Origin of the sequence: Chryseobacterium sp. RU33C (assembly GCF_900156015.1) — a bacterium.
Lineage (GTDB): Bacteria > Bacteroidota > Bacteroidia > Flavobacteriales > Weeksellaceae > Chryseobacterium > Chryseobacterium candidae.
In genome coordinates this window covers 1-47,406 of record NZ_FTMT01000029.1, presented here as the reverse complement: position 1 = coordinate 47,406, position 47,406 = coordinate 1, and the positions used below count along the sequence as shown (strand labels likewise).

General features: G+C 36.4%; 42 protein-coding genes and 1 tRNA gene. 29 read left to right on the top strand and 14 right to left on the bottom strand.

Annotated elements, in window-relative coordinates:
* Positions 1 to 111: 111 nt before the first annotated feature.
* Genes BW946_RS19340 through BW946_RS19330 form a run of 3 tightly spaced genes read right to left on the bottom strand, consistent with a single transcriptional unit; the run spans position 112 to position 3,023 of the window.
* On the bottom strand, positions 112 to 1,896 hold the full coding sequence (locus tag BW946_RS19340) for a DUF4153 domain-containing protein (protein WP_076597728.1): 1,785 nt from the start codon (positions 1,894 to 1,896) through the stop codon (positions 112 to 114).
* Between the two features lie 24 nt (positions 1,897 to 1,920).
* Positions 1,921 to 2,412 (bottom strand): BlaI/MecI/CopY family transcriptional regulator, encoded by a 492-nt coding sequence (locus BW946_RS19335; protein WP_076597727.1) that lies wholly within the window; start codon positions 2,410 to 2,412, stop codon positions 1,921 to 1,923.
* Between the two features lie 8 nt (positions 2,413 to 2,420).
* Positions 2,421 to 3,023, bottom strand: coding sequence for a phosphatase PAP2 family protein (locus BW946_RS19330; RefSeq protein ID WP_076597726.1), 603 nt, complete (start codon positions 3,021 to 3,023; stop codon positions 2,421 to 2,423).
* 532 nt (positions 3,024 to 3,555) lie between these two features.
* On the opposite strand from BW946_RS19330, the gene pdhA reads away from it, so the two are divergent.
* The 10 genes from pdhA to BW946_RS19280 all read left to right on the top strand — a co-directional run bounded on the left by pdhA (position 3,556) and on the right by BW946_RS19280 (position 12,886).
* Complete coding sequence (gene pdhA / locus BW946_RS19325; protein ID WP_034696713.1) at positions 3,556 to 4,557, top strand: pyruvate dehydrogenase (acetyl-transferring) E1 component subunit alpha; 1,002 nt, start codon at positions 3,556 to 3,558, stop codon at positions 4,555 to 4,557.
* Between the two features lie 108 nt (positions 4,558 to 4,665).
* On the top strand, positions 4,666 to 6,258 hold the full coding sequence (locus tag BW946_RS19320; RefSeq protein WP_076597725.1) for a pyruvate dehydrogenase complex dihydrolipoamide acetyltransferase: 1,593 nt from the start codon (positions 4,666 to 4,668) through the stop codon (positions 6,256 to 6,258).
* A gap of 315 nt (positions 6,259 to 6,573) precedes the next feature.
* Positions 6,574 to 7,242 carry an ABC transporter ATP-binding protein gene (locus BW946_RS19315; protein ID WP_076597724.1) on the top strand — a complete coding sequence of 223 codons (669 nt, stop codon included), beginning with the start codon at positions 6,574 to 6,576 and terminating at the stop codon, positions 7,240 to 7,242.
* 16 nt (positions 7,243 to 7,258) lie between these two features.
* Positions 7,259 to 7,837 carry a murein L,D-transpeptidase catalytic domain-containing protein gene (locus BW946_RS19310; protein WP_076597723.1) on the top strand — a complete coding sequence of 193 codons (579 nt, stop codon included), beginning with the start codon at positions 7,259 to 7,261 and terminating at the stop codon, positions 7,835 to 7,837.
* Positions 7,838 to 7,865: 28 nt separating this feature from the next.
* On the top strand, positions 7,866 to 8,543 hold the full coding sequence (gene radC / locus BW946_RS19305) for a RadC family protein (protein ID WP_076597722.1): 678 nt from the start codon (positions 7,866 to 7,868) through the stop codon (positions 8,541 to 8,543).
* Positions 8,540 to 9,454 (top strand): hypothetical protein, encoded by a 915-nt coding sequence (locus tag BW946_RS19300; RefSeq protein ID WP_083688926.1) that lies wholly within the window; start codon positions 8,540 to 8,542, stop codon positions 9,452 to 9,454. The genes radC and BW946_RS19300 overlap by 4 nt, the downstream gene beginning before the upstream one ends.
* A gap of 73 nt (positions 9,455 to 9,527) precedes the next feature.
* A complete protein-coding gene (locus BW946_RS19295) occupies positions 9,528 to 10,460 on the top strand; it encodes a phytanoyl-CoA dioxygenase family protein (RefSeq protein ID WP_076597720.1) in 933 nt (310 codons plus the stop codon).
* Between the two features lie 83 nt (positions 10,461 to 10,543).
* Positions 10,544 to 11,719: a hypothetical protein gene (locus BW946_RS19290; protein WP_076597719.1), complete on the top strand. Its 1,176-nt coding sequence runs from the start codon at positions 10,544 to 10,546 to the stop codon at positions 11,717 to 11,719.
* Positions 11,720 to 11,743: 24 nt separating this feature from the next.
* Positions 11,744 to 12,256, top strand: a complete 513-nt coding sequence (locus BW946_RS19285; protein WP_076597718.1) for a DUF7935 family protein — start codon at positions 11,744 to 11,746, stop codon at positions 12,254 to 12,256.
* A gap of 18 nt (positions 12,257 to 12,274) precedes the next feature.
* Positions 12,275 to 12,886: an inorganic pyrophosphatase gene (locus BW946_RS19280; RefSeq protein ID WP_076597717.1), complete on the top strand. Its 612-nt coding sequence runs from the start codon at positions 12,275 to 12,277 to the stop codon at positions 12,884 to 12,886.
* An 84-nt stretch (positions 12,887 to 12,970) separates the two neighbouring features.
* Here the strand turns inward: BW946_RS19280 and BW946_RS19275 are convergent, their stop codons facing one another.
* Positions 12,971 to 14,692, bottom strand: a complete 1,722-nt coding sequence (locus BW946_RS19275; protein ID WP_076597716.1) for an amidohydrolase — start codon at positions 14,690 to 14,692, stop codon at positions 12,971 to 12,973.
* 139 nt (positions 14,693 to 14,831) lie between these two features.
* Between BW946_RS19275 and BW946_RS19270 the strand changes: the two genes are divergently transcribed.
* Complete coding sequence (locus BW946_RS19270) at positions 14,832 to 17,564, top strand: sodium-translocating pyrophosphatase (RefSeq protein WP_076597715.1); 2,733 nt, start codon at positions 14,832 to 14,834, stop codon at positions 17,562 to 17,564.
* A gap of 133 nt (positions 17,565 to 17,697) precedes the next feature.
* On the opposite strand, the gene BW946_RS19265 is transcribed toward BW946_RS19270, so the two are convergent.
* A complete protein-coding gene (locus BW946_RS19265) occupies positions 17,698 to 18,837 on the bottom strand; it encodes an aminotransferase class I/II-fold pyridoxal phosphate-dependent enzyme (protein WP_076597714.1) in 1,140 nt (379 codons plus the stop codon).
* A gap of 161 nt (positions 18,838 to 18,998) precedes the next feature.
* Between BW946_RS19265 and BW946_RS19260 the strand changes: the two genes are divergently transcribed.
* From BW946_RS19260 to BW946_RS19235, 6 genes are all read left to right on the top strand, one after another.
* Positions 18,999 to 20,039: a M28 family metallopeptidase gene (locus BW946_RS19260; RefSeq protein ID WP_076597713.1), complete on the top strand. Its 1,041-nt coding sequence runs from the start codon at positions 18,999 to 19,001 to the stop codon at positions 20,037 to 20,039.
* Between the two features lie 131 nt (positions 20,040 to 20,170).
* On the top strand, positions 20,171 to 20,620 hold the full coding sequence (locus BW946_RS19255; RefSeq protein WP_228402650.1) for a GNAT family N-acetyltransferase: 450 nt from the start codon (positions 20,171 to 20,173) through the stop codon (positions 20,618 to 20,620).
* Entirely contained in the window at positions 20,617 to 20,979 is a 363-nt protein-coding gene (locus BW946_RS19250; protein ID WP_076597712.1) for a VOC family protein, read from the top strand. Before BW946_RS19255 ends, BW946_RS19250 begins: the two co-directional genes overlap by 4 nt.
* 9 nt (positions 20,980 to 20,988) lie before the next feature.
* Positions 20,989 to 21,489: an endonuclease V gene (locus BW946_RS19245; RefSeq protein WP_076597711.1), complete on the top strand. Its 501-nt coding sequence runs from the start codon at positions 20,989 to 20,991 to the stop codon at positions 21,487 to 21,489.
* A 153-nt stretch (positions 21,490 to 21,642) separates the two neighbouring features.
* Entirely contained in the window at positions 21,643 to 22,818 is a 1,176-nt protein-coding gene (locus BW946_RS19240; RefSeq protein ID WP_076597710.1) for an acetyl-CoA C-acyltransferase, read from the top strand.
* Positions 22,819 to 23,058: 240 nt separating this feature from the next.
* Positions 23,059 to 24,369 (top strand): GEVED domain-containing protein, encoded by a 1,311-nt coding sequence (locus BW946_RS19235; protein WP_076597709.1) that lies wholly within the window; start codon positions 23,059 to 23,061, stop codon positions 24,367 to 24,369.
* A 97-nt stretch (positions 24,370 to 24,466) separates the two neighbouring features.
* On the opposite strand, the gene BW946_RS19230 is transcribed toward BW946_RS19235, so the two are convergent.
* Both BW946_RS19230 and BW946_RS19225 read right to left on the bottom strand, forming a co-directional pair.
* Positions 24,467 to 27,808 (bottom strand): DEAD/DEAH box helicase, encoded by a 3,342-nt coding sequence (locus tag BW946_RS19230; RefSeq protein ID WP_076597708.1) that lies wholly within the window; start codon positions 27,806 to 27,808, stop codon positions 24,467 to 24,469.
* A 258-nt stretch (positions 27,809 to 28,066) separates the two neighbouring features.
* Positions 28,067 to 28,717 carry a GNAT family N-acetyltransferase gene (locus tag BW946_RS19225; protein ID WP_076597707.1) on the bottom strand — a complete coding sequence of 217 codons (651 nt, stop codon included), beginning with the start codon at positions 28,715 to 28,717 and terminating at the stop codon, positions 28,067 to 28,069.
* A 191-nt stretch (positions 28,718 to 28,908) separates the two neighbouring features.
* Between BW946_RS19225 and BW946_RS19215 the strand changes: the two genes are divergently transcribed.
* Positions 28,909 to 30,066: an MFS transporter gene (locus tag BW946_RS19215; RefSeq protein WP_076597705.1), complete on the top strand. Its 1,158-nt coding sequence runs from the start codon at positions 28,909 to 28,911 to the stop codon at positions 30,064 to 30,066.
* A gap of 354 nt (positions 30,067 to 30,420) precedes the next feature.
* Here the strand turns inward: BW946_RS19215 and BW946_RS19210 are convergent, their stop codons facing one another.
* Positions 30,421 to 30,663, bottom strand: a complete 243-nt coding sequence (locus BW946_RS19210; protein ID WP_076597704.1) for a hypothetical protein — start codon at positions 30,661 to 30,663, stop codon at positions 30,421 to 30,423.
* A 188-nt stretch (positions 30,664 to 30,851) separates the two neighbouring features.
* On the opposite strand from BW946_RS19210, the gene BW946_RS19205 reads away from it, so the two are divergent.
* Positions 30,852 to 32,159, top strand: coding sequence for a cryptochrome/photolyase family protein (locus BW946_RS19205; RefSeq protein ID WP_076597703.1), 1,308 nt, complete (start codon positions 30,852 to 30,854; stop codon positions 32,157 to 32,159).
* Between the two features lie 85 nt (positions 32,160 to 32,244).
* On the opposite strand, the gene BW946_RS19200 is transcribed toward BW946_RS19205, so the two are convergent.
* The 6 genes from BW946_RS19200 to BW946_RS19175 all read right to left on the bottom strand — a co-directional run bounded on the left by BW946_RS19200 (position 32,245) and on the right by BW946_RS19175 (position 38,972).
* Positions 32,245 to 32,940 (bottom strand): ABC transporter ATP-binding protein, encoded by a 696-nt coding sequence (locus BW946_RS19200; RefSeq protein WP_076597702.1) that lies wholly within the window; start codon positions 32,938 to 32,940, stop codon positions 32,245 to 32,247.
* A complete protein-coding gene (locus tag BW946_RS19195) occupies positions 32,934 to 34,280 on the bottom strand; it encodes a DUF3526 domain-containing protein (RefSeq protein WP_076597701.1) in 1,347 nt (448 codons plus the stop codon). The genes BW946_RS19200 and BW946_RS19195 overlap by 7 nt, the downstream gene beginning before the upstream one ends.
* Positions 34,281 to 35,726: an ABC transporter permease gene (locus BW946_RS19190; RefSeq protein WP_076597700.1), complete on the bottom strand. Its 1,446-nt coding sequence runs from the start codon at positions 35,724 to 35,726 to the stop codon at positions 34,281 to 34,283.
* Positions 35,727 to 35,729: 3 nt separating this feature from the next.
* On the bottom strand, positions 35,730 to 37,982 hold the full coding sequence (locus tag BW946_RS19185; RefSeq protein WP_076597729.1) for a TonB-dependent siderophore receptor: 2,253 nt from the start codon (positions 37,980 to 37,982) through the stop codon (positions 35,730 to 35,732).
* Between the two features lie 188 nt (positions 37,983 to 38,170).
* On the bottom strand, positions 38,171 to 38,524 hold the full coding sequence (locus tag BW946_RS19180) for a hypothetical protein (protein ID WP_076597699.1): 354 nt from the start codon (positions 38,522 to 38,524) through the stop codon (positions 38,171 to 38,173).
* 376 nt (positions 38,525 to 38,900) lie between these two features.
* Positions 38,901 to 38,972, bottom strand: a tRNA-Arg gene (locus BW946_RS19175).
* 534 nt (positions 38,973 to 39,506) lie between these two features.
* Here BW946_RS19175 and BW946_RS19170 point away from each other — a divergent pair.
* The 10 genes from BW946_RS19170 to BW946_RS19125 all read left to right on the top strand — a co-directional run bounded on the left by BW946_RS19170 (position 39,507) and on the right by BW946_RS19125 (position 47,255).
* On the top strand, positions 39,507 to 40,166 hold the full coding sequence (locus tag BW946_RS19170; RefSeq protein ID WP_076597698.1) for a MarR family winged helix-turn-helix transcriptional regulator: 660 nt from the start codon (positions 39,507 to 39,509) through the stop codon (positions 40,164 to 40,166).
* Between the two features lie 46 nt (positions 40,167 to 40,212).
* Positions 40,213 to 41,703 (top strand): phytoene desaturase family protein, encoded by a 1,491-nt coding sequence (locus BW946_RS19165; protein WP_076597697.1) that lies wholly within the window; start codon positions 40,213 to 40,215, stop codon positions 41,701 to 41,703.
* Position 41,704: 1 nt separating this feature from the next.
* On the top strand, positions 41,705 to 42,541 hold the full coding sequence (locus BW946_RS19160; protein ID WP_076597696.1) for a phytoene/squalene synthase family protein: 837 nt from the start codon (positions 41,705 to 41,707) through the stop codon (positions 42,539 to 42,541).
* Positions 42,542 to 42,597: 56 nt separating this feature from the next.
* Positions 42,598 to 43,062, top strand: coding sequence for an SRPBCC family protein (locus BW946_RS19155; protein WP_076597695.1), 465 nt, complete (start codon positions 42,598 to 42,600; stop codon positions 43,060 to 43,062).
* A gap of 1 nt (position 43,063) precedes the next feature.
* On the top strand, positions 43,064 to 43,516 hold the full coding sequence (locus BW946_RS19150; protein WP_076597694.1) for a sterol desaturase family protein: 453 nt from the start codon (positions 43,064 to 43,066) through the stop codon (positions 43,514 to 43,516).
* On the top strand, positions 43,513 to 44,202 hold the full coding sequence (locus BW946_RS19145) for a lycopene cyclase domain-containing protein (protein WP_076597693.1): 690 nt from the start codon (positions 43,513 to 43,515) through the stop codon (positions 44,200 to 44,202). Before BW946_RS19150 ends, BW946_RS19145 begins: the two co-directional genes overlap by 4 nt.
* Positions 44,192 to 44,740: a lipocalin family protein gene (locus BW946_RS19140; RefSeq protein ID WP_076597692.1), complete on the top strand. Its 549-nt coding sequence runs from the start codon at positions 44,192 to 44,194 to the stop codon at positions 44,738 to 44,740. Before BW946_RS19145 ends, BW946_RS19140 begins: the two co-directional genes overlap by 11 nt.
* A 25-nt stretch (positions 44,741 to 44,765) precedes the next feature.
* The gene (gene ribA / locus BW946_RS19135; protein ID WP_076597691.1) at positions 44,766 to 45,356 is read left to right on the top strand and encodes a GTP cyclohydrolase II; all 591 of its coding nucleotides are present in this window, start codon (positions 44,766 to 44,768) and stop codon (positions 45,354 to 45,356) included.
* 48 nt (positions 45,357 to 45,404) lie between these two features.
* Complete coding sequence (locus tag BW946_RS19130) at positions 45,405 to 46,841, top strand: SDR family oxidoreductase (RefSeq protein ID WP_076597690.1); 1,437 nt, start codon at positions 45,405 to 45,407, stop codon at positions 46,839 to 46,841.
* A 114-nt stretch (positions 46,842 to 46,955) separates the two neighbouring features.
* Complete coding sequence (locus BW946_RS19125) at positions 46,956 to 47,255, top strand: hypothetical protein (protein ID WP_076597689.1); 300 nt, start codon at positions 46,956 to 46,958, stop codon at positions 47,253 to 47,255.
* The last annotated feature ends 151 nt before the right edge of the window (positions 47,256 to 47,406 follow it).

The window sequence follows — 47,406 nt, the reverse complement described above, 5'->3', positions numbered from 1 at the left end:
AAAGTTTATTGAAACAAAGTTCAATAAACTTTCTGTAACATCAGTAACAATAGGCGTTACAAAGAATTTTGCCAACTATTTTTGACTATTAAACCCTTTTTGTTATAATGCTTATTTTAATTTTATAAGAATATAAACATTTTCGTAATATATACTGGCAGTATCATTATCCGAATATTTCTCCCGCGTAATTTCACTGAAAATAATTTTGACATGATATTTGCCTACATCAGATTCCATTGCTATTTCCGGCACTTTTACGGTTCCGGTTTTGTCTTTATTTTTCTCAAATAGCTTGATAATCTGTGGTCCGAAATCTATTTCTTCCTGAGAATTTAAATTGAGTTTCAATGAGGATTTTTCTGTCAGTTCGTCTGTCAGTTCAAACTGGTCATTATTTAGTTTTTGGGTCTCTCTGCTATACCTATGGAAAGAAATCAAATATTGATAATTCCCGAGTTCTACGGCCTGTTCTTCACGAACAAGAACGAGTCTGTTCATTTCATATGCTCTGTTTTTTACAGTGACATCTACCTCCGAAAATTTGTTCTGAATATTATAATTGATATTATAAAATGTGCCGTTTTTAATATTATCATCTAATTCAGCCTGATCTTTTTCATTTAGCAGCGATGATAGAAATTCACTTTGCTTTCTTTCGGCCAGAAACTCAAATTTCTCAGCAATTTCATTACGGACGGTATCTGTAACTTTTTGCTGAAAGTTAATCTTGCCGGCACTCATTAGCTGATACTGGTTTAAAATATTCATTAATTCTGTTTTCTGACTTCTCTTAGCCACACTGAATGCATTAAGGTAAGGGAAAATTAATGCAAAAGCTCCAAATAAAAATAAGCTGACAGGGATGAACTTTATCGTAGCTTTTTTGTTGAAAATAAAATAAACAACAATGATTAACAGCCATAAAGCAAGGAGGAGAACGAAATACCTTGGTTCTGTATAACCATACTCTAAAATTCTGGTAAAAATAGCAGTGAAAAGCAGAATGATCAAAGGAGCAATTGTGTAATAAAATGCTTTTGAGAATATTCTCACCCAAGATTTTGCATTTTCTTCTTTCAACGGATGAACCAGAAGTAATGCAAGAATGCCAACAATGCTGTAAGCTAAAACAAGGTAAGAAACCCAGCCTCTGGGAAGCTGCCAGTTGATCAGTATTTTAACAGAATAGAAATAAAGAATCGTTACATAGATAAGGAGTAATGGAATTAGAATAAACTGAGTGAAAAACTTCAAAACAACAGGATAGGTACCATCTTTCTCAAGGTTATTTAAGCCTTTGTCATTAAATAAAAGGAAAATAAAACTGCTTCCAAAAATAGCGAGAACAAAGAAGGTATCTCTGTAAATTCTGTCGTGGAAGTTAAAGTCAAAAAGTTTATCAACCGCTAAGATTGCTAATTCCACACCGCCAGTCAGAACTCCTGTAAATATGGCGGTGAGAAAGATATTGATAAAAAGATTTTTGTTGTACTGCCAGAATCTGAGTTCCCTGTCTTTCTCCAGAAAAGGAACAAATGATACCAGTAAGTGGGATAGAAGGGCAGTAACAGCGATGGTATAAGCATAAACTTCTGTAAAATTGTTTTTTTTATCGGGGAGAATACAATAAAAAACTATAAGGAAAATTATACCGGATACCTGCAGCAGTAACTCTTTCCCGATTCTCTGGGACAACATTTTTAATGCAAACATCAGAGAAATTCCAAGACAGGAACAAATGATGAATTTAATATAAGAAGTAATTTCACTGCGTTCGGTTTCCACAATGCAGATGACGGCAACAGAAGCTAATAAAGCCATTACCAAAACCATAGGATATCGGAAAATGACTTCATTGGCCCGGTTTAGAGTTTCCTGGAATTTTGTTTTCATGATTTGGTGTTTTTAGGATTGGGATTAATCTTTTTTCTTTTTTTTCTTTTTGTCCCTGTCTTTTTCTTTTTCCTTTCCCTTGGTTTTCTTCTCTTTTTTCGGACTTAAGATTTCTTCAGCAAACTCAAACTTAGGCTCTTCAATCTTGGCCGGCTTTATTTCAATTTTAAGATCAAAATAACCCTTCATATCTTCCTGGGAGATTAATTTTTCGCTTAATAAAAGCTCCAGAATTTCCTTCCCGGAATTATTAAAAAAGTTATGGGAAAGCTCTTTTAACAGAAATTTTTTATACTCTTCTAAAGGAACAAGCACGCTGTATTTAAAGATTCTTCCTTCTTTTACAGTAGATAGATAGCCTTTTTCAACTAATATTTTCAAATAAGTGGAAACCGTATTCTGATGTGGTTTCGGTTCAGTATGCTGCTCCATAACATCCTTCAGATAGAAAGATTCCATTTTCCAAAACAGCTTCATAAAGTTTTCTTCTGCGGCAGTAAGATGATTTATTTTCATAAAGTATTCTAATGTTGAAATTGAATATTGCAATAAAGATAGATAAAAGATACCAGAAAAGCTATTCCAGCCCCCATAAATACTTCTTTTACGGTATGTCTTTTTAATATAACACGGGTGATTCCAACCAAAATAGCGATTCCCAGCCACACCAGACCCATTTTCCATTCCAGGGAGAAAAAGAGTGCTGCCACAAATACATTGAAGGCAGTATGCATCGAGCTTTTGATAAAAAGATTGCTGATCTGAAGTGCGAAAAGAAGGACTAAAATAAACAGCATGACAAGATCAATATATCCGTTTCTGATGTAATTAAAAAGAAGGTAGGCGATCACACAGACTGCAATAAATATATATAAGGTCTTCCTTTGGACACGGTTGGAAACATCCATATTGGTATATCTTCCCGTTTTTACATTCCATACCAGCCATATAACTACAGGAATGATAATCATTAATAATACAGGCAGAAAATAAAGAATAGAATCTTTCAGAGAATATTCCCTGAGGCTCATGTATACAAAAAAAATAATCAGAGAAACTAAAGGATTAAAAAAATCAGAAATGACTTTTGAAATGTTGTGTAAGAATGAAGACTGCTTTTCTTCCATAATTTAGTTTAAAAATCAAATATACCATTATAACCTCAAAAAACAAGCATTGACAGATTAGCAGAATGAGTCTGAAGATGAATTAAGTAGCTGTTTATTAGTTGTTTTTGTTAAATGATATCTGCTTTAGTTTAGCATTAAATTTTTTCATGAAACAGGAACAGACTTTTTAAGACAAAGGTGCTTTTCTCATGAAAATATGAAGATGAAATGCCCAAAAGATATGTTAACAATAATTAAAGATAAAAGAAGAAAAGGGGTAAAGCGGAATGAATTTCAGGTATTTTGATCCTGAGAATTGTTTCATAAAAATCAGATAAACAGGCTTGTTCCATAGGATTTAAAAGAGAAAAACAACAGAAGGGAAACCATTTTATAAGCCTGCTACAGGGTCGGAAATTAAGAATAATCCATACAGCCCGCAAATAGATTTTACAGAAAAATCGAAAAGTTATGTATGTATAGAATAAAAACAAAGTTTTTTTCATAATTTTGCTCAACTATTTCATCATAAAAAAGCAAGAGCTAACACATGAAAGAATTTTCTAAAGAGGTATACCTGAAGTGGTATGAAGATATGACAATGTGGAGAAGGTTTGAAGACAAATGCCGTTCTCTTTACCTAAAACAAAAGATCAGAGGATTTTTACATTTGTATAACGGTCAGGAAGCTATCCCTGCCGGCTTTACACATGCAATGGATCTTACAAAGGATAGTATGATTACTGCTTACAGATGTCACATCCATCCAATGGCTATGGGAGTAGACCCTAAAAGAATCATGGCTGAACTTTGTGGTAAAGCTACCGGAACTTCCGGAGGTATGGGTGGATCTATGCACATTTTCAGTAAAGAGCACCGTTTTTACGGAGGGCATGGTATCGTTGGAGGACAAATTCCATTAGGTGCAGGTATTGCTTTTGCAGATAAATATTTCGACAGAAAAGCAGTGAATATCTGTTTCTTTGGAGATGGTGCTGCAAGACAAGGTTCTTTACACGAAACTTTCAATATGGCAATGAACTGGAAACTTCCTGTGGTATTTGTTGTGGAAAACAACCAATATGCAATGGGAACTTCTGTAAAAAGAACTGCCAACCACGAAGATATCTATAAATTAGGATTAGGATACGAAATGCCTTGCCTTGCTGTAGATGCAATGGATCCTGAAAAAGTAGCGGAAGCTGCCTACGAAGCTATTGAAAGAGCAAGAAGAGGAGACGGACCTACTTTCATTGAAGCAAGAACTTACCGTTACAGAGGACACTCTATGTCTGATGCTGAGCCATACAGATCTAAAGAAGAAGTAGCTCTTCATAAAAATGATGACCCAATCGAATTGATAAAACATAGAATTTTAGAAAACGGATGGGCTACAGAAGCAGAATTGGAAGTGATGGATAACAAGTCCAGAGACTTTGTTGAAGAGTGTATTGAATTTATGGAAAACTCTCCGTATCCGGATGCAGAAAAAATCTATGAGTATGTATATGCTCAGGAAGACTATCCATTCCTAGACAAATTAGAAAACTAAAAGATAATGAGTTAATTTGACAATTTGAGAATTTGAAAATGTGATAGATGATGTCCTTTTTTAATTTTCAAATTTTCAGATTGCTAAATTTTCAAATTAAAATAAATTATGGCAGAAGTAATTACGATGCCCCGCCTGTCTGACACGATGACGGAAGGTAAGGTGGCAAAATGGCATAAAAAAGTAGGAGATAAAGTAAAAGAAGGAGATATTTTAGCTGAAATTGAAACTGATAAAGCAGTTCAGGATTTCGAATCTGAAATAGAAGGTACCCTTTTATACGTAGGTGTAGAAGAAGGAGCTGCTGCTGCTGTAGACTCCGTTTTAGCTATTATCGGGAATGAAGGAGAAGATATTTCAGGATTAACAGGTGGAGCTGCTGCTCCCAGTGCTGGAACTGAAGAAAAAAAATCAGAAGAACAGCCTAAAGCAGAAACTGCTGAACCTGCTGCAGAAGTTCCGGCAGGAGTAGAAATTATTACCATGCCAAGACTTTCTGATACAATGACAGAAGGTAAGGTAGCTAAATGGCACAAAAACGTAGGTGATACAGTAAAAGAAGGAGATCTTCTTGCTGAGATCGAAACAGATAAAGCGGTACAGGATTTCGAATCTGAATTCAATGGAGTATTATTGAAGCAGGGTGTAGAAGAAGGAGGGGCTGCTCCGGTGGATTCCGTATTAGCAATCATTGGCCCTGCAGGAACAGATGTTTCCGCTGTAGGAGCTCCAAAAGCTGCCGGTCAGTCCACTGAAAAACCAGCTGAACAAAAAACAGAAGCTAAAACAGAAGAAAAAGCGGCTCCGGTTGCGAACTCTTCATCTTCTGACAGAGTAGCAATCTCTCCACTGGCTAAGAAAATGGCTCAGGATAAAGGCGTTGATATCAATAGTGTTCAGGGATCTGGTGAAAACGGAAGAATCGTTAAAAAAGATATTGAAAATTATCAGCCAGCTGCAAAACCGGCTGCTTCAGCTCCGGCGGCAAGTGCTGCTCCTGTTGCAGTAAGCTTTGTACAGGGTGAAGATACGGAGACTCCAAACTCACAGGTAAGAAATATTATTGCAAAACGTCTTTCTGAAAGTAAATTCTCTGCACCTCACTATTATCTGATGGTGGAGATCAATATGGATAAAGCAATTGAAGCAAGAAAAGAAATCAATTCTTTACCTGACACTAAGATCTCTTTCAATGATATGATTATTAAAGCAACTGCAATTGCTTTAAGAAAACATCCTCAGGTAAATTCAAGCTGGGCAGGAGATAAGATCATCCACAGAGGAAATATCAACATTGGTGTAGCGGTAGCTATTCCGGACGGATTGGTGGTTCCTGTATTGAAAAATACGGATCAGATGACGTATACTCAGATTTCTGCATCCGTAAAAGATATGGCTTCAAGAGCTAAGAGTAAAGGTCTTAAAGCTAATGAAATGGAAGGATCTACATTCTCTATTTCTAACTTAGGAATGTTCGGAATCGAGACATTTACAAGTATCATCAACCAGCCTAACTCTGCAATTCTTTCAGTAGGGGCAATTATTGAGAAGCCAATCGTTAAAGATGGGCAGATTGTAGTTGGAAACACCATGAAGCTTTCATTAGCGTGTGATCACAGAGTAGTAGACGGTGCTACAGGTGCTCAATTCTTACAGACATTAAGAACCTATTTAGAAAGTCCATTAACATTGTTACTGTAATTTTCTGAAGTGAAGATAATAAAACCTCCCAAATCGGGAGGTTTTTTTGTTTTTTTTAAATTAAAATACAGATCTCTAGTTAAATCTATAAGGTTTCAAAAACCTTACAGGTTTAGAAAAGTGAAATTCTGAAAAGAGAAAGCATTATTTTTTGTATAAATTTTACATAAAAATTTCCCGGAAATAATTAAAAAATTAAAGAAAAAGTCTGATATAAATGGATTAAGAAAATCTAATAACCGTAAAACTGAAATAAAATATAAACGGCTTCAAAAAGCGGTTTTTTATTTGCAGGCAATTCACTATTTTTGAATCATGATTAAAGCAAGAAATATCCATAAATCTTATGGGAATTTAGAAGTACTGAAAGGTGTTGATATTCACATCAAAATGGGCGAGGTGGTTTCTATCGTAGGAGAATCGGGGGCAGGTAAGTCTACGTTGCTGCAGATTTTAGGAACTTTGGATCATCCAACCCAGTCAAACAAATATGATACTGAGATTGAAATAGCGGGAGAATCATTTATTAATATGAATGATAAGCAGCTGTCGAAATTCAGAAATCAGAATATAGGGTTTGTATTTCAGTTTCATCAGCTTCTTCCGGAGTTTACAGCGCTGGAAAATGTCTTGCTTCCGACTAAAATAGCAGGAGCCAATGAAAGAGAAGCTCTTGAAAAAGCATATGCTTTATTTGAAGATCTGAAGATTGAACAGAGACTGAACCATAAACCCAACCAGCTTTCAGGTGGAGAGGCGCAAAGGGTAGCTGTAGCCAGAGCTTTAATCAACTCACCGAAAATCATTTTTGCAGATGAACCTACAGGTAACCTGGATTCTAAAAATGCAGATGATCTTCACCGATTGTTTTTTGACCTTAGAGATAAATATAACCAAACTTTTGTGATTGTAACACATAACCCGAATCTTGCAGAGATAACAGACCGTAAGCTCGTTATGAAAGACGGAATGATTATAGAGTAGCAGTATACCATACCAGATGATGAAACACTTTATTTTTCTTCTTTTAATTGTAATTTCCTGTTCAAAGGCTGAATCTCAGCAGTTGAACCCATTGGGTGTTCCTCAGACAAGGATTTTGGAGATTAAAAATTATATTAAAGGAAAAGAGTACAATCAGGAATTGGCTGTTTTTATCAACTTTAAAATTCCCTCTGGAAAGTATCGTTATTTTATTTATAATCTGAAAAATAATACAATTCTACAGAAGGCTGTAGTTTCTCATGGTTCAGGTTCTGTTATTCCCAAGTCGGATGCTTTGAGATTCAGCAATGTTGAAGGCTCTTATCAATCATCTCTTGGAAAATATGCTATTGGAGAAAGCTATGTAGGAAAGTTTGGTAAAGCTTACCGCCTGGCAGGGCTGGATGCTACCAATAGCAATGCCATGCAAAGAGCAATAGTTCTTCATTCTTATGGATGTATTCCGGATGTAGAATCCCGGGCTCCCGCATGTCTCAGTTTGGGATGTCCGATGCTTTCAGTAAATGCACTTAAAGAAACAGCAAAATATATTGATAGTTCTACAAAACCTGTCATTTTATATGCTTTCTATTAATTGATAATATTCATCTATAATTTTTTCCATGGCCATAAAACTCCTAGCCGAAGATGACAGACCGAGAGAAAAGTTTTTGCAGAAGGGCAAAAGCTCACTTTCTGATTCTGAACTCCTGGCAATTATTATGGGAAGTGGGAATAGGGAGGAAGACGCTTTGGAATTGGCAAGAAAAATTTTAACTTCTGTCAATAATAGCTGGCATGAGTTAAGCTTACTTTCTGCCAAAGATCTGATGAAATTTAAAGGCATCGGAGAATCAAAAGCCATTTCAATTATTTCTGCTTTAGAAATCGGAAAAAGAAGGGCTTTGCAGGAAATTCCGGAAAAAACAATCATTGGGAATAGCCATGATGCTTATGCAGTTCTTAGAAACCAGCTTTCTGATCTGAGAACAGAAGAATTCTGGGCAATTTTCCTTAATAACAGTAATAAAGTGATTCATGTTTCCCAACTCACACAGGGAGGTATCAGCCAGTCTATTGTGGATGTAAGAACCCTTTACAAAGGCGCATTGGATCATTTTTCAACAGGCATTATCATTGCCCACAATCATCCTTCCGGGAGTTTAAAGCCAAGCAGGGAAGATATTAATATCACACAGAAAATAAAAGAAGCTGGAAATACATTAAGTATTCAGCTTTTAGACCATATTATTGTCACGCAGGATTCTTATTTTAGTTTCTCGGACGCAGGATTATTATGATTAGAAGATTGAAATACCATGAAATTGATTTTGCAAAATATGCTCAATGTTTAGAAAATTCCGAACAGAGAAAATATTCTGCTGCAAAACATTTTTTAGATACTACTTCTACAATGCCCTGGGAAATTCTTGTTTATAAAGATTACGAAGCAGTAATGCCTGTCCCTTTTGTAAGGAAATACGGGATGAAAATTGTACACAATCCTAAGCTTTGTCAGCAGCTTGGTGTTTTTTCCGCCAAAGATAATGTGGATCTTAATGAGGCTTTTTTAGAATATCTGGAAAAAAATTATATGATCAGGGCATATTCTTTTAACGATGTCAATCAGCTTCGTACAAAGATCAGAATCAAGAAGAACTTTTTGTTATATCCTGAGGCTTATGAGAAAGTATATTCGAGATATTCGCCCAAAAGAAAGCGAAAACTTCGGTTAGATGAAGTTGTTTTAAAAGAATCCGAAATCAAAACGATTTCTTATGAAAAAGCAAAAGCTTTTATTGAATCCAATACGATAGGAATGAACAAAGACCATGATCTTTTTGAATTCATGAGGATTTTTGAAAATTTTTATAAGCTAAGTTACCTGAAATTTACAGCTTTTTACTATAAGCATAAGATTGTTAATGTGATTGCCACTTATTCGGACGGCAATATGGTAGCGCTTTTAGGGAATTTCAATGATAAAGATTATGTGAAATTATCAGGAGCATCTGTATTGATTGATCATGTTATTAAAGAAAATATTGAAACTCATATTTTTGATTTTGAAGGAGGAGATCTGCCAAACATTGAAGAGTTTTTCCGAGGATTCCGTCCCGAATTAAGACCTTACGGAATTATTGAGAATTCAAAAAAAAATCTTTTCAAAAAGTTAGGATATCTTATGTTGAGAGGAAAGCCTTTTTTATGATGAAAAGCATTGTTTAGATTGGTTCTAATTAAGTAATATTCCGTAACTTTATAAAATACTTAGTAAAACAGTTATGTTACAAAAGATTCGTCAGTACAAATTATCATACATGCTTTATAACTTGTTTAAAAGGGACAAATTAAAGCACAATATTCCATTGTATAAAAAATATGGAATCAAAAAGAACTATTTTTCAAGTATTTCGAGTAAAGATTTTGCCCATCTTCCGTCCAGGGAAAGAACGCTAGATGATACAAAACTTAGGGAAACTCCTTTTTTTAGGAAGCTTTCTGAAGAGAATAAAGAAAGTGCTCTTAAGTACGATGAGAATGGTTATATGATTCTGAGAAATTTCCTCACTCCGGAAACGGCGGATCAAATCAATACTGAAATTGATAAACTGATGGAGGACGGGACTTTGAAATTTATTTACGGAGGAAAACTGATGTTTGCGATCCATCATTCAGAAATCATTAAAAATATTGGAAGTGATAAAGAACTGTTAGACTTTTTATCTGTTCTGCTGGATGGAAAATCCAAACTTTTCCAAAGTATCAATTTCATTAACGGAAGTCAGCAGAAAACCCATTCTGACAGTATTCACATGACTACTTATCCGTTAGGTGGATTGTTGGGAGTATGGATAGCCCTGGAAGATGTAGATGAGAGTAACGGAGCGCTTCATTATATTCCTAAAAGCCACAAACTTCCTTACTTCCTGAATTCTGATTACGATAATGAAGGCACAGCCCTGAAAATAGGAAAGAAAAGCTACAGAGCGTATGAAACCTTTCTTGAGGAAAAAGTAAAAGAATTAGGATTAAAAAAAGAAATTTTTAAAGCCAAAAAAGGGGATTTATTAATCTGGCATGCCAATATTCTTCATGGTGGAGAACCTCACACAGATAAAAACAGAACGAGAAAAAGTCTTGTATACCACTTCTTCGATGAAAATAGTGTTTGCTATCATGAAGTAACACAAAGACCCGCTCTTTTTGAACTTTAATGGGAAGAACCTTCTTTATAAAAACTTTTCATAAGCACATTTACAGGATAGTTTTTTTACATTTGTATTTTTAATATCAGTGTATGGAAAAAAAGAAGAATATTCTTGTTTTTATATTTTCAATGTATGTATGCGCCATGTCATACTACCTGTATACCCACCATTATTACAACACTGATATGGAAGCCTATATGGGACTGATCTATAAAACGGAATATCCTGAGATGAAAATTGAAGAAATTCATCAGAAGGTTTATGAAGAACTGAGGGAAAAGAATCCCGATTTTGCAGGATTAGGTCCTATAGATCCGATGGTGAAAGAAGTAGCAGAAGGCGAAAGTACTTATTATAAAATTATCTCGCAAAATCCTAAAGCTTATGAAGAAGAGCTGCAGCTTTTTGTGGTAAAACCCTTTTATAACTTTATCAGCTGGTCATTCTTTAAAATGGGTTTCAGTGCTTCTGCCTCTATATCCCTGATTTCAGTTATCTCTTATGCATTAATTCTGATTCTGATTTTCAGCTTTTTGATAAAAATTCTTAGGAATTATCCTCTTGCCTTCATCCTTACTGTTTTAATTTCTCTGTTCAAGCCTTTGCCAGAGTCGGCCCGACATGTTTCAGCAGATTCTTTATCATGTCTGTTGCTTCTTCTGAGCTTTTATGTATTTTTAATAAGAAAAAATTTCTTTTTCGCAGGCATATTGGCCATGCTGTGTGTATTAACAAGACCGGAATATTTCATTCTTTATTCATTCATGTATGCTCTTATTTATTTTTACAGAAACAGACTTCAGGTTAAAACAGCTCCATTATTAATATCATATGGCTATCTGTTTCTTTCCTTCTTTTTAATACAGTTTTTTAATCAGGTTTCATGGTCTGCACTTTTTATGAATCAGTTTACCAAAGTTCAGATCTATCCTGTTTCACAGCCTGATCCGTTTTCCTTTGCAGATTATATTCACTTTATTAAAGGCAATATAATGTTGGAATTCAACTCTTCCTATTTTCCAGTCTTATTGATTTTTATCGTGATTATTTTGGCTGATCGTTTTTCATTTTATAATAAAAAAAGCCAGGCCCAGATCTTGTTTTTTGCGATTATTTATGGAACTGTTATGTTGAGATTTTTGGTTTTTCCGTCTCTGGTAAACAGGATGATGCTTGGCTTTTATCTTTTAATTATCCTTGCATTGGTGTATATACAAATTTCTAAAGTGGATATCTTTAAAAACTCTTTAGAAGACGGAAAATAATTAGTAATTTTGCAGTCTAAAATTATGACGAGTCTCTCAGGATATTTACCCTATGCATTTGCATTGATTATTGCAATTCCTTTTCTGGTTTTGCTCAGACAATTTGTACATTCATACATTACTCTTAAGAACCAGGAAATCAAACTACTCACTGTGAAATCAAACTCAGAGAACAAAGCACATTCTTATGAAAGAATGACACTGTTTCTGGATAGGATGAAACCGTCAAACCTTATACAGAGATTTGACAGAGAACTGGCTGTTCATGAATTTATTTTCCTTACGGAAAAGGCAATCAATGAAGAATTTGAGTATAACTCTTCACAGCAGTTATACATCACAAAAAACTCATGGAAGAACATTGTAGACTCAAAGAATGCCATTATAGAACTGCTTCATAAAACGTATGACGGATTGAAAGGAGATGTTCAGCTGGATGAGTTCAAAACGATTTTCATCATGAACTATATGGAAAGCAACGATTATATTGCTGAAACTATTGAAGATTTAAGAAAAGAAATTTTAATAATAACTTAAAAAAATAACAGATAAATAATGATTCCAAATTTTAAAGCACATCCATGGCACGGAATTTCTGCAGGAGAAGATGCGCCAAATGTTGTAAACGTATTTGTGGAAATTGTTCCTTCAGATACTATTAAATATGAAGTAGATAAAGAAACAGGATATTTGAAGGTAGACAGGCCACAGAAATTTTCTAACATTATCCCTGCTTTATATGGTTTTGTTCCAAGAACTTACTGCCACAATGAAGTTATGAAACTTGCTATAGAGGCCGGAGCTGATGATGTAACAATGGGAGATCATGACCCGCTTGATATCTGTGTTTTAAGTTCTCACAATATCCATGCAGGAGGTTTATTGTTGGAAGCTATTCCAATTGGTGGTTTCAAAATGATAGACGGAGGTGAAGCGGATGATAAAATTGTTGCCGTAATGATCAATGACCACGCTTTCGGACATTTCAGAGATATTTCTGAATTACCGGAAGCTGAAGTGAGAAGATTAATGCACTACTTCCTGACGTATAAAAACTTACCGGATGAGCCTGCAAAATGCAGAATCCAGGAAGTTTACGGAGCTGAGCACGCAAGAAAAGTGATCAAAGCTTCTCAGGCTGATTACGCAGAAAAATTCGGAGGATAAGATTTTTTTCCCAAGGCATACAAAAAAGCAGATGAATTTTTATCTGCTTTTTCTTTGTGAATATTTTGTGATATATCAACAGAATTAGTTTCTTTTGTATACTGAATTTCCTTCTTTTATAGTTTCAAGAACCTTAATGTTTCTGAGATTTTCAGGACTTATCGTTAAAGGATTCTGATCCAGAATAACAAAGTCAGCTATTTTACCTGCTTTAATAGAACCTTTTCTGTCTTCTTCCTGCAATTGATATGCTCCATTAATGGTAATTGCTTTTAAAGCTTCTATGGGAGTGATCCTTTCATTGGATCCTAAAATCATTCCTGAACGCGTCTTTCTATTCACTGCTGCGTATACAGCAGTAATCAGGTCTGGTGGTGTAACCGGGGCATCATGATGAATGGTAAACGTAATTTCTGTTTTTAATGCTGAGTTGGCCGGACTTATAAAAGCAGCTCTTTCAGGGCCAAAAACACTTGAATAATGCCAGTCTCCCCATAAATACGCATGAGTAGAAAAGTAAGAAGGAATTACACCCAATTCTTTTATCTTTTGAATATGATCGGGGCGGCTGTTTTGTACATGAATTAATGTTGCACGCAATTCCGGTTTGTAAATATTTTCATCTTTTAATCTTTCAATAACGCGTATAGCCTGATCAATTGCGGCATCTCCGTTCACATGAAGCTGTGCGGTGATATGATTTTGAAAAAGTATTTTCAGATCGTTATATAAAATTTCATCCGTGAAGATGGGAAATCCTTTGTAATCTTTAGACTGGCCTTCAGGTGGAACTAAATAAGGCTGGGTAAGCCACGCCGTTTTACCTTGTGGAGAACCATCATCAGAAAATTTAAACCCTGCCAGTTTCAAGTGATTTTCATATTTCATATACTTCGGTTTGAAACGGCTTAAATCCTTTTTGAAATACTCATAATCGGGAAAGTAAACGATATCGGCTTTAAAAAGATTTTGGGACGCTGCTTTTTCTAATAAAGCAACACTTTCTCCCATAGTTCTCCCATCACAAATAGTAGTCTGTCCGTAGCTGAGCCATTCATCCTGGGCTTTCATCAGATTTTTTATGGCATGAGCATGAGTATCTTTGCCTTTATTCATTTTTTCCATTAAGGTCAATAAAGCGGTGAAACTCGCATTCTCTTCTAATTTTCCATTCAGTTTTCCTGTCTTTTTATCCCTGCCGATGTGTCCTCCTTCAGGATCTTTTGATGCTTCTGTTATTCCCAGAAGTTGCAGCATTGCACTGTTTGCTACACTGGCATGACCTGAGGCATGAATAACAATAATAGGATTGGTTTTGCTAATGTCATCCAGTTCCGTTTTGGTAGGATGACGGTGTTCCGCCATAATCGCATCATCATACCCATTTCCGATAACCAGCTGTTGATCTGTACTTGTATTGTCTTTAATGAATTTCTTAATCGTAGTCTGTAAATCTTTAATTGAATTCACTGTGCCATAAGGTTCCGGAGATAGGTCTACAGCATCCATCATCCCGGCTCTTGAAGTAAGATGTCCATGAACATCTATAAACCCCGGAAGAAGGGTTTTTCCATTGAGATTAATCATTTTGGTGGCTGGCTCTGAAAAACGCTCTGCATCCGATTTTGTTCCGGCAAAAAGTATTTTACCATCTTTAACGGCTACAGCTTCAACCTGGGGAGAAGAATCTTCCATTGTAATAATAGGACCTCCAAAATAGAGTATCTCAGCTTTTTCATGAGGTATCTTATTATGACAGCTGCTTATGCCTGCAGATAAAAGAAGAGTATATAGTATCTTTTTCATAAATAAATAATTAATTCAAATCATGGTGAGAAACAAATTTACAAAATAATAGATTATTATTAGTGAATTTTATTATGTGTTTATAATTTCATTATATTTATAAGACTAATCTCAATTTTTTAATATAAAATAATAAACTATGGATCTATTTATGTTAGTGCCAGTTTTTGGTGTCATAGCTTTGCTTTATACATTTCTTCAGAGCAACTGGGTTAATAAACAGAATGCCGGAAATGAAAAAATGAAAACAATCAGCGGCCATATTGCAGACGGTGCAATGGCTTTTCTAAAGGCTGAATACAAAATCTTAACGTACTTTGTGGTAGTCGTCGCCATTCTGTTAGCAGTAATGGGATCAACGAATGCCAATTCACACTGGAGTATCGGGCTTGCTTTCGTGGTAGGAGCTGTGTTCTCAGCATGTGCAGGCTTTATCGGGATGAAAATAGCTACCAAAGCCAATGTGAGGACGGCAGAAGCAGCAAGAACTTCACTCTCAAAAGCCCTTAAAGTATCTTTTACCGGAGGTTCTGTGATGGGAATGGGAGTAGCTGGGCTTGCTGTTTTAGGTTTGGGAGCTTTGTTTCTTATTATTAAACAGATTTTTGCCCCTGAAGCCACAGTAGATTCCCACGAAATGGAAAGAACAATTGAAATTCTTACCGGATTTTCTCTTGGAGCTGAATCTATTGCTCTTTTTGCAAGAGTAGGAGGTGGTATCTATACAAAAGCAGCAGACGTAGGTGCAGACCTTGTGGGAAAAGTAGAAGCCGGAATTCCTGAAGATGATCCCCGAAATCCTGCTACCATTGCAGATAACGTAGGAGATAACGTAGGAGATGTTGCGGGAATGGGAGCTGACCTTTTTGGTTCTTACGTAGCAACAGTTCTGGCCACCATGGTATTGGGCAGAGAAACTATTTCTGATGATGCCTTCGGAGGTTTTGCCCCAATTCTTTTACCTATGCTGATTGCAGGAACAGGAATTATATTTTCAATGATCGGAACTTTATTTGTAAAAATTAATGACAATGAAGGTTCATCCACTTCCAGCGTACAGAATGCATTAAATCTTGGAAACTGGGGAAGTATTGTAATTACTGCCATTGCTTCCTATTTCCTGGTAACTTATATCCTTCCTGAAAAAATGGTTCTAAGAGGACATGAATTTACGAAAATGGGGGTATTCGGAGCGATAATGGTTGGATTAGTGGTAGGAACCTTAATGAGTATTATTACAGAATATTACACTGCTATGGGGAAAAGACCGGTTTCCAGTATTGTGAGACAGTCTTCTACAGGGCATGCAACCAATATTATCGGCGGACTTTCCGTTGGGATGGAATCTACCTTACTTCCGATTATTGTACTGGCAGGAGGAATTTATGGTTCTTATCTGTGCGCCGGACTTTACGGAGTAGCTATTGCAGCAGCAGGAATGATGGCTACTACAGCCATGCAGCTTGCCATTGATGCTTTTGGGCCTATTGCAGATAACGCAGGAGGTATCGCCGAAATGAGTGAACTTCCCAAAGAAGTACGTGAGAAAACAGATATTCTGGATGCTGTAGGAAATACAACCGCAGCTACCGGAAAAGGATTTGCCATTGCTTCAGCTGCTTTAACGGCATTGGCTTTATTTGCAGCTTTTGTAGGAATTGCAGGTATTGATGGTATTGATATTTACAGAGCAGACGTTCTTGCCGGACTTTTTGTGGGAGGAATGATTCCGTTTATCTTTTCATCACTGGCAATTACAGCAGTGGGGCAGGCTGCAATGGCGATGGTAGAAGAAGTAAGAAGGCAGTTCCGCGAAATTCCGGGAATTCTGGAAGGGAAAGCACAGCCTGAATATGAAAAGTGCGTCGCCATTTCTACCGATGCTTCCATCAGAAAAATGATGCTGCCCGGTGCGATTGCGATTGTTTCCCCTTTATTAATCGGATTTATTTTCGGCCCTGAAGTATTAGGAGGATTTTTGGCTGGTGCTACGGTATGTGGTGTGTTAATGGGAATGTTCCAGAACAACGCAGGAGGTGCCTGGGATAACGCCAAAAAATCTTTTGAAAAAGGAGTTGATATCAATGGACAGACTTATTACAAAGGTTCGGAACCTCATAAAGCATCCGTAACAGGAGATACAGTAGGAGATCCTTTTAAAGATACATCAGGGCCATCTATGAATATCCTGATCAAACTAATGTCCATCGTTTCTCTTGTTATTGCACCTACTTTGGCTGTTTTACATAAAGATAAAATTGAGGCCAACAGAAAAGCAAAAATTGAAAGTCTTACAGGGATAACTACCGCTGCAACAGGTGTAGGTGCTGATACCAAAATAATTGCAGTAGTTCCGGGAGAAATTAAAGGACATCTTAATGAAAACGGAGACTTTGTGTATGAAACAGGAAATATTCAGAAAATAAAACTGGACGGAGGAAAAACGATTGCCATAGGCGATGGAAGCCAGCTTTACCAACTTTATACGATGGTGAAACAAAATGATAAATCGGTTTTAGATCCTGATAAATGGTACACTATTGAAAACCTTTATTTTGAAACCGGTTCAAGTGACCTGAAAGCAGAATCTGCACTTCAATTGAATACTTTGTCAGAAATTTTAAATGCTTATCCGGATCTTAAAATAAAATTGGGCGGATATACAGACAACAGTGGTAATGAGGATAGTAATCTTAAATTATCCAATCTGAGAGCGCAGACAGCCAAACTCAAACTTCTTGAGCTGGGGATTGCATCAGACAGAATAGAAGCTGAAGGATATGGATCACAGCATCCGGTATGTGAAGCTAATGATACTGAAGAATGTAAAGCAAAAAACAGAAGAATTGACGTAAGAATATTGGCTCTCTAAAATCAATATAAAATATACTAGAAAAGCATCGCTCCGGCGGTGCTTTTTTCGGATCTATTCAAATCATAAAAATATAAACATGCAAAAAATATCCACCATTATCTGTGAAAATATGTGCGGTCTGTGGGAAACATCAAAGATTCCTTTTTAAATGTTCCAGTGCCTGAATAATCAATTCATCTTTTTTAGCAAAACTAAACCTTACATAATCAGAATTTTGCCTTGAATTATAGAAAGCAGAAAGCGGAAGGCAGGAAACCTTCTTCTCAATAGTAAGCCATTTCGAAAATTCTACATCCGTCATGCTTTTAGAAATATTTCTGAAATTTACCACCTGAAAAACACTTCCTTCGGCTGGTTGTTCAATCAGAAAAGGTGTTTCTTTAATCATTTCATTAAAAATATCTCTTTTCCTTTGCATGAGTTTTTTATTGATATCCGGATTGAATATATCGAGATATTTTGCGATAGCATATTGTGCCGGAGCATTCGCACTGTAAGAAATATACTGCTGATGACATTGAAATCTTATGGTTAAACTTTCAGAAGCGAGCATATAACTCACTTTCCAGCCGGAAGTATGAAACATTTTACCAAAAGAAAAAATACAGAAAGTCTTTTCCCTGAGTTCACGATGGATGAAAGAACTGTAATGTTCAGTTTCATCATAACAATAAGTATCATAGATTTCTTCAGAAATTAAATAAATATCGTGATCTTTAATCAGTTCATAAAGCTGATTCCAGTCTTCTCTCTTCCATACTTTTCCGGTTGGATTCTGTGGAGAATTAACAATGATGGCTTTTGTCTTTTTAGTTATACATTTTTTGAACAGATCCCATTGGATTGTAAAGTCGCCATCAAGATCATAATAAACAGGAATTCCTCCATTCATAACAACAGCAGGCCCATACGTATAATAAGAAGGCTGAATAACGATAACTTCATCACCTTGATTAAGAATAGATTTGAGGGAAGTATATAAACCAAAGGTTGCACACGGGATAATGGTGATTTCTTTGGTTGTAACAGAAATTGCATGGGTTCTTTTTGCATTGAAACGGATAATGCTTTCCCTCAGAAGAGGATTTCCTGCAAGAGGTTCATAATGATGAGTACTATTTTCTGCAGTTTCTTTTAAAAATATTTTCAGGCGCTCATCAATATCAAAATCGGGAAGTCCCAAAGATAGATCAAAGCTTCCATGTCTGATTGCCAGTTCTGACATGTCCGTAAAAAAAGAGTAGTGAGTAAATCCGTAAATTTCATCCATATATTTTGTATTCTAATCAAATATAATAAAATTTTAATATCAAAATCATATTTAAGAACTGTGTATTGTTAGATTTATAATGAACGGCATATTATTTTGTTCTATTGATTATTGATGCTGGGATTCAATAAAAATTGTTATTTTTAAGAAATTTATTCTTTATGAGAAAAATACTTATTCCGTTATTCGCAATGGCTGTAGTGATCAGTTGTGGAACGGCAAAAATATCTGACGGGAATGCTTCGCATCCTGTTTCAACAAAACATAACAAAGCATTTAACAACGCCTATAAAGAGATTAATGCAGAGGATTTAAAGAAAAACCTGTACGTTATTGCAGCAGACGATATGGAAGGGCGTGATACCGGAAGCAAAGGACAGAAAAAAGCGGGTGAGTATATGATTAATTATTATAAAAACCTGGGTATTGCAGCTCCTAAAGCATTAGGCTCTTATTATCAGAAAGTACCGTCTGAATTCATGAAGAAAAGAGGAGGAAGAAATCTTCCGGATTCTGAAAATATTTTAGCTTTTATTGAAGGAAGTGAAAAACCGGATGAGATTATAGTAGTTTCTGCGCATTATGATCACGTAGGAACAAAAAATGGAGTCGTATACAATGGGGCAGACGATGACGGGAGTGGAACTGTAGCTGTAATGGAAATAGCCAAAGCATTCCAGCAGGCTAAAAAAGCAGGAAAAGGACCTAAAAGATCAATTCTTTTTTTACATGTTACCGGGGAGGAGCACGGTCTGTTTGGTTCAGAATATTATTCAGAGAATCCTGTTTTCCCATTAGCCAATACCGTTGTTGATCTTAATATTGATATGATCGGACGGGATGATCCTGCCAACAGAGGAAAGCAGTATGTTTATGTAATTGGTTCTGAAATGTTAAGCTCTCAGCTTAAAGTAATTAACGAAGCAGCTAACAAAAGAACCAACAACCTGGAACTGAACTACAAATACGATGATTTGAATGATCCTGAACAGTTATATTACCGTTCAGACCATTATAATTTTGCCAAGCATAATATTCCTGTAGCATTTTTCTTTGATGGTATTCATGAAGATTATCACAAGCCGGGAGATGATCCTGAAAAGATTGATTATCAGTTGTTGGAAAAAAGAACCCAGCTCATCTTTACAACAGCCTGGGACATTGCCAACAGAGAAGAAAGGATTGTCGTTGACAGAAAATAATCACCAGTTTTATTGGAATTGTTACCCTTGTCAAGGTTTTAAACCTTGACAAGGGTTAATAGATTGAAAGACATTTTCAGCAGGATTGAATTTTATCGAAGATAAAATCCTTGCACAATAATACCATTACCATGAAAATTATGATCCGGGAAGCAAAACCAGAAGATATTCCACAAATACAGAGGGTAAGAAACTCTGTGAAAGAAAATACACTGTCGGATCCGGGATTGGTTACCGATGAAGACTGTAGTGAGTTTTTGTTTCAAAGAGGAAAAGGGTGGGTATGTGAGATTGAAGATGAGATTGTTGGTTTTTCCATTGCAGATCTCAAAGAGAATAATATCTGGGCACTCTTTGTACATCCGGATTTTGAAAATCACGGAATCGGCAGAAAACTCCATGATATTATGCTGGACTGGTATTTTGAACAAAATAAAGATTCCGTATGGCTGGGTACTTCACCTGGAACAAGAGCTGAAATCTTTTACAGAAAATCTGGATGGAAAAAAGTAGGGACTCATGGAAAAGGAGAAATCAAATTTGAAATGACCTTTGAAAACTGGAAAAATAAAATAGTATGATCCCGAAATTAAAATCCATCAGACCTTTTGTTGGAGCACAAAACTTTGAGATCAGCAGAAATTTTTACAGAGATCTGGGATTTGAAGAAGTTGTTCTGGAATCCAAATTATCCCTGTTTATACGTGAAGAAATTGGCTTTTATCTTCAGGATTACTATACAAAAGACTGGATTGACAATACCATGATCTTTATGGAAGTTGCCAATACAGATGAATTCTGGAAAGATCTTGTTTCTCTGGAACTTACGGATAAATATGAAAATGTAAGACTCACCCCTGTAAGAGTGATGGATTGGGGGAAAGAATGTTTTCTACATGATCCATCAGGGATACTGTGGCATTTCGGTGAGTTTTTTTAAGAAAGAAGTATGATTTACGCATTTGATACCTACTATTATGAGGATTATGCCAATACTGTGTGTATTGCATTTGAAGACTGGACCTCTGAAAAGGAAGTCGAAACTTTTACAGAACAGATTCCTGTGAGTTCGGAATATGAAAGCGGAGCCTTTTACAAAAGAGAATTGCCCTGCATTGTAAGCCTGTTGAAAAAAATAACATTAAAACCAGAAGATATCATCATTGTAGACGGATATGTTACCCTGGATAATGATGGTAAAATTGGTCTCGGCGGACACCTTTACGAAGAGCTGGGAGAAAAGTATCCTATAGTTGGGATTGCAAAAAATGAATTTACAACACCGGATTCACAGCGGAGAAGTGTAGTGCGTGGAGAAAGTAAAACGCCGCTTTTTGTAACTGCCAGAGGGATGAATGTAGATGATGTTCAGTGTAAAGTTGCACAGATGCATGGTGCTTACAGAATTCCAGCATTATTAAAAAAACTTGATCAGCTAAGCAGAGCCTAAATAATAAAGTCTTACTAAAAAGTAAGATTTTTTCTTATTTGTAAATATACCGATTGGTATATTTTGATTATCTTTGTTGTAATTCCACGATAAAAAATTAAGGCTTTTTTTAACTAAAAATATACCGATCGGTATATTTTAAAAATAAATTATATGAAAGAAGTATTTATAGTAGCAGCAAAACGAACCCCGGTTGGTGGTTTTATGGGAAGTCTGTCAGAATTTACAGCGCCGCAATTGGGAGCTTTTGCCATTAAGAATGTTTATGAAAGTGCCGGACTTTCTCCTGAACACATCGACAGTGTGTATATGGGAAATGTACTCAGTGCCGGACTTGGCCAGTCACCAGCGAGACAGGCGGCGATCTTTGCTGAAATTCCGGTAGATAAAGATGCTGTCACCATTAACAAAGTCTGTGCTTCCGGGATGAAATCAGCGATAATTGGGGCTCAGCAGATCCAGCTTGGGCTGGATCATATCGTTATGACGGGAGGAATGGAAAGTATGAGCAATGTTCCGCATTATGTCAAAATCCGTCAGGGAACAAAATTGGGAGATACGAATCTTACTGATGGATTGATCAAAGATGGATTATGGGATGTTTATAATGATTTTCACATGGGAAGTGCAGCTGAACTGGGGGTGAAAAAATACGGACTTACCAGACAGGAGATTGATGAATATGCGCTTTTTTCCTATCATAAAGCGCAGGAAGCTGCTAAAAATGGTAAGTTTGCAAATGAATTGATCCCAATATCGATTGAAGGCAGAAAAGGAACTACAATTGTTGATAAAGATGAAGATATCGATAAACTGATTCCAGAGAAAATTTCCCTTCTGAAACCTGTATTTGAAGCTGACGGAACTCTTACTGCTGCCAATTCAAGCAATCTGAATGATGGTGCAGCAGCTGTCTTATTAGCTTCGTCTGAAGCTATAGAACAATATAATTTTAAACCACTGGCAAGAATAATAGCCTATGCAGATGCCGCACAATCTCCGGAATGGTTTACCACTTCACCTTCCATAGCCATTGAAAAACTGTTGAAGCAAACAGGCCTTATGCTTTCTGATATTGATTTTTTTGAAATTAATGAAGCCTATTCCTCGGTGATTTTATCCAATCAGAAAATCCTTGGCTATGATGTAAACAAAGTAAATATATATGGAGGAGCAGTGGCATTAGGGCATCCGATCGGAGCTTCAGGAGCAAGAATTATAACCACTTTGATGAATGTTTTACGTCAGGAAAAAGGAAAGTACGGGGTCGCTGCCATCTGCAATGGTGGAGGAGGTGCTTCTGCAGTTCTTATTGAAAATATAGGCTAAAAGGGATTAAATAGCTTGAAATTTAATTAGTACATTTAAATAGCTCTTTCTTAAAATCAAATCTGAGAAAGGGCTTTTTCTTGATAAAAGATTGATTATCTACGGATAAATCAAATTATTTGACATAGTTATCAGAGTTATTAATATTTTATTTTTGTTAAACTGACAAATATCATTACGTTGTTATTTTTATTCATTCTAAATAAATATAAATTTGTCTCAGGAAATTTAATAAAGAAAATGAAAAAAATAACTACTCTTTCTGGTATTGTACTTGCATCGCTGATGAATGCACAGCTGCAATACTGTATGCCAACCTTTCAGTATGGAGCTGACGGCAATATGATCAGCAATGTTACTTTCGGAACGATTAATAATTCATCACCAGTCAATTCCTCAAATGCACAAATTTATGAGAACTTTACCGCAATATCTACAGATCTGCAGCCGGGAAATTCCTATCCTATATCTGTGGAAGGACCATCCAGTACATTTCCCAGTGATGTAGTTGTTTTCATAGACTTTAATCAGAACGGAAATTTTGATGATGCAGGAGAAAGCTTTTATATCGGAAGACTTGGAGCAGCCAATCCAGCCAATGCTTTTACAATCAATACCACCATAACAATCCCTGCGAATGCTGCCAGTGGAAGTACAAGGATGAGAGTTCTTAAGAATACCAATGTTCAGGCTTATTCAAATCCGGCAGCAGCTAATTCTATAAGTTCAGCTTGTGACAGCAGTTTGAGAGCAGGACAGACAGAGGATTATACAGTCAATATCACAGGGAATACCCCAACTTTCCCTGCTCCTTACTGTGGTACTGAAAATATTACAAATTTGACCGTGAGTGAGATCAGTACGGTAGAATTTGCCGGAGTTGTTAGAAACAGTGCACTCGATGGGAATTCTGATGTACTTGAAAACTTCACAGCAACGGTTTTCAATGTCAACCGTGGGAATAGCTATCCTATAAGTGTTACAGGAGGTACGCATGGCCAGATTACCGTATCTGCCTATGCTTATATTGATTTTAACCATAACAATCAGTTTGATGCTGATGAGCAATTTAATCTGGGCTATCTGGATAACTCCAATCCGGTTCCTGGTCAGCAATCCGGAGTTACAACAGGCAATATCACCATTCCGGCAGGAGCACAGCTGGGAGAAACCCGTTTCAGATTGGTAAAAGCCTATGAATCCAATTCATGGATGGGAGCTTTGAAGAATCTTCCGTGTCCTTCAGATTGGTTTATTGGTCAGGCAGAGGATTATACATTAAATATTCAGCCTGAAAATCTTTCAACATCAGAAGTTTCCAAAGAGGCATCAGCCAAGGTGAAAATATATCCGAATCCTACCTCAGGTTCATTGACAATTAAAATGAAAGAAGGATTAGCGAAATATGAAATTTACAATATGTCCGGACAAAAGATGCTGGAAGGTAATTCTATGACGGTTTCTATGGAAAGCTTTGTTCCGGGAACCTATCTGATTAAAATTCAGACTAAAGATCAGAAAATAGTCACAGAAAAGATTATTAAAAAATAGACACATCATATCTAAATCATATCCATATCAATTTTTGTTTTTTAATCGACAGGTCCTTTACCTGTCGGTTTTTTTATTTGTCGGCTTTTAACTTGTATTACGATTCAGATGCCAGTAAATCCATAAGATCTTGCCTGGAAAGTCCCTGAAGCTTCTTTCCGTCCGTGGTCAGCAGATTCTGAGCCAGTTCTTTTTTCTTTTTCTGCAGCGTAAGAATTTTTTCTTCTACGGTATTGGAGCAGATCATTCGTACAGCAATTACATTTTTGGTCTGTCCTATACGATAACTTCGGTCAATAGCCTGGTTTTCGGCGGCAGGATTCCACCATGGGTCTACAAGGTATATATAATCTGCCTGAGTAAGATTGAGACCCACACCTCCGGCCTTTAGGCTGATCAGAAATATGCGGATATCCTTATTTTTCTGGAAATTCGATACTTTTTCCCCTCTGTCTTTAGTTTGACCCGTTAAATATTCAAACTGGATGTTGTGGCGCTCCAGTTCTGCCTTTATGAGATCCAGCATGCCCACAAACTGTGAGAAAACAAGGATCTTGTGATCTTTGGACTTCCCAAGGATCTGTTCCATCAGAATTTCGATTTTAACGGCATTTTCACCGGAATATCCCTCTTTCATCAGAACAGGGGAATTACAGATCTGTCTGAGCCTTGTCAGGCCTGTAAGGACATGCATACTGTTTCTGTTCAGATCATCGTCATCATTAGCCGCAATAAACTCACGAAGCTCTTTTTCATAGGCATCGTAGATTTTGCGCTGTTCCGTATTCATTTCACAGTAAATGACTGTTTCAGTTTTCTCCGGAAGTTCTTTGGCAACCTGCTTTTTGGTTCTTCTGAGGATGAATGGTTTTATCTTTTGCTGAAGTTCTATGGCACGCTTGCTGTATTCGAATTTATCAATGGGAATGGCATAAATATCTTTAAAATACTGTTTGCTTCCCAATAATCCCGGACAGGCAAAAGAGAGCTGGCTGTAGAGGTCAAAAGTGCTGTTTTCAACAGGTGTTCCCGTTAATACAATTCTGTTTCTGGATTGTAGCAGACGTGCTGCTTTATATCTTTCTGAATTTGGATTTTTAATCACCTGTGATTCATCCAGAAATACATAATTGAAATTAAGGTTTTTCAAAAACTGAATGTCCGAAAGAAGCATTCCATACGTAGTAAGAACAACCTCGTATTCAGGCATGTGAGCCGTTGTTTTTGGCCGGTCTGCACCATAATGAAGCAGAACTTTTATGGAAGGAGCAAATCTGTTCATCTCTTCCTGCCAGTTGAAAAGCAGGGAAGTGGGAACGACAATCAGGTTGGTGGTATGGCCTCGTTTTTCTCTTTGAGAAAGGATGAAAGCAATGATCTGGATGGTTTTTCCAAGCCCCATATCATCAGCCAGACATCCTCCAAAGTTGAAACTGTCAAGAAAATTAAGCCAGTTCAGACCGTCGTGCTGATAATCTCTCAGTTCAGCATTCAGATCAGCGGGAACAGCTACTTCCGGAATGTCTTTTACCTTTGAAAACTTTGTGGAATAGGAAGTAAGTTCTTCCTGAATTTCTTTGCTCAGGATTTCTTTTTCGAACAGTGCCGTCACCTCCGTAAAATTGATTTTCGGAATTTTTAAAAGTTCTTCATCAATTTCTCCTGCACGGAAGTAGGCGGAAATTTTTTCCATCCATTCTTCAGGAAGAATTCCCATGCTGCCGTCATCCAGCTGAACGAATTTACTCTTATTCCGGATGGCCCGGTGAAGCTGTTTCAGAGAAGCTTCTTTGGGACCAAATCTCACTTTCAGTTTAGCATTAAACCAATCCAGTCCGCTGGTAATCTGAATATTGATTTTTGCCCGATGAGGATTTAATTTATTGTTTTTTAATTCATTAAAACCAAGTATGATAATTCCTTCATTTCTCCAGGTTTCAAATGCGTCAAGAAACCAGTTGTTATCCAGAAACTTATCCCTGTGAAGGTAAAAATACTGATAGCCATCCATCTGTTCTTCAAAATCAGGATGCTGCTGCATCACCAATGAAGTAAAACGGGCTTCGGCTGATTCATTTCTTTCTATTTTAAAAGGATTTCCATTCTGATCCGTATCGAAGAGCTGCTTCCTGGAATACACCGGAACTTCTACATCACCGTATTTCATGACGGGAGTAATTCCTATATAATTTTCCTGCTGGCGAAGATAAATGACTTTTTCAGTCTGATAATTCTTGTCTTCAAGCTGTACTTTTGTTGCGGTCTGTATATAACTGTAATTTATATGAATACGTTCTTCTATAACAGAGAGGATGTTCTGCATAAACGCTTCATATTTTGAAGAATGAACCAGTAAAATTTCATTATTGGCCTTAAAGAACCGGATAATTCTGAGCATGTCCGGATCGTCTACAAAGCTGAAAATGTTTCGGTTATAGACGAAATACTCATTTCTGAGAACAATATTTTTAAAAGGAATGGAAATATCATTAAACAGCAATTCTCCGGTAATTTCAAAAAACGGATCTTTCTTAAATACAGATAATTGAACCTCCGCATCTAAAGTATTTAATTCAACCGGAAAAAGTGATTTTGAAGAAACTGTTTCTGCAATTTCCCGGTCGTGATAATAGACTTCCAGTTTCAGAGGATTTTGTACAATAAGTTTTAAAGCTTCCAGTTCTGACGGATTGTAATCTTCATTATAATTATTCTGAAAGGAGGCAATGGCAGTATAAAATTTAATGTCTGCAGGCTTTTCCGCTTTCCATATCAGCTGAAGGGCATCTATGGGACTAACCGGATTTTTTATTTTTCCTGTCTGTGTAATTTCTGCCTTCATCAGCGAAAACGTCATATGGTTGTAATAACGGTGCTTTCCGATAACCAATATCATCTTTTTACCTGTTTCCAGCATGGCCAGCTGGTCAAGTTGGGAAGAAGACTGAGGAAGAAGCTCCCTAGTCAGCATTACATCGTCTACAGGAAGCATTTCCTTGATCTTAGGCAGTATTTCAATTTTATCATCCTTGTATACCAGTTTAAAATAATGATCCAGATCCGGTTCATTTTCCAGGCCATATCCTTTGGCTTTAGTAAGAAAGGTCTTTTTGCGGAGTGCTTCATCAAAAAACAACCGGAAATTTTTATTCTCAATAATGCTGTGAATGACCTCTGTCTGATGAGAACAAAGCATGTTCTTTTCATTGTCGCAGGTACAGGAACAAATCAGGGTGCTGTTTATTTTACTGATGGTAACTGCCGGGAAATCCTGTAATGAAGACAGTTTGGTAAATATTCCTGTGTTGTTTTCAATAGCAGCCGGATAGATTTCACGGAAATCCGTTAATCCGATAAACGCGCTGTCTGAGGTATGTTTCAGCAGGTCATATACGGAAAGTGTACTGATATTGATCTTGTCAAGAATATATTCTGCCATAAAAATAAATGGAGACAAACTTACAAAAAACAAATGTATTTCAGCATCCGTTTTGGCTACAGCTTGCCCCATTTTGGCAACTCCCGTGTGGGTCCTGATGCTGAACTTTATCCTGTAATTTTAAACCAAGAAAAATGAAAACAATTTTTATAAGAGGTGCTTCTACAGGATTAGGAAAAGCAGCAGCCCAATTATTTCAAAACAGATAAAACACTTCTGAGTTACACGCAATCTTTCAATTAATACAAAACATCCGGTTCAAATATCTGGTGTTTTATTTTTTGTCTGTTTATTGTTTTTGTCCTGCTTTTGTTTTTCTTTGATCAAAGATTCAATCTTGCATTTTGCAGTTGTCCATTCATCATCTAAAATACTGTAATGTGCTGCATTTCTTGTACTTCCATTGCTGAGAACTTTGTCTTTACGTAAAATGCCTTCAAATACACCGCCGATCTTCTCGATTGCTTTTCGTGATCTGAAATTATCGTCTTTCGTTTTCAACTGTACTCTGTTTGTTTTCAATACATCAAAGCAGAAGCTGAGCAGTAGTAATTTGCATTCAAGGTTGATAGCGGTTCCCCAGAATTCTTTAGTGATCCATGTCCATCCGATTTCCAGTTTTCTGTCAGCAGGAAATATTTCAAAAAATCGTGTGGAACCAATCAGTTTTCCGGTTTCTTTATGACGTATTACAAACGGGTACTGATTCCCGGTTTCTCTTTCTGATAAGGCGAATTCATAGGTTTTATAGAACATTGTCTCTTCTGAACAGTCTGTAGGAATCAGTTTCCAGAGTTCTTTATCTGATGCGGCAGCGTATAATTCTTCAAAATGCTGTTTTTCAAGAGGAATTAATTCAACTGTTTTTCCTTCCAAAATAGTAGGATAGGGAATCCATTTTTCTTTCATGATTTATTTTTATCCCTCGAAATTAACAAAAAATGAATACCGGTGTTCAAAAAATCAGGTGATTTTCTACCAGATAAAGTCTGTATTAATGTTATTGGTTAAAATGGAACATAAAAATGACAAAAATGAACTACATTTTAATGACGTAACGTGTTTAAATTTGCAAAAGGAATTTTTATTACCCTGATATAATGAACGAGAGCGCACCTTTTAATGCAAAAATGCCGGCAGCCTGTTTTTTACTTTTCTTTGCCCATGGGCTTGTTTTTTCTTCTTGGGCGAGCCGGATTCCTATCATTAAAACGGCTCTTTCCATCAATGAAGCACAGCTGGGAACACTCTTGCTTCTTATGCCGATAGGACAGCTTTCCACAATGGTTTTGGCCGGAAAACTGATTAGTATTTACGGAAGCAGCGGGATTATTAAAAGATGTTTTTTACTCTATCCTTTTTTTCTTTTATTAATTGGTCTGTCCCCTTCTTACTGGACGTTAGGCATTGTTCTGTTCTTCTTTGGAGTTTCCGGTAACATGTGCAATATTGCTATCAATACGCAGGCTATTGAAATAGAATCTATCTCGAAAAGAACGCTTCTCTCTTCGTATCATGGAGCCTGGTGTTTTGCAGGTCTTACAGGTGCAGTAATCGGTTTACTGATGATTAATTTTCAAGTGGGAACTTTTTACCACTTTGCTGTTATTTTCATTTTGGTGGGAATCCTTTGGTTCTACAGTAAAAGAAACCTTACCAATATCATCCATAAAGCGGAGCCGCAGACCCGGTCCCTATTCAAAGCTGTGAATCCAACACTGTTTGGCTTGGGAATTATAGGATTTCTGAGTATGGCGATTGAAGGAGCAATGTTCGACTGGAGCGGGGTGTATTTTCAAACAATAGTTAAAGCACCTGAAAATCTTGTCATACTGGGATATACAAGTTTTATCTTAATGATGACTTTAGGCAGATTTATTGGAAATAAAATCATTGAGAAATATGGAAAAAAGATTGTTCTGCAATGTTGTGGCTTATTGATGAGCGGAGGTCTTTTTCTAAGTGTTTTCTTTCCGGAACTGTGGATCTGCATTATTGCTTTCATGATTATTGGCCTTGGAAGTTCATTAAGCGTGCCGTCCGTTTACAGTACCGTAGGAAAAGTGAGCACGGTAGCTCCAAGCATTGCTTTGTCATTTGTCTCCAGTATTTCGTTTTTAGGATTTCTGATGGGGCCGCCTCTTATCGGGTATATTGCAGAAAGCTTTGATCTTAGATATTCCTACGGTCTTTTTGCCTGCTTTGGAATTTTACTGGCCCTAATGGCGGGGCAGATGAAAGTATTCAGGAAGTCATAATGAATCTTTTCTGCATTGTTTATTGTTAAATCTATCATATTTTTTGACCTGTCCCTTTTAGCAATAATAGCTTCGACAGATCCAGCCTGACAACACTTAAAAATTTCGATTGGTATTCGGTTTGTCACCCTGAGCTTGTCGAAAGGCTATCAATAAGAAAACCTTCGTTAATCATTAATATCGAGTATTAATTAAAGGGATAGTCAATAAAATCAGACCCGTTATGAAAGCATTAATTCTTATCACTGCATTTCTTTTTTCAATAGTATGATTTCGGCAATGGAAACGAAAATCATGATCAGAGCCAAAGGAAGAGAAGCCAAATTTATCGGAATCTCATTGGGTCAGCACGAATTATAAAACCTGAAGCTCTTTAAACACTTCAATAATAGCTTCAATAAGCCCCTTGTCTATATCTTTTTCTGAAGCGGCATCCGGCAGAAGAGCCCTTAAGTCACCGTGATCATCACGCTCAATAATAACTTCAATTCCATTTACATCTACGTAAAGCTTATATCCGTAAGAAAATGTAGCGAGCTTTCCATTGAAAATCATGTCTTTACCCTTGTAGGTTACCGGTACTTCAAATTCTTCCATGCTTAAGCTTCTATTATAATTGGGGCAAATGTCGGAAAATTTTAATTCATATCATCATATAAACTGTAATGATAAAGTAGAATAATGTTAATTGTTAAAAATATTAATGTGCTAAAATCTGTATATTTATCCTTCGTTATGGAGTCATTCCAAAGCAGGAATGATCGATGAATTTGAATTAAGCTATTATGAAAGATACAATCACCATTTTCTGGTTCAGGCGTGATCTGAGATTGGAAGACAATATAGGACTTCACCACGCTCTGCAGTCTGATGCACCGGTAGTACCCATATTTATATTTGATACTGATATTCTTGAAAAGCTTCAGGATAAAGAAGACCGAAGGGTAGATTATATTCATCAGGCTTTGGAGAACATCAATATTTCATTGAAAAAATACCACTCAAAAGTCAATACGTATTATGGTAAGCCGATAGACCTATTCAGAAAATTATCCGAAGAATATACTATTGAAGGTGTTTTTTGCAACCGGGATTATGAACCTCATGCGATTGAACGTGATAAAGAAATCTATTATTTTTTTAAAGAAAAGAATATTCCTTTTAAAGCTTATAAAGATCAGGTGATTTTTGATAAAGACCAGATTATTAAAAAAGATGGTTCACCCTACACGGTTTACACCCCTTTTGCAAAGAAATGGCGGGAAGCCTTAACTCCTGAACATTATCAATCTGTTGAATTGGATTTTAAAAATTTCTTTACACAGGAATATTCTGAGATTCTTACTTTAACAGAGATTGGTTTCAAAAAAACGGATTTTGATTGTAAAAAGCCGTTTCTGGATGCCTCCATTATAGATAATTATGACCAATTTCGTGATTATCCGGCGCAGCAGCACACCACACAACTCGGAATTGCTTTACGCTTTGGGACCATCAGTATCAGGAAATGCGTGGATTTTGCCCTGAAGCATAATGCGGTATGGCTTTCGGAGCTGATCTGGCGTGAGTTTTTTATGCAGATTCTATATCATTTCCCTCATGTGGTTTCTCAGTCTTTTAAAATACAATATGACAATATCCAATGGCGGAATAATGAAGATGAGTTTAAACACTGGTGTGAAGGAACTACAGGATATCCGATCGTAGATGCCGGAATGAGAGAACTGAATCAGACGGGCTATATGCATAACCGGGTACGAATGATTGTTGCGAGTTTTTTATGCAAACATCTGCTGATCGACTGGCGTTGGGGGGAAGCTTATTTTGCCTTAAAACTGAACGACTACGATCTGTCTGCAAACAATGGAAACTGGCAGTGGGCCGCAGGCTCCGGCTGTGATGCCGCACCTTATTTCAGGGTTTTTAATCCTACCGCCCAGATGGAAAAATTTGACAAAGATTTACTGTATATCAAAAAATGGATTTCGGAGTGGGGTACCTCTGCATATCCTAAGCCAATAGTAGAACATGCTTTTGCCCGCGAAAGAGTGTTATCAGAGTATAAGAAAGCACTGACATCAATATCAGGATAAACAAAATGCCCGGTAACAAATTGTCACCGGGCATCAACCAATTGATATTTAATATGAAAAGTTACTTACCGAAGTAACGGAATCATCAGATTGTTTTCAGGTACAGCTCCTGTAATTCCTTTGCTGTAAATTCCTTCGAAGGTAAATTCTGTACGAGTTCTCCCTGTTTCATAATGCCGATGTTGGTAGCAACACTTACAGCATTGAAGATGTCATGGGTTGCCATTAAAACAGTTCTGCCTTCTTTGCCCAGCTGACGGACAATTTCTGTAAACTCTGCTGTTGCTATAGGATCCAGTCCGCTGGTAGGCTCATCCAGGAGAAGCACTTTTGCATCTTTGGCCAGAGCTATGGCAATACCTACTTTTTGCCGCATTCCTTTTGAATATCCTCCCAATGCTTTTTGATGGGCGGTTTCCTGTAATCCTGTTCGTTTGAGTAATGCGGATAATTCATCCTTCTGATAATCAAAACCTGCAATTTTAGAGAAGAAATCAAGGTTTTCTATTCCGGTAAGGTTAGGGTATAAAAGAACGGTTTCAGGAATATAAGCGAGATGTTTTTTTATTTTCTGAGGTTCCTCCTGCACCGAAACAGTATTAATAAACGCATCTCCGGAAGTAGCTTTAATGAGTCCCAGAAGGATATTAATAGTTGTGCTTTTGCCCGCTCCGTTTTGCCCGAGTAACGCAAAAATTTCTCCTCTCTTTATTTCCAGATTAAGAGAATGGAGCGCTGTAAAATCGTTGTATTTTTTATGTAGGTTGACCGTTTTTAACATAGTTTTCTGAATTTGTATTGTGAAAGGATGATAAATAAAGCAATAAAGATGAGATAAGGAAGAATGATCTGTATCCATTTAACAGATGAAGAAAATCTGAATACCTGTATGGTCTGTTGTGACCAGTTAATGGACTCTGCATTCTTTCCGGAGAAGATAAGAGGGTAGAAAAACAGCCGTTTTTGCTCATGAAATCTCTTGAGTGATGCAGCATATTGTAAATGATTCTGCATATCAGATTTCGCCAGATGACTTTCTGTAAGCTGGGTATGAAGATTCGGAAGAAGATAACCCAAATAAGTTGCCGCCTGATTCCGCTTTTGCATTTTTTCTGTGTATTGTTCCGATGATTTCGCAGATTCAAGATCTCCCATATGCTGCATGGCATAATACCAGGTCCAGGTGAATGCAGCATTTTCTTCCACGGTGAAATTTCTGTATTGGGGATAGGCTTTGTAGAATTTTTCCATGGTTGGCTGCTTAGCCTCATCCCATTTATTATGATAGCCTTCTCTCTGTTCCATCACTGCTTTAAGGGATTCATGAACGGGATAGAGCTTCTGTATCAGGATATTACTGCTCATCGGGATAATGAAATTGATTCCTACCCATACAGTCAGGAGAATTAATGCATTCTGAGCTGATGATTTCCGAAAGGAAATAATCCATCTGCAAAGGGCAAACCAGAATAAAATATAAAGCCAGCCGCTGATGATAAAAGCGATATAATAGAAATCTAAAGGTATTTTAATCCATACCGAAGCGATGATAATTAATGCAAGATAAACAACTGTCACAGCCAAAAGACGTATGAACATCTTATGATCCAGAAGCTTTTGTAAATTATTGCTCTGAACCGAAAGCAGCTTCCAGGTTCCTTTTTCTTCTTCCTCAGAAATCAGGTTATAGCAGAATGCCACAATTACCAGTGGAAAAAGGAAAACAACAACGAAACTAAAGTCAAAATTTCCAACTGCTGCATTGGCGGGATTATAAAAATCCGCATTATAACGCTGTTCTTCAAGATTCCTGATGGTAACCCCTTGAATAGAGGGATTTAAATCACGCATTCCGATATTTAAAGCTGCCAGTTTGGGCGTTTCATTCACCAGATTGAATTTAATATAATAAAGCACCAGTCCCAGATCATCTTTATGAAATTTTGTGTTTCTTTCTATACTTTCTTTCTGAAATGTTCCGCTTTTGGAGATGATATCTTCGTTTCTGTCCAGAAATTTTTTTCCGGTATAAATAGCCATCAGTCCGGCTATCAATAAAAACAGCAGTGCAATGATATAGGCTTTGTTACGGTAAAATTGGGTATATAAATAACGGTTCATTTAGATTAATTTTAATTTTCTTCCACTGAGTTCAATTGCAATAATGCAGACAGCCATCCATAAAACTAATGCCGCTGCGGGTACTGGCTGTTGTTTCATACTGTTCAAAACAGAAGTATACCGGTATTGAAAGTCCGGAAACTTTTCCCAGTTATGTTTGTCGATGACAGCAGGCGGTCCGCCGTTTTCCGGTTTAATATTGCTGATCTGCTCAATTTGTAAATCATTTAGATGCTGGGCCATCTGATAACGATACTCTTCTGCCTGTTCCTGAAACTGGTTATAAGAAAAGAAATCTGTACCTGTAGCAATCATGGAGAAGTTTTTAATAGCAATCGCAGGATTAATCAGTCCTGAAAAATCTGTCAGACTTTGCTGTTTGTTGTAAATGGTCTGCAATTCCTTTTGATGTCTGATATAAATCTGTGAACTTATTTTTTCTCCTTCCTTCATGACGAATCCTCCGTAATTGAAAGGAAGTTCATTGGTTGTTTTCACTTGATACCTTGCCAGTAAAGAATCTTTGATCTTTTTGAAATGCGGATCATCCGGATTATGACTGTCTCCCGATTTTAGAATATCCTTTTCCAGAGTGGTTTCAAAAGCAATACGGGAAGGAGCCGGATATATATTCTGTGCTGCAAACTGAATTCCTTTAGGCAAAACGATTATGAAAAGAAGCCAGAAACCAATAAGGCTGATCAACGCTGATGAGGTATTTTTACTGTTCGCGGAAACCACAACGGTCAACGTACAGATAAAAAAATAATAGATCATATAAGCAGGCAGGATAAATGATAAGCGTAATAGAATATCCGTAGAATTTGTAGTTTCTGACATTAATGCAGCCATGAAAACAACAGGAATAACCGGAATCAGAAAACAAAGAGAAAACAGCCAGAGTCCAAGAATTTTCCCCCAGATAATATCCCTTCCGGAAGCTCCCTGCACACTGATGATCTTTAAAGTGGCATTCTCACGTTCCTGTACAATTAATCCAAATCCTAAAAAAAGTATAATCAGTGGAACAATGCTCTGCAAAATAAATGCACTGCTAAATGCCCCGAATCTGACCAAAGTACCCGAACTTCCCGCTTCCGAAAGGTTGGCAGTATTCTGTTTATGGGCTTCCAGAAATATGACATTTCCCAGATAATCATCCAGTCCGTTATCAAAAATATTCAAAGGATGCCCGATTCTGAAAACCAGATAACCATAATGAGCCATACGGTGCGGATGCTTATCAGGTCTGTGTTCCCAGCTTTCCCTGACTGCTTTCCTGTATTCTTTTATTTTTGAAAAAGAGTCCGTGTATTTTGTATATCCTATGCCAATACTCAGCATACAGAACAGGATTACAGCAATAGTGGTGAGCAGATTCTGTTTTCCTTTAAACAAATCCTGCCAGGTTTTTCTCACCATCAGTTGTAAGTTTGAAATAGCCATAATTTAAAATTTATAAGTAGCAGTTAGTAAATAATTCCTTGGAGTTCCCGGAAATAATCTTAAGTAGTTCTGAGCCCCAATCCAGTATACTTTGTTCGTGATATTATTCAGATTAAAAGAGAGCTGGACTGTTTTTTTGGGAGTATAATATAAAGCAGCATCTATTGTAGTATAGGCAGGAAGTTCAAAACTTCTTGTGAACCATGGAACTTTAGAACTCTGATAAAGCATTCCGGCACCGATTCCAAAGTCTTTCAGGAATTCTATAGTTGAAAAATTGTAACGTGTCCAGATATTCACCGAATTTTTAGAAGTGTTTTCTTTGCTTTTTCCCACGAGATCACTGTTTGTATCATCCAGTATTTTAGCATCAATATAGCTGTAGCCTCCGTAAATATGCCACTGAGGAAGAATATGACCGGAAAATTCTGCTTCAAATCCGCGGCTTCGGTCTGCCCCGCGCTGTACAAGCTCATCAGGTTCTGAAGGATTATTGGCATTGATTAAAATATTTTTCTGGTAGATTTCATACACTGCAAGATTCAATGAAATCCTGCCAAAAAGCTGTGCTTTGATTCCCAGTTCTTTAAGATCAGAAGTTAAAGGTTTAAATCTTGCTGCAGATCCTGTAAGACTTGAAGTATTAGGCATCAATGTTACCGTATTGGACTGGGGCTGATAGCCTGTAAGATACGTTCCGTAGACATTGATATTATCGGTTAAACGATAGGTGATCCCGAATCTGTAAAGAAGTTTGTTATTATTAAAAGAGGTCTCATTGGTTTCTTTGAAATTGGTGATATCCTGAAACCATTCCTGACGGATTCCCGATAATATTGTAAACTTTTTCCAGGTAAAAAGATGCTGGAAATAAGCTGCATGGGTAGTCGTAAGAGCGGAAGTTAAAGGTGTGATTATATTAAGCGTATTAAAATCAGCACCCTGATAGTTGGCAGCACCCGGATTCAGATCAAATGGCGTAACATTAGGCTTAGGAATGATTGTTCCATTATAATTTACGGTTTGATATTCTGAAGCTTTTAAAGGATTATAAGAAGAAGCAATAGAACCGTTTTTCAAAAGAAAACCTCTTGCAGCATTTTGTTGTCCGCCTTTACGTTTTTCCCAGATCTGGTTATCATAGCCTATCAAGGCCTGATGCAGAACAGAACCGGTTTTGAATTTAAAATTAAAATAAGCATTAATGTTATCTGTTGCCCAGTTTTGTTTTCTCTGCACAAACTGCATCATAGCAAGGCTGGAAACCGGTTTATTATCCATATCAGGCACAAAAGAGTTAGTTGTTCTGTGTTCTTGCAGGTTTTCTCTCCAGTATTGCTTCATATAAGAAGCATTAAAACTGATGGATTGGTTAAAATGATGGGCAACAGTTCCCATTATTATGAGCTCTCTGGTTTTAAAAAAATCATCAGGAGCCCCCAGATTCAAAGACCTCGGAGTGCTGTACAAATCTGTTTTTCCTGCGACAGCCCCGAAAATAGGCTGTCCACGATCCAGATTTCCATGAAGATCATTGAAAATCATTTCCACATTCACGGATGTTTTTTCATTTGGAACAAAAGTGATAGAAGGTGAGATCAGAATACCGCTGTTCTTGACATGATCTCTGAATGAATGAGCATTCTGATACGCGCCGTTGAAACGATATAATAAGGTTTTGCTCTTATTTAAAGGACCTGTAAGATCTGTAGTGATACGATAAGTTTCAAAACTACCTCCCGATAAACTAATTTCGTGACGAGGGTTTGACAATGGCTTTTTGGTAACCATATTGATCGTTCCTCCGGGATCTACGCTGGACATGGTAATACTTGCCGGACCTTTAAAAACCTCCACACGTTCTATATTGGAAGTCATAGGCTGTAAAAAATAATATTGTCTTGTCCGCATTCCATTGATGATCTGGCCTTCCTCATTCTGGCTGATCCCGCGGATGTTGTATTGATTATAGTAGCTGGAAGGAGAAACTCCGTTTACATTTTTCATGACCTCTCCAAGCTGAAAAGCCTGACGGTCGGTGATCAGTTCTTTGGTAACGGTATTAAGTGTTAATGGTAGTTCTTTGTTTTTCATCGCAATTTTAGTGGCGGCAAAAGAATAGTCGGAAGTATAATCTTTGGATTTTCTTCCGATAACTTCAACGGTTTGAACTACTGTAGATAATGAATCTTCAGAACTGGATTGAGCATGCAGAAATGATGCTGATATGATGAAACTTACACTGAAAAGTTTCACAGGATTTAGGGAAATGCAATGAAATATTCCCAAATAATTAAAATTACTGGTAATCATGAACAGGGATGTACGGGCAGTGAATGTGCCCATTAATAAAAGGATATCCTTAAGAATATTAAGACTTAGGTATCCACGGAATTACAGTACAGACAATAAAATCTGTAAACAAAATATTAAGACAGCATAGATTATGCTGCCACAGAGAATACGGCTGGGGGAGCTCTGGAGCTGAAAAAGTCCAGAAGACAACGATATGAAATGGCTTTGGGTTGTGGCATTTCATCATCATTGCTCGCGTTAATGGAAAAATCTAAATTCAAAGGTTCAGGGAGAAGAATATTGGCCATATGCATATGAAGTACACACTGACATTCGTCGTCCTGTGAAAAGGTAGGAATTTTCTCTTCTTTTGAATCCTTTTTATAAATTACTTTACTTTTGGCGTGCCTGTGGTGATCAAGACATGTGGTAACACCACTGACATTTGAAATAAATATCAGGAGTAAAGAAAAGACAAAAAAGACTCTGAGAAATTTTTGCATAATTGGAAAACAAATGTACAATTAAATTTGATAAAAATTGAATCGTGAAGGAAAAGTAACTGATGTTTTTAGTTTTCACTTTGTGTAAAGGTAAATAAAAAAGTCTGACATCACTCTACTTAAGCAATTATATTCTCTAACTTGCTTTGCTATAAATCAAACATTTTCATAAAATAAGGGATGAAATTCAGGTATTGTTTACCTGCAATTTATTAAATTAGAAATAGTTTTTACGATATGACTGAGATCATATTCGATGATGTAGACACTTGATTATATTTGGGCATTGAAAATTTCATATTTCTGACAAATTACAGTATAACCTTCCGATGAATCGGGAGGTTTTTTAGTTTTAATGGCTGAGGCTTTTGATTTGCAGCCCCACTAGGAATCGAACCTGGATCTAAAGTTTAGGAAACTTCTATTCTATCCATTGAACTATAGGGCCTTAGCTTAAATCATAAAATTACAAATTATTCACCGGAATAGTTTAAACTACTGAGTGTTTTATATATTTTTAAGAATTACTGTCCGATAAAAAGTATAAATACATTTAAAATATCAATATTTACGGTATGAATTAACAGGCCGCTCCCCCGAAGCTGTAATTTTAGAACAAATACTTTCTATTAACAGTCAGTTCTCATAAGAACTGGATTTGATCCCATCAGGATCTGCTGTTAGTAGAAAAAACGAAGTCCCGTAAAAAATAAAGCTCCGGAGGAGCGATCTGTTAATAATGCTTTAATTTAATCAGACAAGAATGATTTTTAAGATATATTTTCAACCATAAATAGTTTAATAATCTTTCCATTTTTATATTAAAGTATATTTATACACTTTAATATTTACTCATTTTTTTTGTTTATTTTTAAATTAATATATTAAAAAACAGTATTTTATACTTTTACTTGATTAAAAAAAGTATATTAATGTACTTTATCTCATTTTTTAAGTATATTTGTGTGCTAATTTGTTTGCTATGAATTTTGATCTAATAAAATCAGTTGTAGAAATTGTTCAGCAATTTGTAGAAGAAAATGAAGAAAAAGCTATCTATAGCAATGATCTTCATGGTTTTACAGAATGGATCAAGGCTTCTCAAAAAACGAATTCTGAGATACAAGATCCGGATTGGATAGGAAGAGAACTGGGAAGAAGTTCTGATAGTGTCATCAATACATTATTAATAAGAATGAGCAGGTATGCAAAATCCTACTCCCGTTCTGCAATGAATAATTCAGTTTTCTCAAGCCAGGATGATTTTATATACCTCATAAGCCTGAAAACAATGGGACCAATGTCAAAGATGGAATTGATAAGGTATAATGTACATGAAAAATCTTCAGGGATCCTTGTTATTAATCGCTTAATAAGTAATGGCTGGGTAGAGCAGGTTGCCTCTCAAAAAGATAAAAGAATAAAGCAAATTCAGATCACCGAACAAGGATTGATAATATTGAATAATCACATGGATGAAATTCGAAAAGCTTCTCGGTTAGTAACAGGAAATTTAAATCAATCAGAGAGAATGCTGCTCATTTCTATCCTGTCTAAACTGGACGAATTTCACTATTCTGTGTACAGAATGAATCTGGAAACAAAGGATCTGATTGATATTGCCTGTAAAAAACTTAACTAAGCTCAGTCAGTCTTAAAAGCTCTGTAAAACTATTAATTAAATAACAATGGATACTGGAAATTCAAAGAAAAAGATCGCGGTTATAGGTTCAGGATTTTCCGGACTTTCGGCGGCTGCATATGCTGCAAAATCAGGAAATGAAGTACATGTATTTGAAAAGCATAATCAGCCCGGCGGCCGGGCGAGACAATTTGAAACAAATGAAGGATATATCTTTGATATGGGACCCAGCTGGTATTGGATGCCTGATATTATTGAAAGTTTTTTCGCTGATTTCAATTATAAAGTTTCTGATTTTTTTCAACTGGTTTCTTTAGACCCTCAGTTTGAGATGGTTTTTTCAAAAGAGAAAATTTCAGTTCCTGAGAAAAATGATGAAATCCGCGAGCTGTTCGAAAAGATAGAGCCGGGAGCAGCTGTTAAGTATGATAAATTTATGCAATCAGCAAAATTTAAATATGAAGTGGGAATGAAGGAATTTGTTAACAAACCTTGTTACAGCTGGCTGGAGTTTGCTTCTTTAAAAATTGCCGGCAGTGCCCTCAGGCTTGATCTTCTGAGTAACTTCCGAAAATATGTATCAGGGTATTTTTCTGATGAAAAATTAAGGTCTCTGATGGAGTTTCCTGTTATTTTTCTGGGAGCTTCCCCGCAAAATATTCCTGCTCTTTACAGTCTTATGAATTACGGAGGCTATGTTTTAGGAACGAAATACCCGATGGGAGGCTTTTATCAGCTTGTTTTGGCCATGAAAAAAGTAGCAGAAAAACAGGGGGTAACTTTTCATTTTAATCATGAGGTTCAGAAACTTTATACTCAAAACGGAAAGATTTCCTCAATAAAAGTAAATGGTAAAGATTATGAATTTGATGCAGTCATCGCTTCATCAGATTATCATCATACGGAAACATTAATTCCTAAATCCCTCAGGAATTATAATAATGCCTATTGGGAATCAAAAACCTTTGCTCCTTCATGCTTAATTTATTATCTGGGAATCAAAGGAAAAATTCCCCATTTGAAACACCATACTCTTTTCTTTGAAAATGAACTGGACGATCATATAAATTGTATTTATAAAAATAAAAAATGGCCTTCAAAACCGCTTTTTTATACATGCTGTCCTTCAAAAACAGATCCGGGAGTAGCTCCTGAAGATTGTGAAAACCTTTTCTTGCTTCTGCCTCTGGCGCCGGGAATACATGATGAAGAATCTCTCAGGGAAAAATATTTGATGAATATGCTTGAAAGAATTGAAAAGCATACCGGAGAAAGCGATCTGGCATCAAGGATTGAATATAAAAAGAGCTACTGTGTAAGTGATTTTATTGCAGATTATAACGCTTATCAGGGAAATGCCTATGGCTTATCCAATATTTTATCCCAAACAGCGGTGTTAAAACCTAAAATAAGGAACAGAAATATCAGTAATCTCTTTTATACGGGGCAGTTAACTGTCCCGGGTCCCGGAGTACCACCATCAGTTATTTCGGGAAAAATTGTAGCATCTGAAGTTAATAAACTAAAACTAAATTAATATGAAAAAATTGTTTGATGAGTTGTCTTGTGAGGTAAGCAAGTATACTACACGGAAATACAGTACCAGTTTTTCATTAGGAATATTAGCATTAAAACCATCCATCAGATCTGCTATTTACGCCATTTATGGTTATGTACGTCTTGCAGATGAAATTGTTGACAGTTTTCATGGCTATGATAAAGAAAAGCTGTTGAAAAGGTTAAAAGCTGAAACCTATGATGCATTGGAAGACGGCATTTCAATCAATCCTATCCTGAACTCATTCCAGGAAACAGTTCGCCAATATGATATTGATATCCAGCTTATCAATCAGTTTTTACACAGCATGGAAATGGATCTGCAGAAAATAGATTACAATTCTGATCTCTATAATGAATATATCTACGGCTCTGCCGAAGTGGTAGGTCTTATGTGTCTGCAGATATTTACAGGAGGTGATAAACAGCAATTTGAAAAGCTTAAACCATTCGCCATGAAGCTGGGGTCAGCTTTTCAAAAGGTGAATTTTTTACGTGATCTGAAAGATGATTACCAGATTTTGGGCAGAACGTATTTTCCATCATTGAATATGTCTGTGTTTGATAATACCGTTAAAGCTCAGATTGAAAAAGAAATTGAAGAAGAATTCAAAGAAGCCCTGCAGGGAATTAAGAAGCTGCCCGGGTCTTCCGTTTTTGGAGTATATCTCGCATACAGGTACTATCTGTCATTATTTGAAAAAATAAAGAAAACAAGTTCGCAGAATATTCTGCAGCAAAGAATCAGGATTGCCAATTCACAGAAATTATTGGTAGCATTCAAAAGCTATATAAGATACAAATCTGCTTATTTCTGATAGCTCCTTTGTTTAGAAGAATGTTTTTAGAATTTATAAATCAATAAAAAATAACGATGTACAGATTATACAGAGAACAGCATTTGAACTGTGATATTGAGACAGCATGGAAATTCTTTTCCTCTCCTCATAATTTATCCGAAATAACACCTAAAAGCATGAATTTTGTGGTTCTTTCAGATATACAGGACGGATCTATTTTTGAAGGCATGGAAATAGATTATACCGTATCTCCTGTATTGGGAATTCCAATGAAATGGAAAACGATTATCAGTCAGGTAAAAGAAGGCAGAAATTTTACAGACTTTCAGAAAGAAGGACCTTATAAATACTGGAATCATTTACATGAGTTCATTCCAGATGAGAATGGTGTATTAATGAAAGATACTGTATATTATGAACTTCCATTAGGGATTTTTGGAAGGATAGCTCATAGTTTATTTGTTAAAGAAAAGCTCAGAGGTATTTTCGATTTCAGATACAAAGTATTGAATGAACTTTTTAACCACAAACACAATTGACATGAATTTTCTGGTTGTTTTGCTTGTTTTTATTTCTATGGAAGGGGCTACGTGGCTTATTCATAAATATATTATGCATGGTTTTCTTTGGAGTCTGCATCGTGATCATCATGATCACAGCCATAACGGAAAACTTGAAAGGAATGATCTGTTTTTTTTCATTTTTGCAAGTCCCGCTATTGCCTTATTGTATTTAGGCGTAAAGCAGGAATTCAGTTACTGGTTTTTTATTGGTCTCGGAATTAGTCTTTACGGAATGGCTTACTTCTTTGTGCATGATATATTTATCCATCAAAGAGTAAAAATGTTTACAAAAACCAAAAATCCCTATTTCCTTGCCATAAGACGGGCTCATAAGCAGCATCACAAACATTTGGGTAAAGAAGAGGGAGAGTGCTTCGGATTTCTGTGGATTCCTGTTAAATATTTTAAAATGTATTTCAATAAAAAATGATGCCTTATACTTACATACTGATTAATTTTTTCACTGTCATCATCTGCTTTTTAGCCTCTTTTGACAGGAGGATACAATTTAACAAGCTTTTTGGAAAGTTTCTGTTGTCATCTACAATCGTTGCAGTTCCCTTTATTATCTGGGATATATGGTTCACCGCAAAAGGAGTATGGTGGTTTAATCTTAATTATACATTAGGAATTAAGATATCAGGGCTTCCTCTTGAAGAATGGCTGTTCTTTTATTGTATTCCTTTTTCTTGTGTTTTTACCTATTACTGCCTGGAGAAATTTTTTAATATGAATGGGGCTAATGCTTTTAATAATCTCATTGTATTTACCTCCGTCATTGTTCTCAGTGTAACAGGGTTTCTTTATTATAACAGAATTTATACTTTACTTACGGTAATTGTAACCCTATTCACGCTTTGCTATCTGCATTTTATTGTTAAAAAAGAATGGATAGGAAAGGCCAGCTTTGTATACCTGCTATTAATGCCCGGATTTTTTGCAGTGAATGGAATCCTGACAGGATCTTTTATTCCGTCTCCAGTTGTAAACTACAATCCTGATGACTTTTTAGGCATCAGAATAGGAACCATTCCTGTTGAAGATGCTGTTTATGGTTACAGTCAGTTTTTATTAAATATTTATTTCTTTAAAAAAATAACTAAAAATGAAAAATAAAATCATTCTTACATTACTATTAAGCTTTGGGCTTCTAAACATTTTTTCATCCTGTTCTTCCATGCCTGAAAAAGCACAGCCTGTGAGCCAGTTTGATGTCAACAGATATTTAGGAACATGGTATGAAATTGCCAGATTCGATTATCGCTTTGAAAAAGACCTTGATAATGCAATCGCTCAGTACAGCCTTAATGCAGACGGAAATGTAAACGTGGTCAACAGCGGATATAATTTTAAAAAGAACAAATGGGTTTCTGCCAATGGTACTGCTAAATTCAGAGGAGAAAAAAATGTGGCTGCTTTGAAGGTCAGTTTTTTCGGGCCTTTTTATGCCGGTTATAATGTAGTTGCCCTGGAAGAATACAAGTATGCCCTGGTTGCAGGGAAAAATTTAGACTATCTCTGGATTCTTTCCCGTGAAAAAACCATCCCGGAAAATATAAAAAAGAATTTTATTTCCAAAGCTCAGGAAATTGGCTATGATACCTCTAAGCTCATCTGGGTGAAACAGAATAAAAAAAATCCTTTTGACAAATAAAGCTTTAATTTTAAACTCTAAACCTATGCTCAAAATACAAGCTCAATCAAAAATACCTACTGATTATGGACTATTCACAGTTTATGCATTTTCAGAACATGAAGAAGACTGGAGTCCAAATTTGGTTCTGGTAGCAGAAAATACAGATTTTGATAAGACAGTTAATGTACGTTTTCATTCAGAATGCATTACCGGAGAGGTTTTCCATTCTAAAAAATGTGAATGCGGGCAGCAGCTTGATGCCGCAATGAAATATATGTCTGAAAACGGAGGCGTCATTATCTATCTCCGCCAGGAAGGTAGAAATATCGGAATTATTAATAAGCTCAAAGCGTATGCTCTTCAGGAGCAGGGGCTGGATACCGTTGAGGCTAATCTCAAGCTGGGTCTTCCCGCTGATGCAAGGAACTTTGATGTGGCCGTGGAAATGCTGAATCTGCTGAGCATCAGAAAAATTAATCTCTTAACGAATAATCCTGATAAGATTAAATCAATAGAGAACAGTGAAATGATACTCAATAGCAGAATTCCCCTAGAAATAGATCCCAATGAAGTTAATGAAGGTTATCTTGTTAAAAAAAAGGACTATTTTGGTCATCTCTTGGAAAAAATATAATAACCATCAGGCAGACACAATGATATAAACCTGTGAAATCCAATAATTATGGAAAAAATACTGCTTACAGGAGCTACCGGCTATATTGGTAAAAGAATGATCAGTGTAATTGCTGCACAGGGATATAAAGTAGTCTGTTGCTGTAGAGACGTTAGTCGTTTTACCAGAAACATGGATATCGATGAACAGCTTATTGAAGTCATTGAAGTTGATTTTCTCAAGCCGGAAACACTTAAAAATATTCCTGAAGATATTGCGGGTGCTTATTATCTGATGCATTCTATGAGCAATTCTGCTGATTATGAAGATTCAGAAAAAAAATGTGCCTCTAATTTTTCTGGTTATATAGAAAAAACACAATGTAAACATATTGTGTATCTTTCAGGGCTGGTGAATGAAAAAGAACTTTCAAAGCATCTGAACTCCAGGTATGAAGTTGAAAAAATCCTTATGGAGTGCAGGGTTCCCGCAACCGTTCTGCGTGCAGGAATTATCATTGGATCAGGAAGTGCTTCGTTTGAGATCATCAGAGATCTTGTTGAAAAGCTGCCCGTCATGGTAGCTCCTAAGTGGCTGTATACCAGATGTCAGCCGATAGGTATTGCCAACGTTCTGGATTTTCTGATTTTTGTACTCTTTAAAGAAAATGCTTATCAGAAAAACTTTGACATTGGATGTGATGATGTGCTAACCTATAAAGAGATGTTGTTACAGTTTGCAAAAGTAAGAGGTCTTAAAAGAACTATTTTTATACTGCCCGTAATGACCCCCAGATTATCTTCCTACTGGCTCTATTTTATTACTTCAACTTCTTATAATCTGGCAAAAGCACTGGTTGGGAGCATGAAAATAGAAGTGGTCTGCCGTCCTGAAAGTCTTACTGAAATTAAATTAATTACCGGCATTCAGCCGTTTTCGTACGATACAGCACTGAAACGGACTCTTGCAAAAATTCAGGCCAATGAAATTATATCCAGCTGGAAAGACAGTTTTATCAGCAGCCGTAATGATTCAACATTAAAACAATATCAGGACGTACCGAAATATGGTTGTTTTACAGACCTCAGAAGTGAAGAATATGATGATAGGGAAGCTTGTATGGATCGTGTTTTTGAGTTAGGAGGAACTCATGGATGGTACGGGCAGAGTCTTTGGAAAATAAGAGGATTATTTGATAAAATGGTTGGCGGCCCGGGATTGAGAAGGGGGCGCAGGCATCCTACAGATCTTATAGAAGGTGATGCACTGGACTTCTGGAGAGTACTGTATGCCAACCGTAAAGAAGGAAAACTCATCTTATTGGCGGAGATGAAACTTCCGGGAGAAGCATGGCTGATGTTTAAAATTTACAGAAATAAAATCTGGCAAAAAGCTGTCTTTCGGCCAAAAGGTGTTTGGGGAAGGTTGTATTGGCTGATGGTACTGCCATTCCATGGATTTATCTTCAAAGGAATGATTAGAAGACTCAGTGGAAAGCAAAAATAAAATTCTCACTTAAAAAATTCTACAAATTTCAATTTTGGGAATATTTTAACATAGTATGTATTTTTTAGGCATGAAGGTTGTTTATTTATATACCAAATACTTAAATATTATATTATGAATAATTCAGATTACAACAAAGCGGAAAAAGCGGTAAACGAAACAGAAAACACTTTAAAAAATGCAGCAAATGATGCAAAGTGGAAAGTGAATGACTTAGCAGATAAAGCCAGAGATTATATCAATGAAAAAAGAAATAGTGATGAAGAAGCAACACAGGAAGATTGGCTGGAAAGAGTAAAATCAAATATTTCCGACACTTGGGATGATATTAAAGATAAAGCGGACGAGGCTTGGGAAAAAACAAAAGATGCTGCAGAAGATGTAAAAGCCGAATGGAGAAAGAAAACAAATTAAGGTTAGTTTGATGAATGACCAGAACTCTTAAAGTTCTGGTCATTTATTATTTTATATGACACTATCCCACAAAGTGTGTAAGTTAAAAAGTCAGGGCTTGGATTTTATAATCTGAGCCTTTCTTCAAAAATAAGCATAAATTGGTTGAGAA

Coding starts and splice junctions, on each gene's coding strand:
- BW946_RS19340 (WP_076597728.1), bottom strand. CDS start 1,896: ATGAAAACAAAATTCCAGGAAACTCTAAACCGGGCCAATGAAGTCATT.
- BW946_RS19335 (WP_076597727.1), bottom strand. CDS start 2,412: ATGAAAATAAATCATCTTACTGCCGCAGAAGAAAACTTTATGAAGCTG.
- BW946_RS19330 (WP_076597726.1), bottom strand. CDS start 3,023: ATGGAAGAAAAGCAGTCTTCATTCTTACACAACATTTCAAAAGTCATT.
- pdhA (WP_034696713.1), top strand. CDS start 3,556: ATGAAAGAATTTTCTAAAGAGGTATACCTGAAGTGGTATGAAGATATG.
- BW946_RS19320 (WP_076597725.1), top strand. CDS start 4,666: ATGGCAGAAGTAATTACGATGCCCCGCCTGTCTGACACGATGACGGAA.
- BW946_RS19315 (WP_076597724.1), top strand. CDS start 6,574: ATGATTAAAGCAAGAAATATCCATAAATCTTATGGGAATTTAGAAGTA.
- BW946_RS19310 (WP_076597723.1), top strand. CDS start 7,259: ATGATGAAACACTTTATTTTTCTTCTTTTAATTGTAATTTCCTGTTCA.
- radC (WP_076597722.1), top strand. CDS start 7,866: ATGGCCATAAAACTCCTAGCCGAAGATGACAGACCGAGAGAAAAGTTT.
- BW946_RS19300 (WP_083688926.1), top strand. CDS start 8,540: ATGATTAGAAGATTGAAATACCATGAAATTGATTTTGCAAAATATGCT.
- BW946_RS19295 (WP_076597720.1), top strand. CDS start 9,528: ATGTTACAAAAGATTCGTCAGTACAAATTATCATACATGCTTTATAAC.
- BW946_RS19290 (WP_076597719.1), top strand. CDS start 10,544: ATGGAAAAAAAGAAGAATATTCTTGTTTTTATATTTTCAATGTATGTA.
- BW946_RS19285 (WP_076597718.1), top strand. CDS start 11,744: ATGACGAGTCTCTCAGGATATTTACCCTATGCATTTGCATTGATTATT.
- BW946_RS19280 (WP_076597717.1), top strand. CDS start 12,275: ATGATTCCAAATTTTAAAGCACATCCATGGCACGGAATTTCTGCAGGA.
- BW946_RS19275 (WP_076597716.1), bottom strand. CDS start 14,692: ATGAAAAAGATACTATATACTCTTCTTTTATCTGCAGGCATAAGCAGC.
- BW946_RS19270 (WP_076597715.1), top strand. CDS start 14,832: ATGGATCTATTTATGTTAGTGCCAGTTTTTGGTGTCATAGCTTTGCTT.
- BW946_RS19265 (WP_076597714.1), bottom strand. CDS start 18,837: ATGGATGAAATTTACGGATTTACTCACTACTCTTTTTTTACGGACATG.
- BW946_RS19260 (WP_076597713.1), top strand. CDS start 18,999: ATGAGAAAAATACTTATTCCGTTATTCGCAATGGCTGTAGTGATCAGT.
- BW946_RS19255 (WP_228402650.1), top strand. CDS start 20,171: ATGAAAATTATGATCCGGGAAGCAAAACCAGAAGATATTCCACAAATA.
- BW946_RS19250 (WP_076597712.1), top strand. CDS start 20,617: ATGATCCCGAAATTAAAATCCATCAGACCTTTTGTTGGAGCACAAAAC.
- BW946_RS19245 (WP_076597711.1), top strand. CDS start 20,989: ATGATTTACGCATTTGATACCTACTATTATGAGGATTATGCCAATACT.
- BW946_RS19240 (WP_076597710.1), top strand. CDS start 21,643: ATGAAAGAAGTATTTATAGTAGCAGCAAAACGAACCCCGGTTGGTGGT.
- BW946_RS19235 (WP_076597709.1), top strand. CDS start 23,059: ATGAAAAAAATAACTACTCTTTCTGGTATTGTACTTGCATCGCTGATG.
- BW946_RS19230 (WP_076597708.1), bottom strand. CDS start 27,808: ATGGCAGAATATATTCTTGACAAGATCAATATCAGTACACTTTCCGTA.
- BW946_RS19225 (WP_076597707.1), bottom strand. CDS start 28,717: ATGAAAGAAAAATGGATTCCCTATCCTACTATTTTGGAAGGAAAAACA.
- BW946_RS19215 (WP_076597705.1), top strand. CDS start 28,909: ATGAACGAGAGCGCACCTTTTAATGCAAAAATGCCGGCAGCCTGTTTT.
- BW946_RS19210 (WP_076597704.1), bottom strand. CDS start 30,663: ATGGAAGAATTTGAAGTACCGGTAACCTACAAGGGTAAAGACATGATT.
- BW946_RS19205 (WP_076597703.1), top strand. CDS start 30,852: ATGAAAGATACAATCACCATTTTCTGGTTCAGGCGTGATCTGAGATTG.
- BW946_RS19200 (WP_076597702.1), bottom strand. CDS start 32,940: ATGTTAAAAACGGTCAACCTACATAAAAAATACAACGATTTTACAGCG.
- BW946_RS19195 (WP_076597701.1), bottom strand. CDS start 34,280: ATGAACCGTTATTTATATACCCAATTTTACCGTAACAAAGCCTATATC.
- BW946_RS19190 (WP_076597700.1), bottom strand. CDS start 35,726: ATGGCTATTTCAAACTTACAACTGATGGTGAGAAAAACCTGGCAGGAT.
- BW946_RS19180 (WP_076597699.1), bottom strand. CDS start 38,524: ATGCAAAAATTTCTCAGAGTCTTTTTTGTCTTTTCTTTACTCCTGATA.
- BW946_RS19170 (WP_076597698.1), top strand. CDS start 39,507: ATGAATTTTGATCTAATAAAATCAGTTGTAGAAATTGTTCAGCAATTT.
- BW946_RS19165 (WP_076597697.1), top strand. CDS start 40,213: ATGGATACTGGAAATTCAAAGAAAAAGATCGCGGTTATAGGTTCAGGA.
- BW946_RS19160 (WP_076597696.1), top strand. CDS start 41,705: ATGAAAAAATTGTTTGATGAGTTGTCTTGTGAGGTAAGCAAGTATACT.
- BW946_RS19155 (WP_076597695.1), top strand. CDS start 42,598: ATGTACAGATTATACAGAGAACAGCATTTGAACTGTGATATTGAGACA.
- BW946_RS19150 (WP_076597694.1), top strand. CDS start 43,064: ATGAATTTTCTGGTTGTTTTGCTTGTTTTTATTTCTATGGAAGGGGCT.
- BW946_RS19145 (WP_076597693.1), top strand. CDS start 43,513: ATGATGCCTTATACTTACATACTGATTAATTTTTTCACTGTCATCATC.
- BW946_RS19140 (WP_076597692.1), top strand. CDS start 44,192: ATGAAAAATAAAATCATTCTTACATTACTATTAAGCTTTGGGCTTCTA.
- ribA (WP_076597691.1), top strand. CDS start 44,766: ATGCTCAAAATACAAGCTCAATCAAAAATACCTACTGATTATGGACTA.
- BW946_RS19130 (WP_076597690.1), top strand. CDS start 45,405: ATGGAAAAAATACTGCTTACAGGAGCTACCGGCTATATTGGTAAAAGA.
- BW946_RS19125 (WP_076597689.1), top strand. CDS start 46,956: ATGAATAATTCAGATTACAACAAAGCGGAAAAAGCGGTAAACGAAACA.